Raw genomic sequence first — 57671 nt, 5'->3', positions numbered from 1 at the left:
CGAGACCACCGCCGGGTGGGCGATGCCGGCGTAGGTGCCGCGCAGCTCCTCCGGGACGTCCGGGTGGGTCATCGTCAGCCCCTTGACGTGGGCCTCGTAGATGACCGTCTTGTGGTACGGGGTCCGCGGCGGACGGTCGACGCCCCAGTCGAAGTACGGGTTGACGACGACGGACTTCGGCATGTGCGCCGCCGAGTCCTCGTCGTTGCGCTCACCGGTCTCGAAGTCGTAGCCGAAGACCGACGGGTGCCAGTCGACCTGGCCGTCGACCGCCTTGGCGTACGGGTCGAGCAGCAGCTTGTTCGGGTTGCAGCGCAGCCCCTGCTCCGGGTCGTACGGGCCGTGCACCCGGTAGCCGTACCGCTGGCCGGGCTGGATGCCCGGCAGGAACGCGTGCCAGACGTAGCCGTCCATCTCCGGCAGCAGGATGCGCGTCTCGGTGCCGTCGTCGTCGAACAGGCACAGCTCGACCTTCTGGGCCACCTCGCTGAAGACCGCGAAGTTGGTGCCGGTGCCGTCGAAGGTGGCGCCGAGGGGGTAGGCGGTGCCGGGCCACACCAGGTTCATGTAACGGGGTCCTCCTGCTTGGTGCCCCCGGGTGGGCCGGGGGCCAGTGGCCTCCCAGCGGCGAGCCTCGCCGGGGAGATCGGTGCGCGTGCTGCTCCGAGGTCCCCGGTGCCCTCGTCGGCAGCGGCCCAACCCTCCGGCGGGCGGCGTCACCCGAGACGTCGCTCACGACAGCCCGCGCGACGACCCGCCCGCCCCGCCGGTGTGCTGGTGGCTCACGGGCGTCGTCCTGTCACCGGGGGGTCGTACCGTCGTCCTCGTGCGCGCCACCACCGACATCGTCCCCACGCAGGGGCGGTTCCGCGTCGTCAGCGAGTTCCAGCCCTCGGGCGACCAGCCGGCCGCGATCGAGGCGCTGGCCGAGCGGGTCCGCCGCGGGGAGGCCGACACCGTCCTCCTCGGCGCCACCGGCACCGGCAAGTCGGCGACCACCGCCTGGCTGGTCGAGCAGGTGCAGCGGCCGACGCTGGTCATGGCGCCGAACAAGACCCTGGCCGCCCAGCTGGCCAACGAGTTCCGCGAGCTGCTGCCGGACAACGCCGTCGAGTACTTCGTCTCCTACTACGACTACTACCAGCCCGAGGCCTACGTCCCGCAGACCGACACCTACATCGAGAAGGACTCCTCGATCAACGAGGAGGTGGAGCGGCTGCGGCACTCGGCGACGATGAGCCTGCTCACCCGCCGCGACGTCGTGGTGGTCGCCACGGTCTCCTGCATCTACGGCCTGGGCACGCCGCAGGAGTACGTCGACCGCGCGCTGCGGCTGCGGGTGGGGGAGGAGCGCGACCGCGACGAGCTGCTGCGCACGCTGGTCACCGAGCAGTACACCCGCAACGACCTCTCCTTCACCCGCGGCACCTTCCGCGTGCGGGGCGACACGGTCGAGGTGTTCCCGGTCTACGAGGAGCTCGCCGTCCGGATCGAGATGTTCGGCGACGAGGTCGAGCGGCTGTACTACCTGCACCCGCTCACCGGCGAGGTGGTCCGCGAGGTCGACGAGCTGTTCGTGTTCCCGGCCACCCACTACGTCGCCGGCCCCGACAGGATGGAGCGGGCGATCACCTCGATCGAGGCCGAGCTGGAGCAGCGGCTGGCCGAGCTGGAGCGGCAGGGCAAGCTGCTGGAGGCCCAGCGGCTGCGCATGCGCACGACCTACGACATCGAGATGATGCGCCAGGTCGGCTTCTGCTCCGGCATCGAGAACTACTCGCGGCACATCGACGGCCGCGCGGCCGGCAGCGCGGGCTCCTGCCTGCTCGACTACTTCCCCGACGACTTCCTGCTCGTGATCGACGAGTCGCACGTGACCGTGCCGCAGATCGGCGGCATGTACGAGGGCGACACGAGCCGCAAGCGCACCCTCGTCGAGCACGGCTTCCGGCTGCCCTCGGCGATGGACAACCGCCCGCTGAAGTGGGAGGAGTTCACCGACCGGATCGGCCAGACGGTGTACCTCTCCGCCACCCCCGGCGACTACGAGCTGGGCCGGGTGCAGGGCGAGGTCGTCGAGCAGGTCATCCGGCCGACCGGCCTGGTCGACCCCGAGGTCGTGGTGAAGCCGACCAAGGGGCAGATCGACGACCTGGTGCACGAGATCCGGGAGCGCACCGAGGAGAAGGACGAGCGGATCCTGGTGACCACGCTGACCAAGAAGATGGCCGAGGACCTCACCGACTACCTGCTCGAGCTCGGCATCAAGGTGCGCTACCTGCACTCCGAGGTGGACACGCTGCGCCGGGTCGAGCTGCTCCGGGAGCTGCGGCAGGGCGAGTACGACGTCCTGGTCGGCATCAACCTGCTGCGCGAGGGCCTCGACCTGCCCGAGGTGTCGTTGGTCGCGATCCTGGACGCCGACAAGGAGGGCTTCCTCCGGTCGAACCGGTCGCTGATCCAGACGATCGGCCGCGCGGCCCGCAACGTCTCCGGGCAGGTGCACATGTACGCCGACACGGTCACCCCCTCGATGGCCACGGCGATCGAGGAGACCAACCGGCGCCGGGAGAAGCAGATCGCCTACAACCGCGAGCGCGGCATCGACCCGCAGCCGCTGCGCAAGAGGATCGTCGACATCCTCGACGGCATCTACCGCGAGGCGGAGGACGCCGGCGACGCCGAGCTGATCGGCGGCTCGGGCCGGCAGCAGTCCCGCGGCAAGGCACCGGTGCCCGGCCTCTCGTCGCGCACGAAGGCCGGCTCGGTCACCAAGGCCGGCGGGATCGACGCCCAGGGGCTGCCGCGCAACGAGCTGGCCGACCTCATCACCCAGCTCAACGACCAGATGCTCGCCGCCGCCCGGGAGCTGCAGTTCGAGGTGGCCGCCCGGTTGCGCGACGAGCTCGCCGAGCTCAAGAAGGAGCTGCGCCAGCTCGACGCCGCGCACGCCTGAACCGGACGCGGCGGGAACCGATCGCGGGCCCCGCTCGTTGCACGCTGCGGACCCACGGTGCGCGGGCGATGACGCCTGCCCGTCGACGGGGTCCGCGTGGAGGGGAGTATCCCTGCGCGGCGGAGTCGTCACCACGAGGTCGTGACCCGACCTCCGGCCCCGCCGGTCGCCGGCCCGGCGGCGGGAGAGACCTCCGGTACTGACACTCGCCAGTCTCCGGAGGTACCCCTGGTATGGACGTCCCCTTCTGGGTGTGGACGGTCACGGTGGCCGCCATCATCGGCCTGCTCGTGTTCGACTTCGTCGGCCACGTGCGCACCCCGCACGCACCGACGCTGCGGGAGTCGGCGGTCTGGTCGGCCGTCTACGTCGGCATCGCCGTCGTGTTCGGCCTGCTCGTGCTCTGGTTCGCCGGCCCGGAGTACGGCGGGGAGTACTTCGCCGGCTTCGTCACCGAGAAGAGCCTCTCGGTGGACAACCTCTTCGTGTTCGTGCTGGTCATGGCCAGCTTCGCGGTACCCCGCGAGCTGCAGCAGAAGGTGCTGCTCTTCGGCATCGCCTTCGCCCTGGTGCTGCGGACGGTGTTCATCTTCGTCGGCGCCGCGGCGATCGAGAACTTCAGCTGGGTCTTCTACGTCTTCGGCGGCTTCCTCGTCTGGACCGCCTGGGCCCAGGCCCGCAGCGGCGGTCACTCGCACGACGAGGAGTTCCGCGAGAACGCCGTCCTGCGGCTGACCCGTCGCGTGCTGCCGACCACCGAGGACTACCACTCCGACCGGATGGTCGTGAAGCTGCGGGGCAAGCGGTACATCACGCCGCTGGCCATCGCTCTGGTCGCCATCGCCAGCGCCGACATCCTCTTCGCCGTCGACTCGATCCCGGCCATCTTCGGGCTGACCCAGGAGACCTACCTGGTCTTCACCGCCAACGCCTTCGCCCTGCTGGGCCTGCGGCAGCTGTTCTTCCTCATCGACGGCCTGCTCGACCGACTCGTCTACCTGTCCTACGGCCTGGCCGTCATCCTCGGCTTCATCGGCGTCAAGCTGCTCATCCACGCCCTGCACACCAACGAGCTGCCGTTCGTCAACGGCGGCGATCACGTGACCGTGATCCCCGAGGTGCCCACCTGGCTGTCGCTGACGGTCATCCTCGTCACCCTCGCGGTCACCACGGTGGCCAGCCTGGTCAAGAACCGCCGCGACCGGGCGCGCGGCATCGAGTCCTCCACGGGCGCCGGCGACCCGGCCGCCGACGGCGGGAGGCTCCTCGCCCAGGGGCCCGGCGACCGCGACCCGCACGCCGGCAGCCCGGACCGGACCCCGACGTCGCCAGGCGACGCGACCGTGACCGGCGCCGAGGGTCCCCAGGGCCGGTCCGGGGGCGGAGGCCCCGCCGAGACCGGCCCGGACTCCGGTGCCACCCGGGCGTCCCGGACCGACGCCGCGCCCCGGCCCCGCTGACCGGGCCGCCGGGCCCGCCCCACCTCGAGGCGGGCCCGGCGCACCCGGACGACCAGGGGCCCGCCGGGAGGGCGCCCCCTAGAGTGGGAGTTCGTGGAGCTCCCCGTCTGGTTCGAGGTCTCGACGTTCGTGGGGCTCACGGTCCTGCTGCTCGCCGACCTGGCCATCATCGCCCGGCGCCCGCACGAGCCCTCCGTCAAGGAGGCCAGCCTGTGGGTGGGCTTCTACATCGCCCTGGCGCTGCTGTTCGGGGCGGTGCTGCTCGCGGTGACCGACACGCGGTACGCGACGGAGTTCTACGCGGGCTGGCTGACCGAGTACAGCCTCTCGGTCGACAACCTGTTCGTCTTCGTGATCATCATGGCGCGCTTCCGCGTCCCCCGGGCCCTCCAGCAGCAGGTCCTGATGGTCGGCATCATCATCGCCCTGGTGCTGCGCGGGGTGTTCATCCTGCTCGGCGCCGCGGTGATCGAGCGCTTCACCTGGGTCTTCTACCTCTTCGGCGCCTTCCTGGTCTACACGGCGATCAACCTCGTCCGGCAGCACGGCGAGGACGAGGAGTACGAGGAGAACGCGTTCATCCGGCGGCTGCGCCGGGTGCTGCCGATGACCTCGGACTTCCAGGGCAACAAGATCCGCGTCGTCGAGGGCGGCCGCAAGCTGTGGACGCCGATGATCGTCGTCTTCCTGGCCCTGGGCACGACCGACCTGCTGTTCGCCCTCGACAGCATCCCGGCGATCTTCGGGCTGACCAAGGAGGCGTTCATCGTCTTCACGGCCAACGTCTTCGCGCTCATGGGGCTGCGGCAGCTGTACTTCCTGCTCGGCGGCCTGCTCAAGCGGCTGGTGTACCTCTCCCTGGGTCTGGCGGTGATCCTGGCCTTCATCGGCGTGAAGCTGGTCATGGAGGCGCTGCACACCAACGAGGTGCCGTTCATCAACGGCGGCGAGCCCGTCGAGGCGGTCCCGGAGATCCCGATCTGGCTGTCGCTGGCCATCATCCTCGGCGTCCTCGTCGTCGCCACCGTCGCCAGCCTGGTGCGCACGCGCGGCCAGCTGCCCGAGCCGGCGCCCACCGACGCCGAGGTCGCCGGGTCGGTGGGCAGTCAGGGGCCGGATGCGCTGGCCGAGGCCGAACGGCGGGCCGGCGACGCGGCGCCGGAAGGGCGCGGAGTCGGGGAGGACACCCCTCGCCACTGACCCGACGTGCACGCTCCGGTGGTCTAGCGTCACTCCCCGTGCACCCGATCGACCACGCGTCCTGACCACACCGCACATGCGTGCTGAAGACATCGAGCTGCTGCGCACCCCGGGCGTGCCGGCGGTCTCCCCGGACGGGCGGATGGCGGTCGTGGCCGTGGCCCGCCCCGACCTCGACGGCGACCGGTTCCGCAGCCAGCTGTGGGCGGTGCCCACCGACGGTTCCGCGCCGGCCCGCGCCCTGACCTCGGGCGCCCGCGACCGCGCACCGGCGTTCTCGCCGGACGGCCGCTGGCTGGCCTACCTCGGCGCCGAGCCCGGGGAGCCGCCGCAGATCTGCCTGCTGCCGACCGCCGGCGGGGCGCCGCGGCGGCTGACCGCCTCCCCGCTCGGCGCCGGCGCCCCGGTGTGGGCGCCGGACTCCCGCCGGCTGGCCTACACCGCCCGGGTGCCGGCCGGGGACCCGGGCGCTCCGCGGCTGGTCACCACCCTGCGGTACCGGCGGGACGGCGCGGGCCCGCGGTGCGTCTTCGTGCTCGACCTGCCGCCCGACGGGGAGGACGACGGCGCGCCCCTCCCGCAGCCGCGACAGCTCACCGACGGTCCCGCCGACGACACCGACGTGACCTGGCGCCCGGACGGCGCCGAGCTGGCCTTCGTCTCCGCCCGCCACCCGCGGGCCGACTGCGACCTGGTCCGCGACGTCCACGCCGTCCCCGCCGCGGGCGGGACGCCGCGCCGGGTCACCGACGGGCGGGCCCGGTGCGCGCTGCCCGCCTACGACCCCTCCGGGGCCTGGATCCACCTCACCGCCCGGCCCGACCTCGGCCCCGAGGGCCGCGACGTCGCCGACAGCGGCGCCACCCTGTGCCGGGTGCCGGCCGCCGGGGGCGCGGTGGAGCCGGTGCTCGACCCCGGGTCCACCGACCGCGGCGACGAGACGCCGGCGACGGTGCTGGCCGCGGGCGCGGCCCACCTGGGCGTCCGGCGCCGGGGCGGGGTGGAGCTGCTGCGGGTGCCGCTGGACGGCGGTCCGCCGCAGGCGCTGGTCGACGGGCCGTTCACCGTGCGCGGGGTGGCCGTGGGCGGCGGGGTCGTCGTCGCCACGGTCGCGCACGACCGCTCCGCCGGGGAACTGATCGCGATCACCCCGGGACGACGGCGGCTGCTCACCGGCTTCGGCCGGGCCCTGGGCGCGACCGGCCGGCTGCACCGGGCCCGCGAGCTGCTCGCCACCGCGTCCGACGGCTCGCCGGTGCACGGGTGGGTGACCGTGCCGGACGGCCCCGGGCCGCACCCGGTGCTGCTGCTCGTCCCCGGCGGGCCGCACCGCCCCGAGGGCTGGTCGCTGTCGGAGGACACGCAGGTCCTGGTGTCGGCCGGCCACGCCGTCGTCCGGTGCGACCCGCGCGGCGCGGCGGGCCCGCGCGACGCCGACGACGCCGTCGCCCTCCTCGACGCCGCGCTCGCGGACCCCGCCCTGGACGCCCACCGGGTGGGCGTCCAGGGCGGCTCCCTCGCCGCCCTGCTGGTCGGGCGGACTGCCCGGTTCGCCGCGGCGGTCTGCGAGGACGGCCCGGCCGACCCGGCCGCCTCCGACGTCGGGTGCTGCGTGGACCGGCACCCGGACCCGGAGCGGCCGGCGGCGCCGATCGCCACGCCGACCCTCGTCGTCCACCGCGAGCAGGACAGCAGCTGCCCGGGCGAGCAGGGGCTGCGGCTCTACGGCGAGCTCAAGCGCCGTGGCGTGCCGTCGGAGCTGCTGCTGTTCCCCGGGGAGGGCGGCAGGCCCGGCCGGCCCCGGCACCGGCTGGCGCGGCTGGAGCACCTGCTGCGCTGGTGGGCCCGCTGGCTGCCCACGGCGCCGTGCCCGGACGGGCCGCCCGACGAGGACGCAGCCGGTGCACCGCCGCCCGGCGGCGGCGGGCGGGCCGCGGTCCCGGTGCGCGCGGCCCGGCCGGACTGAGCGCGGGGAACGCGGTCAGCCGGTCAGGGCGCGGTCGCCGCCGTGGGCGGCGATGAAGTCGCGCAGCACCGGGTAGACCTCCGCCTCCCATCGGGAGCCGCTGAAGACGCCGTAGTGGCCGACACCCGGCTGCAGGTGGTGCCGCTTGTGCTCCTCCGGGATGCCGGTGCACAGCCCGTGCGCGGCGCGGGTCTGCCCGGGGGAGCAGATGTCGTCGCGGGCGCCCTCCACGGTGAGCAGCGCCGTCTGCCGGATCGCGCCCGGGTCGACCGGTCGGCCGCGCCAGGTGAACCGGCCGGTGGCCAGGGAGTGTTCCTGGAAGACGCGGGCGATGGTCTCCAGGTAGAACTCGGCCGGGACGTCCATCACCGCGCCGTACTCGTCGTAGAAGGCCCGGGTGGCGGCGGCCCGCTCGGCGTTGCCGGCCACGAGGTCCCGGTAGAGGCGGACGTGGGCACCCAGGTGCCGGCGGGCGTTCATCGACATGAACGCGGTCAGCTGGACGACGCCGGGGTAGACCCGCCGCCCCGCACCGGCGTACCGCGCCGGCACCGTGTGGATGAGCCGGCGCTCGAAGGAGGACAGCGGCCGCCGCTCGGCCACGGCGTTGACCCGGTTGGGGTTGACCCGCGTGTCGACCGGGCCGGCCATCAGGGTGAGGCTGGCCGGCTGCGCGGGGTCGTCGTCCGCGGCCAACAGGGAGACGGCCGCCAGCACGGGGACGGCGGGCTGGCACACGCCCACCACGTGCACCCCGGCGCCGAGGTGCCGCAGCGCCGCCACCACGTGCTCGACGTACTCGTCGAGGCCGAACGGCCCGTGCGCGAGCGGGACGTCGCGCACGTTGTGCCAGTCGAACACGAACACGTCGTGGTCGGCGAGCAGCGTGCGGATGGTCGGCCGGATCAGCGTGGTGAAGTGCCCGGACATGGGGCCGACCACGAGCACCCGGGGCTGGTCCTCGACCGACGGCCTGCGGAAGTGCAGCAGGGTGGCGAACGGCGTCCGGTACACCGCGTGCTCGGCCACGGGGGAGGTGCGGTCGCCCACCCGGACGGCGTCGATGCCGTAGGCCGGCCGGTCGTGGGTGGGCCGCGAGCGCGCCACGATGTCGCAGGCCGCGCGCAGGTGGCGCACGCCGCGCCCGCGGGCCAGTGCCGGCGGCAGCGCGTGCAGCGCCCGGGCGGTGAGCTCGGACGCCGCCACGACGGGCGCCCCCGCCCGACGCTGGAACTCGTATGCGCTGTACAGCATCGGCTCGTCCTCCGGTCGCGGTCGTCGGTGACCTGCACCACTCGACCGGCAACCTAACCGCGATCGGGGACCGGCGCCCGGGGACGGTGGCCGTGTCGTCCCACGGGCACCTGCTGCCCCACCGGTGCCCCCGGGCCGGGCGGACGCCGGCGGTCGACGAGCGCAGCCGCCGCGCCGTCGCCGAGGAGCGAGCCCGGCCGAGCCTGGCAGGGTGGGGCGGACGCCGACAGGAGGAGGCCCCGTGGTCGAGCGCCGCGTGCCCCGCTGGTCCGAACTGCGCGAGCTCGTCCGCCCCCGGCGCCTGCCCGGGGACGCGACCGACCGCCGGCTGGCCGCAGCGGCCACGGTCGCCGACCTGCGCGCGATCGCCCGCCGCCGGGTGCCGCGCGCGGTGTTCGACTACACCGACGGCGCCGCCGGCGCGGAGATCGGCCTGCGCCGCTCGCGGGAGGCGTTCGCCCGGGTGGAGTTCCGGCCCAGCGTGCTGCGCGACGTCTCCGTCGTCGACCCGTCGACGACGGTCCTCGGCCGCCCGTCGGCCCTCCCGCTGGTGTTCGCGCCGACCGGCTTCACCCGGCTCATGCACACCGAGGGCGAGGTCGCGGTCGGCCGGGTGGCCGAGCGGGTCCGCATCCCGCACGCGCTGTCGACCATGGGGACGACGACCATCGAGGCCCTCGCGGAGGCGGCGCCGGGTGCCCGGAAGTGGTTCCAGCTCTACCTGTGGCGGGACCGCGAGGCCAGCCAGGCCCTCGTGGAGCGGGCCGCGAAGGCCGGGTACGAGGCCGTGGTGCTCACCGTCGACACCCCGGTGGCCGGGCCGCGGCTGCGCGACGTCCGCAACGGGTTCACCATCCCGCCGGCGCTGACCCTGCGCACCATGGCCAACGCCGCCGTCCACCCGCGCTGGTGGATCGACCTGCTGACCACCGAGCCGCTGGAGTTCGCCTCGCTGCGCTCGTGGGGCGGCACCGTGGCCGAGCTCGCCGACCGGGTCTTCGAGCCGGCCGCGACGCTGGCCGACGTCCGGGCGCTGCGGGAGGCCTGGTCCGGCGCGCTGGTGGTCAAGGGCGTGCAGACGGCCGACGACGCCCGCGCGGTCGTGGACGCCGGCGCCGACGCCGTCGTCGTCTCCAACCACGGCGGCCGGCAGCTCGACCGCGCCCCGACACCGCTGGAGGAGCTGCCCGCGGTGGTGGCCGCGGTGGGGGACCGGGCCGAGGTCTACCTCGACGGCGGGATCCTCGACGGCGGGGACGTCGTCGCCGCCGTGGCCTGCGGCGCCCGGGCCTGTCTGGTCGGCCGGGCCTACCTCTACGGGCTCATGGCCGGCGGTGAGCGCGGGGTGCAGCGGGCGGCGGACCTCCTGGCCCGCGAGATCACCCGCACGCTGCAGCTGCTCGGCGTCCCGTCGGTCGGGGAGCTGACCCCCGACCGGGTGCGCTTGCGGGGCGGGACCGCGACGTCGCCGACCCCGCCTGCGGCCTAGGGTGCGGCATGGACGTCGTCGAGGTCGTGCCCACGTTCGAGCAGTACGCGTACACGTTCGGCGGCGTGGCCCCGCTGCGGCGGGTGCGGCCCGGGACGGCGCTGCGGGTGTGGTCCGAAGACGCGTTCAACGGCACCCTCCGCTCGACCGAGGACCTCTCCGGCGCGAAGGTCGACCTGCGCTTCATCAACCCGCAGACCGGCCCGTTCCTCGTCGAGGGCGCCGAGCCCGGAGACGCCCTCGCCCTGCACTTCGTCGCGATGGAGCCGGCCCGGGACTGGGGTGCGTCCGCCGCGATCCCCTTCTTCGGCGGGCTGACCAGCACCGACCGCGTCGCCACCCTGCAGGACCCGCTGCCGGACACCACCTGGATCTACGAGCTGGACCGGGCGGCGAACACGGTGACCTTCGCCGCGCAGCGCACCGACCTGCAGATCGCCCTGCCGGTCGAGCCGATGCTGGGCACGGTCGGCGTCGCCCCGCCCGGCGGGGAGGTGCGCAGCTCGCTGGTGCCCGAGCGCTTCGGCGGCAACATGGACACCCCGCAGATGCGCCCCGGCGCCACCTGCTTCCTGCCGGTCTTCGTGCCGGGCGCGCTGTTCTCCGTCGGCGACGGGCACTACCGGCAGGGTGAGGGGGAGGCCTGCGGCACCGCCGTCGAGGGCGCCATGACCACGACGCTGCTCGTCGACCTGGTCAAGGGCGGGGCGCCGGGCTGGCCCCGGCTGGAGGACGACACCCACTGGATGACCGTGGGCTCCAGCCGCCCGCTCGAGGACGCCTGGCGGATCGGCCAGGTGGAGCTGGTCCGCTGGTTCGGCGAGCTCTACGGGCTGCACCCGATGGACGCCTACCAGCTGCTGTCGCAGATCTCCGAGGTGCCGATCGCCAACGTCGTCGACGTCAACTACAGCGCCGTGGTCAAGGCCCGCAAGTCCCTCCTCCCACCGGCCAGCGCCTACGGCGGACTGCACGACGAGCTGCGCCGCCGCGCGGCGTCGCTGCGCTGACCGGCACACCCCCTCCGGCACACCCCCTCCGGGAGGACCCCCCGTGGACCTGCAGCTCACCGGCGCCCGCGTGCTCGTCACCGGGGGCACCCGCGGGATCGGCCCCGTGATCGTGGCGGCCTTCGTCGACGGCGCGCTCACCCGCGGCGTCCGGCTCTGAGAGGCTCCGGCGTGGCGCTCGTCTACCCGGTCCAGGCCGACTCGCCCGAACCCGACGGCGGCACCGCCCCGGACTTCGCCGAGCTGGCCGCCGACCTCTCCGACACCTGGCTGGTCGAGGTCGCCGTCGGCGACGAGGGGGACGACGCCTGCTTCGGCCCGCTCACCGCCCGCGCGGCCTGGGACCTCGCTCTCGCCGTCGACCAGCGGCGTCCGGAGTGGACGGTCTCCGTCGTCCCGCTGCACGTGGCCGGCACCGCCGACGAGCTGGTGGCCCTCTTCGAGGAGGGGTAGCCGTGCGCGCGGCGGCCGGCCGGGCCGCCCCCACTGGCGGGCGGACGCCGACCCGAGTAGGCAGGCGAGCACCGGGGAGGGTCCCGCGGGACAGGAGGCGGCCGGATGACGACGGAGCTCGACCGCCGGTCCCCGGCCTGCGTCCTGGTCATCTTCGGTGCCTCGGGGGACCTCACGGCCCGCAAGCTGCTACCTGCCCTGGAGCGGCTCGCCGCCTACGGGGCGCTGCCGCCGGAGGTGGCGCTGGTCGGGGTGGCCCGCACGCAGATGACCGACGAGGAGTTCGGCGACCTCTGCCGGCGCAGCGTGGCCGGTGACGGCAACCGGCGGTGGGAGGAGCTGGCGGCCGGGGCCCGCTACGTCCACGGCGGCTACGACGACCCGGCCACGTACGCCCGGCTGGCGGAGGTCCTGGCCGAGTGCGACCGCCGGCACGGCACGGCGGGCAACCGGGTGTACTACTTCTCCACGCCCCCGCGGCTGTTCGGCCCCATCGCGGTCAGCCTCGGCAAGGCCGGGCTGAGCACGCCCGACGGGGACTCGTTCGTCCGGGTCGTCGTCGAGAAGCCGTTCGGCTGGGACGAGGACAGCGCCCGCGAGCTGTACGCCGACCTGTCCTCGGCGTTCGTCGAGGAGCAGATCTTCCGGATCGACCACTACCTGGCCAAGGAGACCGTGCAGAACCTGCTCGCCTTGCGCTTCGCCAACTCGATCTTCGAGCCGATCTGGAACCGCACCTGGGTCGACAACGTGCAGATCACCGTCGCCGAGACCCTCGGGGTGGGGGAGCGGGGCGGCTTCTACGAGACGACCGGCGCGATGCGCGACATCGTGCAGAACCACGTCCTGCAGGTGCTGTCGCTGTTCCTGATGGAGCCGCCGACCTCGTTCCACCCCGAGGCGATCCGGGACGAGAAGGTCAAGCTGCTGCGCGCCATCCGGCCCCTCGACGAGGAGCCGGAGATCGCCGCCAACGCGGTCCGCGGCCAGTACTCCCGGGGCGGCACCCGGGAGGAGCTGATGCCCGGGTACCGGGAGGAGCCGGGGGTCGACCCGCTCAGCTCGACGGAGACCTTCATCGGGCTGCGCCTGGACATCGCCAACTGGCGGTGGGCCGGCGTCCCGGTCTACGTGCGCACCGGCAAGCGCCTCCCGGCGCGGGTCACCGAGGTCGCCATGGAGTTCCGGCGGCCGCCGCAGCTCCCGTTGTTCCCCGGCACCTCCGGCGACCTGGAGCCAGACGCGCTCGTCGTGCGGGTCCAGCCCGACGAGGGGCTGAGCCTGGTCTTCGGGGCGAAGGTGCCCGGCCACGCGTTCCGGGTGCAGAAGGCGTCCATGGACTTCTCCTACGAGAGCTTCGCCGAGCAGTCGCCGGAGGCCTACGAACGGGTGATCCTCGACGCGCTGATCGGGGACCCCACGCTGTTCATCCGCGCCGACGAGGTCGGCCGCTCCTGGCGCATCGTCGACCCGGTGCTGCAGTACTGGAACCAGGATCCCCGGCCCATCCCGCTGTACCAGGCGGCCACCTGGGGTCCGACGGAGGCCACCGAGCTGATCGCCCGCGACGGCCGGTCCTGGCGGCACCGCTGAGTCCGTCCTGACCCGTCGGGAGGTGTCGACGAGGTGACGGAGAGGTCGACGAGGTGACGGAGAGGGAGAGGGGCGGAGATGGGGAGGGGACCGACCGTGGCCGAGACCCGACACGACGACATCTGCGGCATGGACGCCGTCACCATGGCGGCCGAGATCCGCGCGAGGCGGCTCTCGCCGGTCGAGGTGACCGAGGCGGTGCTGGAGCGGATGGACCGGCTGGAGCCGACCCTGCACGCCTATTGCACGCCGACCCCCGAGCTGGCACGGAGTACTGCTGCACGGATCGAGTCGGCCATCGCCCGGGGCGAGGACGTCGGGCCCCTGGCCGGGGTCCCGGTGGCGGTCAAGGACCTCATCTGTACCGCCGGCATCCGGACGGTCTCCGGCTCGAAGGCCTACGAGGACTTCGTCCCCGACGAGGACGACGTCGTCGTCGAACGGGTGAGGGCCGCGGGCGCCGTGGTCATGGGCAAGACCAACGTCCCTGAGTTCGGCTACAGCGGTGTCGGCCACAACCCCGTCTTCCCGGCGACCCGGAACCCGTGGAACACCGACCTGACCTCCGGCGGCTCCAGCGCCGGCTCCGGGGCGGCGGTCGCCGCGGGGATGGCGCCGTTGGCGCTGGGCAGCGACGGCGGCGGCTCCGTCCGCATCCCCAGCAGCTTCTGCGGCCTCTACGGCCTCAAGGCCTCGATGGGACGGGTGCCGCTCTACCCGGGGACGAAGGACGAGCGCTACCCCGGTGTCTCCAGCTGGGAGTCGCTGGAGCACATCGGCCCGATGACGCGGACCGTCGCCGACAGCGCCCTCCTGATGTCGGTCATCGCCGGGCCCGATCCCCGCGACCGGTTCTCACTGCCCGCCGGCGACGTCGACTGGTCGAGCTGCACGGAAGGAGGCATCGCGGGCCTGCGCGTCGCCTACAGCGCGGACTGGGGCTACGCGGCGGTCGACCCCCGGGTGCGGGCCGTCGTCGGGGAGGCGGTGCGGGTGTTCGAGGAGCAGCTGGGCTGCACCGTCGAACCGGTGGACCCGGGCTGGCCCCAGCCCTACGAGGCGTTCTGGGCCATCGTGGCCAACGAGAGCGACCTCACCGGCCTGCGCGCCATGGCCGAGCGGGTGGGCGCGGAGAACATGACCCCGCACGTCGTCGAGTTCATCCAGACGTCCTGGACGGCGGAACAGTTCACCGATGCGCTGATGGTCCGCAAAGCCGTCCAGAACGCGATGTGGCGACTCATGCAGGACCACGACCTGCTGGTCACCCCGACCCTGGCCGTCCCGCCCTTCGAGGTGGGCATCCAGGGGCCGACGACGATCGACGGGCGCGAGGTCGAGCCCTTCGAGTGGCTCCACTTCACCTACCCGCTCAACTTCACCGGCCAGCCAGCCGCGAGCGTCCCCGCCGGCTGGACCGACGACGGACTGCCGGTGGGGATGCAGATCATCGGACGGCACCTCGACGACGCGACGGTGCTGCGTGCCTCGGCCGCCTTCGAAGCCGCGGCGCCGTGGGCCCACCGGTGGCCCGCCCTGGTGACGAGCGCAGCGATGGGGTCCTCCGCCGGATCAGGTCGATGACGACCGTCGGACGGTGGGACCGCGCGGTGCGCCGGTACACCGAGGTGCGCCGGTCCGCGCCGACGAGGTCGGCCGGTCCCGGCGCATCGTCGACCCGGTGCTCCGGTACTGGCACCAGGATCCCCGGCCCACGGCGTCAGCGGGTGACGCCGGTGTGCCCGAGTGACCAGCGGCCCGGCTGCGGCCGGACGCACAGCCCGTGCGGGCCGTCGGCCAACGGGATGCGAGCCAGCAGGTGCCCGTCGGCGGTGGAGAGGACGTAGACCTCCCGGTCGTACCGCCCGGACAGCCACAGCTGGCTGCCGTCGGCGGTCACCCCGCCCATGTCGGGGCTGCTGTGCGGGATGGTCCACTTCGTGACGGCCGCGCCGGTGTCGGCGTCCAGGACGCTGGCGCTGCCCTCCACCCGGTTGGTGACGTAGAGCTGCTGGGCGTCCCGGCTGACGTAGATGCCGTGGGTGCCCGCGCCGGCATGTCGATCATCCGGACCAGGGTGCGCGAGGCGATGTCGACGACGGCGACCCGCCCGGCGAACTCGCAGGTGGAGACGGCCAGCCGGCCGTCGGCGGTGTAGTCCACGTGGTCCACGCCGGCGCAGTCGGGCAGCGGGGTGCGGCTCTGCTCCTGCCACGTGTGCGGGTCGTAGAAGACCAGGGCCTTGCGGTCCTCGGCCACGGAGATCGCCGCGCTGCCGTCGGGGGTGGGGTACGTGTCGTACGGGTCGTCCACGGGGATGCGGGCGCCGTGCGCGCCGGTGGTCGGGTCGATCGGGGTCATCGTGTTGCCGACGTCGTCGGTCGCGTACAGCGTCCTCGTGTCCCACGACGGGACGACGTGCTGCCCCTCGGTGCCGGCCGGGAACCCGTTGTCGTCGGGCAGCGCGTCGAACAGCCGCTGCCCGGTCGCGGACCTCCTCGCGCCGCCGCGAACCCGTGACGTCGCGAACCTGTGACAGAGCCTCGATCCGTTGACCGCCCCTGAGGGCGGTGGTATTGACGACTCACCACCGGGCGCCGCAGCGCAGGGGAGGTGGGTGATGCCGGAGCGCATCCGCCGATCGGCGCTGTTCCTCGTCGGAACTCTCGGGTCCGTCTCACTGCTGATCGGCGGCTGCGTCTCCGCCGGTGGCAGCACCGCGACCGGCCCTGCCGCCGGCTCGACCGCCGCCTCGGCGGTCCCGCCGCCCCCGGACTGCGGCCAACCCGCCGAGGGAGACACCATCGTCGTCCTGGCCTCCGGGACCGCCACCGAGCCACGCCCGTCGCTGACCCCGCAGGCCGAGCAGGTCCTCCGCGACGCAGCCGAGAGCGGCGACGTCTCCGACGGGCGCAACGGCAGGGGCAGCGTCGCGGTGGTCACCTCGGCCGACACCGGCACCGGCGGCCAGCCCGCGGAGGTCCTGCCGCTGACTCCGCGCCGCGCGAACTGCGAGGTGGAGCACGGGTTCCAACGCGACAACCTGATCGACACCAACATCGCACGGGTCCGCAACGCCGTCGCCGGCCGGGCCGCCGTCCGCCCCGGACTGGACCTCCTGGCCGGCATCGACGACGCCGTGCGCGGATACAGCCCCGGCACGTTGATCGTCGTCAGCAACGGGCTCAGCACCGCCGGCGGGTTCGACCTGCGCCAGGTCGGCTGGAACGCCGACCCCGCCGACCTCGTCACCCAGCTGGCCCAGCGCGGGCTGCTGCAGGACCTGCTGCCCGGCTGGCACGTGCTGTTCACCGGCCTCGGCGCCACCGCCGGCGCCCAACCGCCGCTGACCAAGCCGGTCCGGGACACCCTCGTCGGTTACTGGACGGCGATCTGCACCGCCGCCGCACCGGGCGGGTCCTGCGACGTCGACGCCCGGCCGCTGGACCCCTCGCCGCCGGTCGCGACCGCCGACACGCCCGTCGTCGACGTTCCCGGCATCGACTCGGCGACGGGTCCGGACGGCCGCACCACCGTCACGCTCTTCGACGCGGTGACGGGCTTCGCGCCGGACTCCGCCGTCCTGTCGGCCGACGCGCAGGACGTCCTCCGCGGCATCAGCGCCCGGATCGCGGCCGAGCTGGCTGCGCAGCCCGACACGACGATCACGATCCGCGGGTACGTGGCCGACCCGCCGGACAGCACCCCCGCCGGTCGGCAGCAGACCGCGGACGAGCGCGCCGGGGCCGTGCAGGCCTTCCTCACCGACCAACTCCGGGCCGCCGGCTCGCCTCCGATCGACGCCGCCGGCGCCGGGACCCCGCCCCAGCCGCCGACGGCGATCGTCAACGGCGCCTTCGACGACGCCACGGCCGCCCAGATGCGCAAGGTCACCATCACCTACTAGCGCCCCGTCCGACGGACGGTCACGAGGAGGACCTGCCGTGACCACCACCGACCCGCCTGCTCCCATCCCGGGTCCCAACCCGGGCTCCCGGCACCTGCTCGAGCAGATCCACCTCAAGGAGTTGGAGATCCGGCGCATCCCGGACGAACCCGTCCGTGGTCCGCGGGGTCAGTACATGACCCGCCGGGAAGCCCGGGAGAGGCACGACTTCGTCAAGGCCGAGATCGACGCGGCGGAGGCGGGCGGCAGCCTGAAGCACCGCACCGTGAGGCGGTCGACGAAGGCGCTGACCCTGCTCTTCCTGGCGGTGATCGACTTCCCCGTCATGCTCTGGCTCGTCAGCTCGGTGTTCAACGTCGACTGGGCCCACCCGGTCGGCCTGCGACTGGTGATCAGCGTCGTGCTGTCCGTCCTCGCCACCGCGGGCGCGGCTTGGGTGCTCTACCACGTGGGCCACATCCGCCGGGACGACAAGAACGACCGGCGCGAACCGGACTGGCGCGAGATGTCCGTGCCCGCCCGGGTCAGCCTGGTCGGGGTGGCCCTGCTGGTGATCCTCGTGTCCGTCGTCATGTTCGTGCGGGTGTTCACCGAGGGTGTGCTCAGCGGCCTGAGCGGTCTGGCGTTGCTGCTGTCCGTGCTCGTCGCGCTGATCATGCTGCTGTCCGCGGCGCTGGTCTTCTTCACCGCGTTCCGGGACGGATCCCCGGAGCAGGAGGACCTGGCGCACTACAGCGCCCTGGTCCACGACGGCGAGAGGCGCCAGCGCCGGCTCGTGGACGACGTCGTCCGGCTCCGCATGCACCACAACATGCTCGAGGAGCGGGACGCGGGGAGCAGCGACGGGCGATCTGCCGACGGCGCCGACGCCCACGTCGTCCGGGTCGACTACGCCCGCCAGCCCCTTCTCCCTCCCTCCAGCAACGGGAGGAAGGCCCCAGCGATCGGGGGCGACCAGCCCACTCCCTAGCCGTTCGGCGCCGGGTGCACGCGCCGTAGCGCCGCGTGTCGACACGAGCGTGTGACCGTGCCGTCCGTTCGAGCCGAGCAGCGCCAGAGCAGGACCCGTCGCAGCCTGGCCTCGCCGCCGCCAGACTCGAGCTCGACCTGACCGGGCGGCGGTCACCAGCACCACGTCGGAGACCCGCTGCGCTGCCGTTCCGACGACGACCTCCTGGAGAGAGCATGCGGGTGACCGGGGTCGGGCACGCCGGGCTGTTCATCGAGACCCACGCGGGCAGCGTCCTGTGTGACCCATGGGTCAACCCCGCCTTCTTCGGGTCGTGGTTCCCGTTTCCCGACAACAGCGACCTGGACTGGGAGACCCTGGGCAAGGCCGACTACCTGTACGTGTCGCACCTGCACCGGGACCACTTCGATGCCGAACTGCTGGCCCGCTTCGTCAGCAAGGACGCGACCGTGCTGCTACCGGACTTCCCCACCGATGAGCTGGAGCAGGCGCTCACTGCACTCGGCTTCACCCGGTTCCTCCGCACCCAGAGCGGCATCCCCGTGGTGCGCGACGGCCTCAGGATCATGATCACGTCGCTGACGGGGCCCGGCGACGGCCCCATCGGAGACTCCGCGTTGAGCCTCGACGACGGGCGCACCACCCTGCTCAACCAGAACGACGCCCATCCGCTGGACATCGAGCGGCTGCGGGAGTTCGGCGACGTGAACGCCTATTTCACGCAGTTCTCCGGCGCCATCTGGTGGCCCATGGTGTACGAGCTGCCGCCCGCCGCCAAGAAGGAGTTCGCCCGCCGCAAGAGAGCAGGCCAGAGCGACCGGGCGGTGCGCTACATCGACGCCGTCGAGGCCTCCCACGTCTTCCCCACCGCAGGGCCGCCCTGTTTCCTCGACGACGAGCTCTTCGACCTGAACGGCCACGGCGTCGACGGTGAGAGCATCTTCACCGACCAGGTGGAGTTCTTGGCGGAGATCGCACAGCGCCGGCCGCAGGTGTCCGCGCATCTGCTCCTGCCGGGCAGCGTCGCAGAACTCGACGGCGCGAACTGCCGGCTCAGCCACCGGTACTCCGATGACGTGGTGCGGCGGATCTTCGCGGAGAAGCGCGAGTACCTCCGGGGATACCAGCGCCGGGCCCAGCCAGCGCTTCGGCGTGAGCGCCAGAGCCGCGCGCCGGTGCCCGACGACCTGCTGGAACAGCTCAGGGCGTGGTGGGAGCCGCTGCTGCAGCGAGCCGACAACATCTGCGCCGGGGTGGCCGGCCCGGTGCGCCTCGACATCGGCGAGTGCTCCATCGTCGTCGACTTCACCGCCCGGCAGGTCCGCAGCTACGCCGGCGAGGCCTGCCGTTACCGGTTGTCCACGTCCGCGGACCTCGTGGCGACGAACGTCGCCCGCCGCGAGGTCGACTGGTCCAACAGTCTCTTCCTGTCCCTGCGCTTTCGAGCGAGCCGCGTCGGGCAGTACAACGAATACGTCTACACCTTCTTCAAGTGCCTGTCCGAAGAGCGGATCGACTACGTCGAGAACTGGTACGACCAGCAGAACGACGGCGATGTGCACGACATCGAGCTCGACGGCTGGACGGTGCAGCGCCGTTGCCCGCACCTGAACGCAGACCTCGGGCGGTTCGGCAGTGTCGAAGACGGCACGCTGACGTGCGCACTGCACGGGTGGCGCTTCGACCTCACCAGTGGCCGCTGCTTGACCTCCGGTGGCCACGAGATCAGAGCCACACCCACGCAGGTGATCCCCACCCGGCACGCGTGACGGGCGCTACCAGCCGCGCTCCCGCCACTCCGGCAGGTGGGGCCGCTCGGCACCGAGGGTGGTGTCCTTGCCATGGCCGGGATAGATCCACGTACCGTCGTCGAACTGCCCGAAGACCCGTTCCTCCACGTCGTCCATCAGTGAGGTGAAGTCCTCGGGATTCGTCGTCCGCCCAGGACCTCCGGGGAACAGGCTGTCGCCGGTGAAGACGTGGGTGCCGGTGTCCCCGGGGCCGCGCCAGACCAGCGCGATGCTGCCGGGGGTGTGCCCGCGCAGGTGCACGACCTCGAGGGTCTGCTCACCCACCGCCACCGCGTCGCCGTGCTCGACCGGCCGGGCGACGGGGACCGGCAGGTCGCCGGCGTCGGCGGGGTGGGCCACCGTGGTCGCCCCGGTCGCCTCGACGACGTCGGGCAGCGCGCGGTGGTGGTCCCAGTGCCCGTGCGTCGTGACGACGGTGCGCAGGTCGGCGTCCCCGATCAGCTGCCGCAGCCGCTCCGGCTCGGCGGCGGCATCGATCAGCAGCGCCTGGCCGGTGGCGGTGTCCTGCAGCAGGTAGGCGTTGTTGGCCATCTCGCTGACCGCGAGCTTGGTGATCGTCAGGCCGGGCAGCTCGCGGACGTCGGCCGGCCCGCCCACCTCCACGTCGCCGGTGTAGCTCATCCCAGCCTCCCCTTCGGAGAGTGTCGCCGATCGCCGTTACGGTCGCGGGCATGGACGCTAGCGGAGGTCTCGCGACCCGTCAGATCGTCGGCCTCCCGGCCACCGAGCTGGCCGCGCGGGTGCGGGCGGGGGAGCTCACCGCCGTCGACGTCGTCCGCGCGCACCTGGCACACCTCGAGGAGGTCGAGCCCCGCGTGGGCGCCTTCCGCGTCGTCCGCTCCGAGGCGGCGCTGGCCGAGGCGGCCGCGGTCGACACCGCGCCCGGCCGCAGCTCGCTGCCGCTGGCCGGCGTCCCGGTCGCGGTGAAGGACAACGTCGCGGTGACCGGGGAGCTGGCCACCGACGGCTGCTCGGCGGCCCCCGCACGACCGGCGACGCAGGACCACGCGGTCGTCGCCCGGCTGCGGGCGGCCGGCGCGGTCGTCGTGGGTGTCACCCGCGTGCCCGAGTTGTGCCTGTACGCCTCGACCGACGGGCCCGGCACGGTCACCCGCAATCCCTGGGACACCGCCCGCTCCCCGGCCGGCAGCTCCGGGGGCAGCGCGGCGGCGGTGGCCTCCGGGGCGGTCCCGCTGGCCCACGGCAACGACGGCATGGGCTCGCTGCGCCTGCCGGCCGCCGCCTGCGGGCTGGTCACCCTCAAGCCCGGCCGCGGGGCGGTGCCCGGCGGCATCGGCGCGGACGACTGGTCGGGCATGGCGGTCAACGGTGCCCTGGCGACGACGGTGGCCGACCTCGCCCTGGCGCACGCGGTGCTGGCGGGGGAGGAGCCCGGCCCGCTCGAGGCGCCCGGCCGGCCGCTGCGGATCGCCGTCTCCACCCGCTCCCCGCTGCCCGGCGTGCGCGCCGACGGCCCGGCCCGGGGCGCCGTCGACACGGTGGTCGCCGCGCTCACCGCGGCCGGGCACACCGTCGTCCGGCGGGACCCGCCGATCACCCCGGGCGCCGCGGCCGGCGCGCTGGCCCGCTGGATGGCCGGCGCGGCCGACGACGCCGCGCAGCTCGGCATCCCGCCGGCCCACCTGCAGCCGCGCAGCCGCACGCACGCCCGCGTCGGGCGTGCCGTGCGGGCAGCCGGGCTGGTCCGGCCGGCGACCGCCGAGCGGTTCCGGGAGCGGATGGCCGCCTTCTTCGCGGGGTCGGCCTCCTCGCAGGGGCCCGGCCCGAGCCGGCGAGGGACGGGGGGCGAGGAGGTCCTTGATCTGCTGCTCACCCCGGTGACCACCGGGCCGCCGCTGCCCGCCCGCCCCTGGCACGAGCGGTCGTTCCTGGCCAACGTGACCGCCAACGCCCGCTGGGCGCCGTGGACGGCGGCGTGGAACCTGGCCGGCCTGCCCGCGCTGGTGCTGCCCGCCGGCACCCGCCCGGCGGGACACCCTGTGGCGGTCCAGCTCGTCGGCCCCCCGGGAGCCGAGAGGCGGCTACTCTGGACCGCCGGAGAGCTGGAGCGGCGGCTGCCCTGGCGCCGGTACGCGCCGGTCTTCGACCCGACCGCACCGCAGGCCCCAGCACCCGTCTGAGCAGCACCGACCCGGCACCGCCGCCGCGGCCGGCGCCCACGCGCGCCGGGTCTCCACCGCACCGCCGACCGCACCACCCCACCGGCAGTACCACCCACGGCCCGGCCCCCACCGAGCACGACCGACAGGGACAACATGGACCGCCTCGTCGTCCGCGGCGCCCGAGAGCACAACCTCAAGGACGTCCACCTCGACCTGCCCCGCGACGCGCTGATCGTCTTCACGGGGCTGTCCGGCTCGGGGAAGTCCAGCCTCGCCTTCGACACGATCTTCGCCGAGGGCCAGCGCCGCTACGTCGAGTCGCTGTCGGCCTACGCGCGCCAGTTCCTCGGGCAGATGGACAAGCCCGACGTCGACTTCATCGAGGGGCTCTCCCCGGCGGTCTCCATCGACCAGAAGTCGACCAACCGCAATCCGCGGTCGACGGTGGGCACGATCACCGAGGTCTACGACTACCTGCGGCTGCTCTACGCGCGCGCCGGCCAGCCGCACTGCCCGAACTGCGGCAAGCCGATCTCCCGGCAGACGCCGCAGCAGATCGTCGACCAGGTCCTGGCGATGGCCGAGGGCACCCGGTTCCAGGTGCTCGCCCCCGTCGTCCGGGCCCGCAAGGGCGAGTACGTCGACCTGTTCAGCTCGCTGCAGACCCAGGGCTTCTCCCGCGTCCGCGTCGACGGCGTCGTCCACCCGCTCACCGAGCCGCCGACGCTGAAGAAGCAGGGGAAGCACACGATCGAGGTGATCGTCGACCGGCTGACGGTGAAGGAGACCGCCAAGCGCCGGCTCACCGACTCGGTGGAGACGGCCCTCGGCCTGGCCGGCGGGCTCGTCGTCCTCGACTTCGTCGACCTGCCCGAGGACGACCCGCAGCGCGAGCGCACCTTCTCCGAGCACCTGGCCTGCGTGGACGACGGGCTGTCCTTCGAGGCGCTGGAGCCGCGGTCGTTCTCCTTCAACTCCCCGTTCGGCGCCTGCCCCGAGTGCACCGGCATCGGCACCCGCAAGGAGGTCGACCCCGACCTCGTCGTCCCCGACCCGGAGAAGAGCCTGGCCCAGGGCGCGATCGCCCCGTGGGCCACGTCGATGAGCAACGAGTACTTCACCCGGCTGCTCACCGGCCTGTCCCAGCAGCTGGGCTTCTCCATGGACGACCCGTGGGAGCGGCTGCCCGCGAAGGTGCAGAAGGCCGTCCTCCACGGCTCGCCGGACCAGGTGCACGTCCGCTACCGCAACCGCTACGGCCGCGAGCGCAGCTACTACGCCGCGTTCGAGGGCGTGCTGCCGTTCATCGAGCGGCGGCACGAGGACACCGACAGCGAGTACATGCGGGACAAGTACGAGGGCTACATGCGCGACGTGCCCTGTCCCGTCTGCCACGGCACCCGGCTCAAGCCGGAGATCCTCGCGGTCAAGCTCGGCGGCCGGTCGATCGCCGAGGTCACCAGCCTCTCCATCGGTGAGGCCGCCGAGTGGCTGGGCGCCCTGGAGCTGGGGGAGCGGGAGCGGGCCATCGCCGACCGCGTGCTGAAGGAGATCCAGGCCCGGCTGTCCTTCCTGGTCGACGTCGGGCTCGACTACCTGTCCCTGGACCGCCCGGCGGCCACCCTGGCCGGAGGGGAGGCGCAGCGGATCCGGCTGGCCACGCAGATCGGGTCGGGGCTGGTCGGCGTCCTCTACGTCCTCGACGAGCCGTCGATCGGGCTGCACCAGCGGGACAACACCCGGCTGATCGAGACCCTCGTCCGGCTGCGCGACATGGGCAACACGCTCATCGTCGTCGAGCACGACGAGGACACGATCAAGACCGCCGACTGGGTGGTCGACATCGGGCCCGGCGCCGGCGAGCACGGCGGCGAGGTGATCGTCAGTGGGCCGGTCGACGAGCTGCTGGCCAGCGACCGGTCGCTGACGGGTGCGTACCTGTCCGGCCGCAAGGAGATCGCGGTGCCGCAGGTGCGCCGCCAGCCGACGTCCGGTCGTGAGCTGGTGGTGAAGGGCGCGCGGGAGAACAACCTCAAGGGCGTCGACGTCACCTTCCCGCTGGGCTGCCTGGTCGCGGTCACCGGCGTCTCCGGCTCGGGCAAGTCCAGCCTGGTCAACGACATCCTCTACACGGTGCTGGCCAACGAGCTCAACCGCACCCGGCTGGTGCCCGGCCGGCACCGCACGGTGACCGGTCTGGAGCACCTGGACAAGGTGGTGCACGTCGACCAGTCGCCGATCGGGCGCACGCCGCGGTCCAACCCGGCCACGTACACCGGCGTGTGGGACCACATCCGCAAGCTGTTCGCCCAGACGTCCGAGGCGAAGATCCGCGGGTACCTGCCCGGGCGCTTCTCGTTCAACGTCAAGGGCGGCCGCTGCGAGGCGTGCTCCGGCGACGGCACCATCAAGATCGAGATGAACTTCCTGCCGGACGTCTACGTCCCGTGCGAGGTCTGCAAGGGCGCCCGGTTCAACCGGGAGACCCTCGAGGTGCACTACAAGGGCCGGACGGTCGCCGAGGTCCTCGACATGCCGATCGAGGAGGCCGCGGACTTCTTCGCCGCGATCCCGGCGATCGCCCGGTACCTGCGCACGCTCACCGACGTCGGGCTGGGCTACGTGCGGCTCGGCCAGCCGGCGACGACGCTCTCCGGCGGCGAGGCGCAGCGGGTCAAGCTGGCCAGCGAGCTGCAGAAGCGGTCGAACGGCCGCAGCGTCTACGTCCTCGACGAGCCCACCACCGGGCTGCACTTCGAGGACATCCGCAAGCTGCTCATGGTGCTGCAGGGCCTGGTCGACAAGGGCAACTCGGTGCTCGTCATCGAGCACAACCTCGACGTGGTCAAGAGCGCCGACTGGATCGTCGACATGGGCCCCGAGGGTGGCTTCCGGGGTGGCACGGTCGTCGCCGAGGGGCCGCCGGAGTTCGTCGCCTCGGTGCCGGAGAGCCACACCGGCCGCTACCTGGCCAGGCTCCTCGACCCGGACGCCGTCGCCGCGGCCGCGGCCGGACCGAGGAAGCGGGCGCGGCGCAAGGCGAGCTGACCGCTGCTCCGGCCGGCCGGTGTCTCCGCGCGCCGACCGGCCGGGCCCCTGGCCGCACCGGCCGATCCGGGTCTCCACAGCCGCCGACCGGCGGATGGGCCGCTGCACGGTGGTCGGCCGGGACACGCTCGACCCGGCCGACCCGGCCGACTCGGGGCGAGGCGGCTGGCTCCGACCGGGTTGGTCCGGGAACGCCGGGGGCAGCGCCATGGTGCGATGGGTGCGCCCGTGGTGCTGCCCGAGGGCCGGGAGCTGCGGTCGTCGTGCACCCTCGCACGTTCCCGGTCAGGCCGCTCCGGCTTGCCGCGACCGCTGGGCCACGGTGGTGACCAGGGCGTTCTCTCGATTCGGTTTTGCATCGTCTCATATTCGAACGTATGATCGAGTACATGGACGGCGGCGCGCTCACCGGCAACTCGGCTGCTGCCGCACCTGCCGTCCAGCCGCTGGCCAGCCCGTCGGTGGGCTGGGCGTCGGGTCCGTTGGGGGCGGTGCAGGCCGCCGATCGGGAGATCGCCCGGCAGACCGCGGTGCGCGCCCGAGCCGTCGCCGCCTTCGCCGCCACCCGGCCGGCCACCACCGACCGCCAGCAAGGTGAGCGCGGCGCGATGAGCGCGGAGCGGTGGGCGGCGCGGGCCGAGGTGCTGCGGCCGGTCAGCGAGTGGGCCGCGCCGGAGCTCTCGCTCGCCCTGTCGATCAGCGCGCCGGCGGCCGATGCCCTGCTGGAGCGGTCGCTGACGCTGGTGCAGCGGCTGCCGCGGGTGCTCGATGCCCTGGAGGACGGGGTGCTGCACCCGGGGCACCTGTGGTGCCTGCTCGAGCACGTCGCCCCGATCGGCGACGAGCGGCTGCGCGCCCGCATCCAGGACGAGCTGATCGACTGGATCGCCGCCCGGCACCGGGTGACCACCCCGGCGGCGCTGGGGGATCGGGTGCGCCGGGTGATCGCGAAGCACAACGCCCGCGACGCCGCCCGGGACCTGGCCCGCGCCCTGCGCCAGCGCGGGATCAGCCTACGTCCGGAGCGGGCCGTGGGCATGTCGGCGGTGACGGTGGTGTGCACCACGCCCGAGGCGCAGGCGCTGTACCGAGCGCTGGGCGCCTACGCCGACGCCCTCGCCGACGCCGCCGATGGCGGGGAGACCCCGCGGACGCGGGGGCAGAAGATGGTCGACTGTCTGCTGGACCTGGTGCTGCGGCCCGGGGAGAACGACCTGCCGCCGGTGCAGGTGTTGCTGACCGTGGTGGCCTCCATCGGCACGCTGCTCGGCGGCGACGCGCCCGGTGAGGTGGACGGGCAGCTGGTGCCCGCCGAGATGGTCCGCCGGCTGGCCCGCGCCTTCGCCGGCCTCGACCCTCGACCCACTGCCACCGATGCCGGCCCGGCCGGCTCGGACACCGCTGCACCGGCGGGAACGTCCGCCGCGACGACCTCCGGCGGCGCCGGGCCGGACCTCAGCGCCGGCACCACGGCCGACACCGCCACCGCATCCGACGGGGATCCGGACGACCCCGAGGGCGGCCCGGTCGATCGGGCCCGCGACCAGCTCAGCGCGGATGAGTTCGACCGCTGGCTCGACGAGCTGACCGGCCGCGCGTTCGGAGACGCCCCCGCCTCCGGCGAGGCGGGCTGGCCGTCGGGGCATCCGTCCGAGCCCGGTTGGTGGGGCCCCGACCCGCGGGTCGGCCTCACCGACGTGAACGACCTCGCTGAGGCCACCGGCCGGGATGAGTCCTGGGCGTCGGATCGGCCGAGTGTCGGCGGCCCACTCGGTGGGGATCCACCGACCGGCGCCTCACCGGAGGGTGTTGGCGCTCCGCCGCCCGATCATCCGGCGTTTGACGGCGATGGCGCCGAGAGTGCAGGGGGCGGTGGCTGGTGGGCGGCGGCGGATCGGGCGGTCGAGGACGCCGGGACGGCGGTGCACGCTGCCCGGCTCGCTCTGGGCGCCGCCGAGCGTCTGGTGCGCACCGCGCAGCGCGCCGACGCCGCCGACGAGGCCGCCTGGCAGGCCAGTGCGGCCGGGCGGGTCACCGCCGCCGGCGACGCGCTTGGCGCGCTGGCCGCCGCCACCGACACCCAGCGGGAGGAGCTGGCCGCGCTGCTGGCCGCCACCGCCGGCGGGGGGCTGGCCGAGCGGCCCCGGATCGCGCTGGTCGACGCGGTCAGCGGCGCCCTGCTGGCGCTGACCGACCTGCCCGGCCTGCGCCGGGCCGGCGCCTGCGGCCGCCCGGCCTGCCGCCGCCACCCCGAGCGCTGCGGCCACGACCTGTCCGGGCGGCCCGGCCTGGGCCCGCCCGGCCCCACGCCGGTCTACCGGCCCGACGCCGAGCTGGACGGCTACGGGCGCGCCCGGGATCGGCGGTGCCGCTTTCCGGGGTGCCGCCGCCGGGTGCCCGCCGGCGGCCAGCTCGACCACCACCGGCCCTGGCCCGAGGGTCCCACCAGCGCGGCCAACCTGGCCGGCTACTGCGGCACCGACCACCGCGGCAAGCACCAGGCACCCGGCTGGCGCTACCAGCTCGACCCCGACGGCACGTTGACCGTCACCACCCCCACCGGCCTGACCGCCACCACCACCCCACCGCCCTACTGACCGCGGTCCTCACGGAACGACAACCCCCTGGGGTGAGCGGTGGACCTTCGGCCACCTTCCCCTGGACGGTGACTCGTGGTTGCCTGGGACCCCGCGCCGGGTGCACCGGAGGTGCCGCTGTGCCGCTGACTCGCAGGTCGTTCCTCGCCGGCGTGGTCGCTGCCCCCGTGCTCGGCGCGCTGGCCGGCTGCGCGGGCACCGTCGTCCGACCCGGGGACCTCTCCCGGCTGCGGATCATGGCCCCGGCCAGCCCCGGCGGGGGGTGGGACACCACCGCGCGGGTGGTGCAGCGGACCATCCAGAGCAGCGGGCTGGCCCGCAACGTGCAGGTCTTCAACGTCGAGGGCGCCGGCGGCACCATCGGCCTGGGCCAGCTCGCCCGCGAGGACGACGACGCCCTGCTCATGATGATGGGCCTGGTCATGGTCGGCGCCGTCGACACCAACGACTCGACCACCCGGCTCACCGACGTCACCCCCGTGGCCCGGCTGATCGGTGAGACGGAGCTCATCGTCGCCCCGCCCGACGCCCCCTACGACGACATCGCCGGCTTCGTCGACGCCTGGAAGGCCGACCCCGCGAACACGCCCATCGCCGGCGGGTCGGCCGGCGGCACCGACCAGATCCTCGCCGGGCTGCTGGCCCAGGCGGCCGGCATCGACCCCGGGGACGTCAACTACATCCCCTACTCGGGCGGCGGCGAGTCCCTGGCGGCGCTGCTCGGCGGCCAGGTCGCCGCCGGCATCTCCGGCACCGCCGACTACGGGCCCCAGGTGGCCGGCGGCGACCTCACGGGCCTGGCCGTCTCCACCGCCGAGCGCAGCGGCCAGGTCCCCGACGTCCCCACCCTGGTCGAGTCCGGGTTCGACGTCGAGCTGTCCAACTGGCGCGGCCTGATGGCCCGCCCCGACATGAGCGACTCCGCTCGCGAGGACCTCATCGGCCTGGTCGTCGACATGCACGGCACCGACGAGTGGGCCGAGGCGCTGGCGAACAACGGCTGGGACGACCTGTTGCTGACCGGCGACGACTACGGCGCGTTCCTCACCGAGGAGGAGGCACGGGTGCGCGAGATCCTGGTGCAGATCGGGCTGGTCCAGTGACCGGGCCGGGCGCCGGGCGGGACGGCCCCGCCGGCGCGACCCGGAGCGACCGCGAGCCGGCCGCCCCCGTCGCCCAGGAGTTCCGGGGGCGGAACACCGGCGAGCTGGTCATGACCGTCGCCCTGGGCGCGCTCGGGGTCTACCTGGTCCTGGACGCCGGCACGATCGCCGTCCCCGGCTCGGCGAACACCGTCGGCCCGCGCTTCTTCCCCTACCTGGTCGGCGGGCTGGTCATCGCCACCGCCCTGGCCCTGGGCTACCGCGTCTTCCGCGGTGACCGCGGCCCCGCCGACGAGAGCGAGGACGTCGACCCCACCGCCGGCACCTCCTGGCGTGCGGTCGGCGTCATCGCCGTCGCCTTCCTCGCCCACGCGCTGCTGATCAACGTGGTCGGCTGGCCGCTGGCGGTGACGCTGATGTTCGGCACCGTGGCCTGGGCGCTGGGCGCCCGCGGCATCGTCCGACCGCTGCTCGCCGGCGGCATCACCTCGATCGTCGTCTGGGTCGTCTTCGTCAAGGCACTGAACGTGGCGCTGCCCGGCGGGACGCTGCTCGAGTGGGCGACGAGCTGGGTGTGAGGGGCTGGTCGTGATGGACGCCCTCTCCGACCTGCTCGGCGGCTTCGCCGACGCGCTCACCCCGGTCAACCTGCTGTTCGCGCTGCTCGGCGTGCTCCTGGGGACGGCGGTCGGCGTCCTCCCCGGCATCGGGCCGGCCATGACCGTCGCGCTGCTGCTGCCGATCACCTACGTCCTGGAGCCGACCAGCGCGTTCATCATGTTCGCCGGCATCTACTACGGCGGCATGTACGGCGGGTCGACGACGTCGATCCTGCTCAACACCCCCGGCGAGTCCAGCTCGATCATGACCGCGCTCGAGGGCAACCAGATGGCCAAGGCCGGCCGCGGCGCGGCGGCCCTGGCGACGGCGGCCATCGGGTCGTTCGTCGCCGGCACCATCGCCACCCTGCTGCTCGCCCTCGTCGCCCCCACCGTGGTCGACCTGGCCATCGGGATCACCGCGGCCGACTACTTCGCCCTCGCCGTCCTCGCCTTCGTGGCGGTCTCCACCGTGCTGGGCTCCTCGCCGCTGCGCGGGCTGGCCTCCCTCGGCGTCGGCCTCTACCTGGGCCTGGTCGGCACCGACGTGCTCTCCGGGCAGGAGCGGTTCACCCTCGGCATCCCGCAGCTGTCCGACGGCATCGACGTGGTCGTCGTGGCGGTGGCCCTGTTCGCGGTCGGCGAGGCGCTGTACGTGGCGTCCCGGCTGCGCCGCGGGCCGGTGCAGGTGATGCCCGCGTCCGGGCCGTACATGACCCGCGAGGACCTGCGCCGGTCGTGGAAGCCGTGGCTGCGCGGCACCGCGCTGGGCTTCCCGTTCGGCGCGCTGCCCGCCGGTGGTGCGGAGATCCCGACCTTCCTCTCCTACGCCGCCGAACGCCGGCTCACCAAGCACCCCGAGCAGTTCGGCCGGGGCGCCATCGAGGGCGTGGCCGGGCCGGAGGCGGCCAACAACGCCGCGGCCGCCGGCGTCCTCGTGCCGCTGCTGACCCTCGGCCTACCCACGTCGGCGACCGCGGCGATCCTGCTGGCCGCCTTCACCGGCTACGGCATCCAGCCCGGGCCGACCCTGCTGACCACCGAGTCCACGCTGGTCTGGACGCTGATCGCGGCCCTGCTCATCGGCAACGCGATGCTGCTGGTGCTCAACCTGCCCCTGGCCGGCGTGTGGGTGCAGCTGCTGCGCATCCCGCGCCCCTACCTGTACGCCGGGATCCTGCTGTTCGCCTCGCTCGGCTCCTACGCGGTCAACGCCGACCCCCTCGACCTGGTGATCCTGCTGCTCCTGGGCGGCCTCGGGTTCCTCATGCGCCGCTACGGCTGGCCGGTGGCGCCGGCGGTCATCGGGCTGATCCTCGGCCCGATCGCGGAGACCAACCTGCGCCGGGCCCTGGCCATCAGCGGCGGCGACCTCGGCGTCCTGGTCGAGACCTGGTTCAGCCGCATCGTCCTGGCCCTGGCCCTCCTCGCCCTGGCCGGGCCGATCGTGCTGCGCGCCGTCCGCGGCCGCCGCTCGACCCCCGAGGAACTGCAGGAGGGCGCCAGGCTGCGGCACCGGGAGGACGAACGGGAGGTGCGCCGGTGACCGGAGCCCAGCCGGTGGTCGTGGTCGGCGTCGTCCCCACCCCCCGGGGCCGGGCCGCGCTGGAGCACGCGGTGCTCGAGGCACAGCGGCGCTCCGCGCGGCTGGTCGTGGTCAACAGCTCCCGCGGCGACGCGCTGGTCGACGAGGAGTTCCTCTTCGGCGACCGCCTGCGGCAGCTGCACGCCGACCTGACCGTGTCCGGGGTGCCCTTCGAGGTGCGCCAGCCGGTGGGCCGGGACGTCGCCGAGGAGCTGGCCGACGCGGCGGCGGACACCGACGCCGACCTGCTGGTCATCGGCCTGCGGCGGCGTTCGGCGGTGGGCAAGCTGCTCATGGGCAGCGCCGCCCAGCGGATCCTGCTGGACGTCGACTGCCCGATCCTGGCGGTCAAGGGCCCACCCGGGGAGGACGCGCGATGACGGTGACCGGTGAGGACGAGCGGCTGCTGCAGGCTGCCGACGGGGTGCGCCTGGTGTACCGGCGCTGGCTGCCGGAGGGGGAGGTCCGCGCCACCGTTCAGGTCGTGCACGGCGCCTCCGAGCACTCCGGCCGCTACGGCCGGCTGGCCGGCGCGCTCACCGCCCGCGGCCTGGTCGTGTACGCGATGGACCTGCGCGGCCACGGCCGGACGGCGGAGGCCACCGGCGCCGGCCGGTTCGGCGGCGCCGGCGTCGACACCCTGGTGGACGACGTCCGGGCGCTGTCCGCGGTCGCCGCTGACGAGCACCCCGGCGTCCCGCACGTGCTGCTCGGCCACTCGATGGGCTCGATCGTCGCGCTCGCCGCGGCCGAGCGGGACGGCGGCGACCTCGCCGGCCTGGCGCTCTCCGGCCCGGTCGGCGTCGCCCCGCACCTGACGGAGGCGGTAGCCGCGCTGGAGGCCTCGACGGCGGCCGGCGCCGGCGACCACCCGTTGGACGCGCTGAGGGCCTTCAACCAGCCGTTCGAGCCGGCCCGCACACCCTACGACTGGCTCTCCCGGGACCCGGCCGAGGTCGATGCCTACGTCGCCGACCCGATGTGCGGCGACCAGATGCCGCTGACCACGGCCTACGCAGCCGGGGTGTTCGGGCTGTCGGTCCGGGCGGCCAGCGAGGAGGGGGTGGCCGCGCTGCCCGGCGACCTGCCGGTGCTGCTGCTGGCCGGGCAACGCGACCCGGTCGGCGGGGTCGACGCCGGCCAGGTCACCGCCCTGGCCGACCTGCTGCGCGCCCGCGGCCTCCCGGTCGAGCTGCACGTCTACTCCGACGCTCGGCACGAGGTCCTCAACGAGACCAACCGCGACGAGGTGACTGCCGACCTGCTCGCCTGGCTCGAGGCGCGTCTGCGCTGACGGTCCGGCGGGCGTCAGCTGTCGCCGGGCGGCTCCGCGGAGCGAGCCGCGACGAATCCGGGGGGGTCGCGCCGGGAGGCCGCGACGACCTCGGCGGTCGGCGCGAGCCGCACCTGCACACGTGCACCGGCCGTGACGCCCGACGACTCGGGGGCGACCGGGACGTCGGGCCCGCCACCTAGGCTAGAGCGCATGCCCGACCCGTCCACGTACCGACCGGCGGTCGGCAGCATCCCGGAGGACCCGGGGGTCTACAAGTTCCGCGACCCCAACGGGCGGGTGGTCTACGTCGGCAAGGCCAAGAACCTCCGGCAGCGACTGAACAGCTACTTCGCCGACGTCGCCGGGCTGCACCCGCGCACCCGGCAGATGGTGACGACGGCGGCCAGCGTCGAGTGGACCGTCGTCGGCACCGAGGTCGAGGCCCTCCAGCTCGAGTACAACTGGATCAAGGAGTTCGACCCGCGGTTCAACGTCCGCTACCGCGACGACAAGAGCTACCCCTCGCTGGCCGTGACCCTGAACGAGGAGTACCCGCGGCTGCAGGTCATGCGCGGGCCGAAGAGGAAGGGCGTGCGCTACTTCGGCCCGTACGCGCACGCCTGGGCCATCCGCGAGACGCTCGACACCCTCACCCGGGTCTTCCCGGCCCGCACCTGCTCCAACGGCGTCTTCACGCGCGCCGGGCAGATCGGCCGCCCGTGCCTGCTCGGCTACATCGGCAAGTGCGCCGCGCCCTGCGTCGGTCGGGTCAGCGCCGAGGAGCACCGGCGGATCGTCGACGACTTCTGCGACTTCATGGCCGGCCGGACCGACCTGATGGTCAAGCGGCTCGAGCGGGAGATGGCCGAGGCCGCCGAGGCGATGGAGTACGAGAGGGCCGCCCGGCTGCGCGACGACATCGGGGCGCTCAAGCGGGCGATGGAGAAGCAGGCCGTCGTCCTCGGCGACGGCACCGACGCCGACGTCGTCGCCTTCGCCCAGGACGAGCTGGAGGCCTCCGTCCAGGTCTTCCACGTGCGCGGCGGGCGGGTGCGCGGCCAGCGCGGCTGGATCGTCGACAAGGTCGAGGAGGTCACCACCGGCGAGCTGGTCGAGCAGTTCCTCCTGCAGGTCTACGGCGGTGTGGACGACGAGAACGGCGCCGGCGAGGCCGTGCCCCGCGAGGTGCTCGTGCCCGAGCTGCCCGCCGACGCCGACGTCTACGCCGAGCTGCTCGCCGAGCTGCGCGGCTCGAAGGTGTCCCTGCGCGTCCCCCAGCGCGGCGACAAGCGGGCCCTGCTCGAGACCGTGCAGCGCAACGCCGAGGAGGCCTTCGCCCGGCACCGGGTGAGGCGGGCCAGCGACCTCACCGCCCGCTCGCTGGCGCTGGCGGAGCTGCAGGAGGCGCTCGAGCTGCCCGAGGCGCCGCTGCGGATCGAGTGCATCGACGTCTCGCACGTGCAGGGCACCGACGTGGTGGCCTCGATGGTCGTCTTCGAGGACGGCCTGGCGAAGAAGTCCGACTACCGCCGCTTCGCGGTCACGAACGGGACCGACGACACCGCGGCGATGGCCGAGGTGGTCCGCCGCCGCTTCGCCCGGCACCTCCGGGAGCAGGCCGACCGGGCGGACGCCGGAGGCGTCGCCGCGGAGGAGGGCCGGCCGCGCCGGTTCGCCTACCCGCCCAACCTGCTCGTGGTGGACGGCGGCGCCCCGCAGGTGGCCGCGGCCGCGCGGTCCCTGGACGAGCTGGGGATCGTCGACGTCGCCGTCTGCGGGCTGGCCAAGCGCATGGAGGAGGTGTGGCTGCCCGGGGAGAGCGACCCGGTGGTCCTGCCGCGCACGTCGGAGGCGCTGTACCTGCTGCAGCGGGTCCGCGACGAGGCGCACCGCTTCGCGATCACCTACCACCGGCAGAAGCGGTCCACCAGCATGCTGGTCTCCCTGTTGGACGACGTCCCCGGGCTCGGCGACACCCGGCGAAAGGCGCTCATGAAGCAGTTCGGATCGCTCAAGCGGCTGCGCGCCGCGACCGTCGAGGAGCTGATGGCCGTCCCGGGCATCGGCCGGCGGACGGCGCAGGCGGTGCTGGCGGCGGTCGCACAGCCGGAGGTGGGGGAGGCGACGGAGGTACAGCCGGAGGTGGGGGAGGCGACGGAGGTACAGCCGGCGGAACCGGTGGAGCCGGCGGTCGACACCCCGGCCGGTGCGGTCGTCGAGACGACGACCGCACCGGCCGGCCCCGCCGAGCGGGGCACTCCGAGCGGCGACGCCGGGACCACCGCCGAGGTCGGCCGGGTGGCCTCGTGAGCCGGATGGACGGGGCGCGGACGGCGGACGGCGTGCTCGGCGCCCACCCCGGCCCGGCCGGCAACGGCGGCCACCCGCACGGCGACCTCCCCGCCCCCATGGACCCGGCGTCCACCGAGACCCCGCCGCTGGACGTCGTCGTCGTCACCGGCCTGTCCGGCGCCGGCAAGAACAGCGCCGGGCGGGTGCTGGAGGACCTCGGCTGGTTCGTCGTGGACAACCTCCCCCCGGCGCTGCTGCTGCCGATGGTGGAGCTCGGCGCGCGGGGCGACGTCCGCCGCTTCGCCGCCGTCGTGGACGTGCGCAGCCGGGCGTTCTCCAGCGACCTGCAGGAGGCCATCCGTGTGCTGTCGGAGGCCGGGCACCGCCCGCGGGTGCTCTACGTGCACGCGCGCGACGAGGTGCTGGTCCGCCGCTACGAGTCCAACCGGCGCGAGCACCCGCTGCAGGGAAACGGCACGCTCATCGACGGCATCACCGCCGAGCGCGGCCTGCTCACCGGGATCGCCGGCGAGGCCGACCTGTGGGTGGACACCAGCGACCTCAACGTGCACCAGCTGCGCGCCACGCTGGAGAACGCCTTCGCCCGCGAGGGCCAGACCCCGCCGCTGACCGCCACGGTGATGAGCTTCGGCTTCAAGTACGGCCTGCCGCTGGACGCCGACCTGGTCGTGGACGCGCGGTTCCTGCCCAACCCGCACTGGCTGCCCGAGCTGCGCCCGCACACCGGGCAGGACCCGGACGTGCGCGCCTACGTCCTGGGCCAGGAGGAGGCGGCCCCGTTCCTGGACCGCTACACCGACGTGCTGCGGCTGCTCATCCCCGGCTACCGGCGGGAGGGCAAGCGCTACCTGACCCTCGCGGTGGGGTGCACCGGCGGCAAGCACCGCAGCGTCGCGATCGCGGAGGAGTTCGCCCGCCGACTGCGGGCGGACGGCGTCGACGCCGCCGTCCAGCACCGCGACCTGGGCCGCGAGTAGTGGCCGCCGGAGACACCGGGCCTGCGGGTCCGGCGCTCGACCGACCACTGCGCGTCGTGGCGTTCGGCGGCGGCCACGGGCTGGCCGCCGCCCTGGCCGCGTGGCGGCGGATCACCCCCGACCTCACCGCCGTCGTCACCGTCGCCGACGACGGCGGCTCCTCCGGCCGCATCCGCCGGGAGATGCCGGTGCTGCCGCCCGGCGACCTGCGGATGGCGCTGACCGCCCTGGCCGGCGACGACCCCGGTACCCGGCAGGTGGCCGCGCTGCTGCAGCACCGGCTCGGCGGGACCGGCGTCCTCGCCGGCCACCCGGTGGGCAACCTGGTGCTCACCGGGCTGGTCGAGATGCACGACGGCGACACCGTCCGCGCGCTGGACGACCTGTGCCGGCTGCTCGGCGCCCGCGGCCGGGTGCTGCCCATGGCCGACGTGCCGCTGGACCTGGTGGCCCGGGTGGACAGCACCGACCCCGACGACCCGGCGCGCAGCCGCACCATCCGCGGGCAGGTGGCGATCGCGACCACGCCCGGCCGGGTGCGCGACATCATCGTCGCGCCGCCGGACCCGCCGGTGAGCCGGGCGGTGCTCGACGCCATCGCCGCCGCCGACGTCGTCTCCCTCGGCCCGGGCTCCTGGTACACCTCGGTGCTGCCGCACCTGCTGGTCCCGCGGCTGCGCGCCGCCCTCGAGGCCAGCCGCGCCCGAGTGGTCGTCGTCCTCAACCTGGAGCCGCAGCCGGGGGAGACCGACGGCTTCTCGCCGGAGGAGCACCTGGCGGTCCTGCGGGCGCACCTGGGCGGGGTGGCGCTGCACACGGTGATCGCCGATGTCGACTCGGTGGTTGACCGCTGTGGTCTCCTGTCTGCGGTGCGTGAGTGCGGAGCCGAGCTGGTCCTGACCCCGGTGGCCGAGGGGGAGGGGGCGCCGCGCCACGACCCGGTGCGCCTGGCCACGGCTCTGGGGACGGCCCTGCGGTCGGCGGCCGGGGTGCGACAGGGCATGGAAATCCGGAGTCCGGTACCGCAACCTCAGGTACCGGCACCGGTACGAGGGGGAGAAGGAGACGCCGCACATGGGGCTTGGTGACCCCGGGGGGACGTGGGGGTGGACGGCATGGCGATGACCGCCATGGTCAAGGACGAGCTGTCTCGGGTGGAGTGCAGCAAGACCTCTGAGCGCAAGGCGGAGGTCACCGCGCTGCTGCGGTTCAGCGGCGGCCTGCACATCGTCGGTGGCCGCGTGGTCATCGAGGCCGAGCTCGACACCGGCTCCGTCGCCCGCCGGCTCCGTCGAGACATCAGCGAGGTGTACGGCTACACCAGCGGGGTGAGCGTGCTGGCCGGCGGCAACATCCGCCGCGGCGTGCGCTACCTGGTCCGCATCGCCAAGCACGGCGAGGGCCTGGCCCGCCAGACCGGGCTGGTCGACCAGCGCGGCCGTCCGGTCCGCGGGCTGCCGCCCGCCGTCGTCTCGGGCAGCCTCAACGACGCCGAGGCCGCCTGGCGCGGGGCCTTCCTCGCGCACGGGTCGCTCACCGAACCGGGCCGCTCCTCCTCCCTGGAGGTCACCTGCCCCGGCCCCGAGGCCGCCATGGCGCTGGTCGGCGCCGCCCGGCGGCTCGGCATCGCCGCCAAGGCCCGCGAGGTCCGCGGCGCCGACCGGGTGGTCGTCCGGGACGGCGACGCGATCAGCGCGCTGCTGACCCGCATGGGCGCCCACGACGCGGTGATGGCCTGGGAGGAGCGGCGGATGCGCCGCGAGGTCCGGGCCACGGCCAACCGGCTGGCCAACTTCGACGACGCCAACCTGCGCCGCTCCGCCCGCGCCGCGGTGGCCGCCAGCGCCCGCGTCGAGCGGGCGCTGGAGATCCTCGACGGCGACGCCCCCGAGCACCTGCTGGTCGCCGGCCGGCTGCGGCTCGAGCACGGTCAGGCGTCGCTGGAGGAGCTCGGCCAGCGGGCCGACCCGCCGATGACCAAGGACGCCGTCGCCGGCCGCATCCGCCGGCTGCTGGCGATGGCCGACAAGCGGGCCAAGGACCTCGGCATCCCCGACACCGAGTCCGTCGTCACCGAGGACATGCTCGCCCAGTAGTGGAAGGACCCCTCTGCCCCCCACCGCAGAAGGACGGGGTCCTTCTCGAGGAGGACGGGGTCCTTCTGCTGCAGGGAGGCCGTTCCGGTACGTCACCGGGTGCGCGGTCGTCACCGAGGCCGTGCTCGCGCTCCTCGGGCCGTCACCGGCGCCCCGGGCCACATCAGCCCAGGACCGCTAGGGTCGTCCCCGAGCGAGGCCGCGTGCTCCGCGCGGCCCCCGGAACACCGGCTTCACCGGACTAGGGAGGTCTGCAGTGACCGTGCGGGTGGGCATCAACGGATTCGGCCGGATCGGGCGCAACTTCTGGCGGGCCGCCGCGGCGAGCGGTGCGGACGTGGAGATCGTGGCGGTGAACGACCTCACCAGCCCCGAGACCCTCGCCCACCTGCTGAAGTACGACAGCGTCCTGGGCAAGCTCTCCGAGGACGTCGCCGCCGACGGGGAGGGCATCAAGGTCGGCGGGGACACCATGAAGGTGCTCTCCGAGCGCGACCCGGCCAACCTGCCGTGGGGCGACCTGGGCGTCGACGTGGTCGTCGAGTCCACCGGCTTCTTCACCAAGGCCGACGACGCCCGCAAGCACGTGGACAAGGGCGGCGCCAAGAAGGTCATCATCTCCGCGCCGGCCACCGGCGACGACATCACCATCGTCATGGGCGTCAACGACGACCAGTACGACGGCTCGCAGACGATCATCAGCAACGCGTCCTGCACCACGAACTGCCTGGCCCCGCTGGCGAAGGTCCTCAACGACGCGTTCGGCATCGAGCGCGGCCTGATGACCACCATCCACGCCTACACCGCCGACCAGAACCTGCAGGACGGGCCGCACCGCGACCTGCGCCGCGCCCGCGCCGCCGCGCTCAACATGGTCCCGACCTCCACCGGTGCGGCCAAGGCCATCGGCCTGGTGCTGCCGGAGCTGAAGGGCAAGATGGACGGCTACGCCATCCGGGTGCCGGTGCCCACCGGCTCGGCCACCGACCTGACCGTGGAGCTGGGCCGCCAGGCCTCCGCCGACGACATCGACGCCGCCTACCGCGAGGCCGCCGGCGGCCCGCTCGGCAAGTACCTCACCTACACCGACGCGCCGATCGTGTCCTCCGACATCGTCACCGACCCGTCGTCGTGCATCTACGACGCCAAGCTGACCAAGGTCTTCGGCCCGATGGCCAAGGTGCTCGGCTGGTACGACAACGAATGGGGCTACTCCAACCGGCTGGTCGACCTGACCGTGCTGGTCGGCACGTCCCTCTCGTGAGGACCGTCGACGACCTGCTCGCCGAGGGGGTCTCGGGTCGGCGCGTGTTCGTGCGCGCCGACCTGAACGTCCCCCTGGACAAGACGCAGGCGATCACCGACGACGGGCGGATCCGGGCCAGCCTGCCCACCCTCCAGGCGCTGCGGGACGCCGGCGCCCGGGTGGTCGTGGCCGCGCACCTGGGCCGCCCGGAGGGCGCACCCGACCCGCAGTACTCGCTGGCGCCGGTGGCCGCGCGCCTGGGCGAGCTGCTCGGCGCCGACGTGCCGCTGGCCGCGGACGTGGCCGGCGAGGACGCGCGGGCCAGGGCCGCCGACCTCGGCGACGGCGACGTGCTGCTGCTGGAGAACGTCCGGTTCGAAGCAAACGAAACGGCAAAGGACGCTGACTTGCGGGGCGAGCTGGCCGACCGGTTCGCCGCGCTGGCCGACGCCTACGTCGACGACGCGTTCGGTGCGGTGCACCGCAAGCACGCCTCGGTGTACGACGTCGCGCTGCGCCTGCCGCACTCCGCCGGCCGGCTGGTCGTCGAGGAGCTGGACGTGCTGCGCCGGCTGACCGAGGACCCCGAGCGCCCCTACGTCGTGGTCCTCGGCGGCTCCAAGGTCAGCGACAAGCTGGCCGTCATCGAGGCGCTGCTGCCCAAGGTCGACCGGCTGCTGGTCGGCGGCGGGATGTGCTTCACCTTCCTCGCCGCCCAGGGCCTGGGCGTCGGCGGCTCGCTGCTGGAGGCCGACCAGGTCGACACCTGCCGGCGGCTGCTCGACGAGAACGGGGACCGGATCGTGCTGCCGCTCGACGTGGTCTGCGCTGCCGACCTCAGCGACGACGCGCAGACCACCGTCGTCGCCGTCGACGCCATCCCCGACGACCTCAAGGGCCTCGACGTCGGCCCGCGCACGGTGGAGGCCTTCGGCCGCGAGCTGGGCGGGGCCCGCACCGTGTTCTGGAACGGCCCGATGGGGGTCTTCGAGCTGGCGCCGTTCCAGGCCGGCACCCGCGGGGTGGCCGAGGCGGTCGCCGCCGTCGACGGACTGTCCGTGGTCGGTGGCGGGGACTCCGCGGCCGCCGTCCGCCAGCTCGGCCTCGACGAGTCCGCCTACGGGCACATCAGCACCGGGGGCGGAGCGTCGCTGGAGTACCTCGAGGGCCGGGAGCTGCCCGGGATCGCGGTGCTCGAGCGAGGGGACGCGTAGTGGCCCGCAGGGACGCCGCGGGCCGCCGGGAGGGGCGGTCTCGCGAGGGGCGGGCTCATGAGGGGCGGGCTCATGAGGGGCGGCCTCATGAGGGGCGGAGGCCGCTGATCGCCGGCAACTGGAAGATGCACCTCACCCACCTCGAGGCGATCGGGTTGGTGCAGAAGCTGGTGTTCTCCCTCAAGGAGGCGGAGCTGGAGGCCGCCGAGGTCGTCGTCCTGCCGCCGTTCACCGCGCTTCGCAGCGTGCAGACGCTGGTCGCCGGCGACAAGCTGGACGTCGGGTACGGCGCGCAGGACCTCTCGGCGCACGACTCCGGCGCCTACACCGGTGAGGTCAGCGGCGCGATGCTGGCCGCGCTCGACTGCACCTACGTCGTCGTCGGCCACTCCGAGCGGCGCGCGCTGCACGGCGAGGACGATGCGGTGGTGGCGAGCAAGGTGCAGGCCGCGCTGCGGCACGGCCTGGTGCCGATCCTGTGCGTGGGGGAGGGGCTGGAGGTGCGCCGCGCCGGCCAGCACGTCCCGTACACCACCGCCCAGCTCGACGCCGCGCTCGAGGGGCTCTCGACCGAGCAGCTGACCGCGCCGGGGGACGGCACCGGGATCGTCATCGCCTACGAGCCGGTGTGGGCCATCGGCACCGGTGAGGTCGCCACCCCCGAGGACGCCCAGGAGGTGTGCGGTGCCATCCGGTCACGGCTCGCCGAGCGTTTCGGCCCGGGGACGGCCGAGGTCGTCCGTATCCTCTACGGCGGGTCGGTGAAGGCCGCCAACACGGCCGGGATCCTGGCCGGGCCGGACATCGACGGTGCGCTCGTCGGTGGCGCCAGCCTGGACGCCGACGAGTTCGCGCAGATCTGTCGGACAGCCGCCGACGGCAGCTGACCGCCGCCGCCGGCCAGGCGGGGAGCGGTGGGTGGACAGCACGCTGGAGCGGGGCCCGGCCGGGGCCGGCGGCGCCCGGGGCCGGGTGCTCGGCGCCGTCCTCGCCGTCCTCCTCGTCGCCGGCCTCGCCGTCGGGTGCGGGGGCACGGGGGACGCCGGCGCCGGCGTCCCCGTCCAGGGCGGCGGCCCGGACACCGGGCTGACCGGGGTCCGGGCGCCGTCCGACGCTCCCGGCGGGACGCTGCGGGTGGTCACCGGCGAGGTCGACAGCCTCGACCCCCAGCGCTCCTACCTGCCCGGCGTGTGGAACCTCATGCGGCTCTACACCCGGACCCTGGTGACGTACTCGACCGAACCCGGCCGCACCGACGAGCTGGTGCCCGACCTGGCCACCGACCTGGGCACCACCCCGGACGGCGGCAGCACCTGGACCTTCACCCTGCGCGAGGGCGCCCGGTTCGAGAACGGCCGGCCGATCACCTCCCGCGACGTCAAGTACGGCATCGAGCGCTCCTTCGCATCCGACGTGGTGGTCGGCGGCCCGACCCACGTGGTGGAGCTGCTCGACGACCCGGCCGACCCCTACGCCGGTCCGTACCAGGACGAGTCGCCCGACAGGCTGGGCCTGGCCGCCATCGAGATCCCCGACGACCGCACCGTCACCTTCCGGCTGCGCACGCCGCAGCCGGACTTCCCGTTCGTCATGGCGCTGCCGTCGAGCAGCCCGGTGCCGGTCGAGGACGACATCGGCGCCGACTACGGCCGCGACCCGGTCTCCTCGGGCCCGTACGCGGTCACCTCGGTCGACGCGGTGACCGGCATCGTGCTCGACCGCAACCCGCAGTGGGATCCGGCCACCGACGACGTGCGCACCGCGCTGCCCGACCGGGTCGTCGTCCGCACCGGGCTGACCGGGGTGGAGCGCGACCAGGCGCTGCTGGCCGGCTCGGCGGACGTCGACGTCTCGGGCACCGGGGTGCAGGCCCCCACGACCGCCCGGGTGGTGGAGGAGGCCGGCGGGGAGGTCCCCCTCGCCGACCGGGTGGACGAGGTCCCCAGCAACGTGGTCCGGCTGCTGGCGCTGCCGACCGACGTGGCGCCGTTCGACGACGCGCACTGCCGGGCCGCGGTCGCCGCGGCGGTCGACCGGGCGGCCGTGCAGGAGCAGCTGGGCGGTCCGCAGGAGGCCGCGCGCACCTCGCAGCTGTGGCCGCAGGGACTCGACGGCGGCCCCGAGGACCCCGACCCCGGCCCCGACCCCGACGCCGCGCGGGAGTCGCTGGCCGCGTGCGGCCGGCCGGACGGGTTCGGCACCGTGCTCGCCGTGCCCGACGCCGCGACCAGCGTGGCCGTCGGCGAGGAGGTCGCCGCCGAGCTGGCCGGGGTCGGCATCCAGGCCGAGGTCCGGCCGCTCGACGCGCCCAGCTTCTACGCCACCGAGGTGGGCAACCCGGACACGGTCCGGGCCAACGGGATCGGCATCGTGCTGGCCACCTGGACCGCCGACGTCCCGACCCCCGGGTCGTTCCTCGTCCCGCTGGTCGACGGCCGGTCGGTCAGCCTCGTCGGCAACACCAACTTCGCCCGGCTGACCGACCCCGCCATCGACGCCCTCATCGACACCGCGCGGGCCGCCGGCGACCCGGGTACCGCCCGCGCCGCCTGGCGGGAGGTCGCGACGGCGGCCGTCGCGACCGGGGCGTACGTACCGCTGGCCGAGACGCGGGTGCAGCTGATGGCCGGGCAGCGGCTGCGCAACGGCGTGGTGATGACGGCCTACAGCAGCTACGACCTGGCGACCGCCGGCGTCCGCTGACCGGCGTTCTCCGCCGGGCGTCGCTGCGAGCCCGGGCGTCGCTGTGAGCCCGGGCGTCATTGCGAGCAGCGGACCGGGACGCAGGGGCGGACCCGTGTCGTCCTCCGCCGACCGCCGGACCGCGCGGGAGCGGAGCAGGACCCGGTCCGGGCCGCGGAGGCCGGGCCGACCCGGCCGGTCGGTTACCCTCGGGACATGATCGAGCTGGTCCTCAACGTGCTGCTGGTGCTCACCAGCGTGCTCCTCGTGGTGCTGATCCTGCTGCACCGGGGCAAGGGCGGGGGACTGTCCTCGATGTTCGGCGGCGCGGTCTCCTCGCAGCTGGCCGGTTCCTCCGTGGTCGAGAAGAACCTCAACCGGCTGACCGTGTTCACCGGGCTGATCTGGGCGATCTGCATCGTGGGCCTGGGCATCCTGCTGAAGGTCTGAGCCGGGGGAAACGGGTCGGGATCACGCTGCGGAGGCCCTAGACTGCCCAAGCGGCCGGTTGCGCCGCAGGACCGCTGGGGACACAGGGGGCGCTCGTGGCTGGTGGGAACGCGATCCGGGGGACGCGGGTCGGAGCGGGGCCGATGGGGGAGGCCGAGCGCGGCGAGTCCGCCCCCCGCCGGCGGGTGGGGTTCTGGTGCACGCAGGGGCACGAGACCCTGGTGGCCTTCGCCACCGACGCCGAGGTGCCCGAGTTCTGGGACTGCCCCCGGTGCGGGCTGCCCGCCGGTCAGGACCCGGCGGCGCCGCCGCCGGTGCCGCGCACCGAGCCGTACAAGACCCACCTCGCCTACGTCCGCGAGCGGCGCAGCGACGCCGACGGCGACGCCCTCCTCGAGGAGGCGCTGAACAAGCTGCGGGAGCGGCGCGGCGGCTGAAGCAAGGACGCCTTGCCCCGCGCCCGGCCCCGTCCAGGGCACCGCCCCGAGCCCTGATGGCCCCCTCGCAGGAGAAGGACCCCGCCCCCCTCATCCCTCGCAGGCTCGGTGGAAGGACCCCGCCCCCTCACGCCTCGCAAGCTCGGCGCGAGCCTCCGGACGGGGCCGGGACGGGGCCAGCGGCGAGCCTGCGAGTGGCGGGGGGCGAGGGGGCCCTTCACGGGGAGGACGGGATCCTCCTACCTGAAGGGTGGCCGCCGTCCCCACCCTCCGCTCGGAGAGGCCCGGGAGGGGTCCTCGCTCAGCCGCCTCCGCTCAGCTCGCCGGCGGCGTCGGCGTCCAGCAGCCACCGGGTGGCCCGGCGGCCGTGCACCCCGGCGGCCGGCAGCTGGAGCGGCCCGGCCCCGCCCTCGAGGGCCCGGGCGACGGCCGGCGCCTTGGCCGCCCCGGAGACCAGCAGCCACACCTCCTCCGCGGTGTTGATGGCGGAGAAGCCGAGGCTGATCCGGGTGGGCGGCGGCTTGGGGCAGTCGCGCACCGCGACCACGGTGCGCTCGTCGGAGGCGGCCGGGGACTCGGGGAAGATCGACGCCACGTGTCCCTCCGGGCCCATGCCCAGCAGCAGGACGTCGAAGCGGGGCAGCGCCTCGCCTTCGGGGGCGGCGTCGGCCAGCTGCCCGGCGTACCAGGCCGCGGCGTCCTCCGGTTCGGTGCCGGCGTCGGAGGCGGGCATCGCGTGCACCCGCTCCGCCGGCACGCCGACCACGTCGAGCAGCGCCCGACGTGCGCCCAGCTCGTTGCGCTCCTCGTCGTCGGCCGGCACGAACCGGTCGTCGCCCCACCAGACGTCGACCGTCGTCCAGTCCACCTGCTCCCGCTCGGGCTCCCGGGCCAGCCCGGCGACCCGTTCCAGGACGGCGGTGCCGATGCCGCCGCCGGTGAGCACCACCGACGCCGTCCCGTGCACCGTCTGCGCCGCGGCCAGCCGGGCGACCAGGGCGGAGGCGGCGGCGCGGGCCAGCCGGTCGGCGTCCGGCTCGACGACGACGTCGGGCACTTGGCCCTCCTGCAGGGGCCCGCCGCGCGGCCCCGTCCCGAGGCTCACTCCGAGCCTGCGAGGGGTGAGGAGGACGGGGTCCTTCTACGGTGGGGGGCAGGAGGGTCCTTTCTCACGGCACCCTCTCCGCAGTGTCGTGCTCGCCCTCGAGGGCGACCTCGTCGGAGTCGACCGAGTCCGCCGGCACCTCCGGGGCCATCTGACCGTCGCTCGGGGCAGCCTGGGCGGGGTCGACCCACACGTGCTCGCGCACCGGGGAGCGGTCGCTCAGGCCGGAGACGCCGGTGGCGGCCTCCAGGGCGTCGGCGAACGGCTCGTCCGGGTCCAGCCGGCGCAGCTCCTCGCCGATCAGGTCGCCGAGCTGGCGGTCGGGCAGCGCCACGGTCGAGTCCGGCCGGAACGGCTGGGTGATCGCGGCGCCGCCGCGGCGGTCGGCCTCCACCCGCACCTGCTCGTCCTGGTCGAGCTGCAGGACGACCGCCGAGACGCCGCTCGGGCCGGGGCGCCGGGTGGCGCTCACGAGGGGGACGTCGCAGCCGCAGCGGGCGCCCACCCAGCCGGCCAGCAGCCGGGCGGTCGCGTTGTCGGGGTCGCCCTCCACCTGCCCGCCCCGCAGCCGCACGGCCTCGCCGCGGCGGCCCGCCACGGAGTCCAGGGCCGAGGTGAGGGTGGTCCGCCAGGGCGTGCTGCGGGTCCAGGCCAGGTCGGTGTCACCCGGGGCGTAGTCCTCGGCCCGGGTGTGCAGCGCGGCCACCTGGTCGTCGGCCAGCGAGCTGTCGGTGATCCGCCGGTCGGCGATGACCGCGAGCGCGTCGGTGGCCAGCCGCCCGGGCGGCGGGCCGTGCCACCAGGTGACGACGGGCGCGTCGGCGGCCAGCAGCGGCAGCACGACCGACTCGGCGTGCAGGGCGAGCCGGCCGTACATGCGCATCACCACGGCCTCGCCGGGCCCGAGCCGGCCTCCGATGAGCACCTCGGCGTCCAGCCGCGGGTGCGGGGCGTCGATCTGCCGGCGGACGACGATGAGCAGCCGGCACGGGTGCTGCTCGGCGGCGGCGGTCGCGGCCTCCTCGGCCTCGGCCACCCGGCCCTCGTCGGCCACGACGACCAGCGTCAGCGCGACGCCGGAGAGCACCGCGCCGCCGGTGCGCCGCTGCGCCGCGAGCTCCTTCACCACCGCCGAGCCGGTGGTGTCCCACAGCGTGGTCACGGGGTCTCCTCGGGTCGGGCGGGCAGGGGATCGAGACGGGTCACGGGCGCCGCCACCGGCGTCCCTCGACGGCGAGCATCTCGTCGGCCGCCCGCGGCCCCCACTCGCCGGCCCGGTAGGGCTGCGGCGTCGTCCCGGCCCAGAACTGCTCGAGCGGGTCGATCACCGTCCAGGACGCCTCCACCTCGGCGTTGCGGGGGAACAGCGTGGCGTCGCCGAGGAGCACGTCGAGCAGCAGCCGCTCGTAGGCCTCGGGGCTGGCCTCGGTGAACTGCTCGCCGTAGAGGAAGTCCATCGACACGTCGCGGACCTCCATGACGCTGCCGGGGACCTTCGACCCGAACTTGAGGGTGACCCCCTCGTCCGGCTGCACCCGCACGACCAGCTGGTTGTTGCCCAGTTCCTCGGTGTCGGTGTCGGCGAAGGGCAGGTGCGGCGCCCGCTTGAACACCAGCGCGATCTCGGTGACCCGCCGCGGCAGCCGCTTGCCGGTGCGCAGGTAGAACGGCACCCCGGCCCAGCGGCGGGTCTCCACGCCCAGCCGGACGGCGGCGTAGGTCTCCGTCCGCGAGTGCGGGTCGACCCCTTCCTCCTGGCGGTAGCCGGTGGCCCGCTGACCGGCCAGCCAGCCCTGCTCGTACTGGCCGCGGACGGCGAAGGTCGAGAGGTCCTCGGGCAGCGAGACGGCCCGCAGCACCTTGAGCTTCTCGGTGCGGATCTCCTCGGCCGAGAGCTCGACCGGCTCCTCCATGGCGGTGAGCGCCAGCAGCTGCAGCAGGTGGTTCTGCAGGACGTCGCGGGCGGCGCCGGTCTGCTCGTAGAACTGCGCCCGGCCGCCGATGCCGACGTCCTCGGCCATGGTGATCTGCACCGAGTCGACGAAGTGACCGTTCCAGATCGGCTCGAACAGCGTGTTGGCGAACCGCAGCGCCATCAGGTTCTGGACGGTCTCCTTGCCCAGGTAGTGGTCGATGCGGAAGACGTCCTCGGCGGTGAACACCGAGTCGACCAGGGCGTTGAGCTGCCGGCTGGACTCCAGGTCGTGGCCGAAGGGCTTCTCCACCACCACCCGGCGCCAGCGCTCGGGGGTGCTGTCGGCCATGCCGGTGCGCTGCATCTGCTTGAGCACCACCGGGAACATCGCCGGCGGGATGGACAGGTAGAAGGCGGCGTTGCCGCCGATGCCGTGGGTGCCCTCCAGCTCGTCGAGGGTGGCGGCGAGCTGGTCGAAGGCGTTGTCGTCGTCGAACGACCCCTGCACGAACCGCACGCTGGTGGCCAGCCGGTCCCACACCTCCTCGCGCCAGGGGGTGCGGGCGGCCTTGTGCGCGGCCTCGCGGGCCAGCTCGGCGAAGTCCTCGTCACCCCAGTCGCGGCGGGCGAAGCCGAGCAGCGCGAAGTTGGTCGGCAGCAGGCCGCGGTTGGCCAGGTCGTAGACGGCCGGCAGCAGCTTCTTGCGTGCCAGGTCCCCGGTGATGCCGAAGACGACGAGGGCGCAGGGTTCGGGCACCCGGGGCAGCCGCCGGTCCCGCGGGTCGCGCAGCGGGTTGGTGATCATGGTCCGTCCTCGAGGTCGGGGAGGGGGCCCCGCCGTCCGGCGCGGCGGTGGACCGGACGGCGGGGACGGAACAGGGACGTCCTCGACGCGATCCTGCTGGAGCAGTCGCCGATCCTGCCGGAGCAGGCTCAGCTCAGCGCGTCGAGGAGCGGACCGACCCCGACGGTCACACCTTGTCCTCCAGCTGGGTGCGCACCGACTCGGTGAGCTCGTCCCAGGAGTCGACGAACTTCTGCACACCCTCGTCCTCGAGCACCCGGAAGACGTCGTCGAGGTCGACGCCGGCGTCGGCGATCGCCTGCATCACCGAGGCGGCCTCGTCGTAGGCCTTCTGGACCGGGGTGCCGGGGCTGCCGTGGTCGGCGTAGGCCATCAGGGTCTTCTCCGGCATGGTGTTGACCGTGCCGGGGGCGATGAGCTCGCTGACGTAGAGGGTGTCGGGGTAGTCGGGGTTCTTGACCCCGGTCGAGGCCCACAGCGGCCGCTGCGGTCGGGCGCCCTTGGCCTCCAGCGCCTTCCAGCGGTCGGAGGAGAACACCTCCTCGTAGGCCTGGTAGGCCAGCCGGGCGTTGGCCACCGCCGCCTTGCCCTTGAGCTGCGGGTCGGCGCCGGCGGCGTCCAGCCGCTTGTCGATCTCGGTGTCGACCCGTGAGACGAAGAACGAGGCGACGGAGGCGATCCCGGTGAGGTCGGCGTCCGGGTCCTCGGCCAGCCGCTGCTCCAGCCCGGTCAGGTACGCGTCCATGACCGCCCGGTAGCGGTCGAGGCTGAAGATGAGGGTGACGTTGACACTGACGCCCTTGGCGATGGACGTGGTGATGGCCGGCAGCCCCTCCCGGGTCGCCGGGATCTTGATGTACAGGTTGGGCCGGTCGACCAGCCACCACAGGTGCGCGGCCTCCGCGGCGGTCGCGTCGGTGTCGTGGGCCAGGCCGGGCGCGACCTCCAGCGACACCCGGCCGTCGCCGGGCTGGCGCTCGGCCACCGGCGCGAGTAGGTCGCAGGCATCCCGGACGTCGGCGGCGGTGATGGTCCGCAGCGCTTCCTCCACGCACACCCGGCGGACGGCGAGGGCGTGCAGCTGGTCGTCGTAGGACTGCGACCCGCTGATCGCCCCGGCGAAGATCGTCGGGTTGCTGGTGACCCCGACGACGCTGTACTCGTCGACCAGCGACTGCAGCTTTCCGCCGTGGATCATGTCGCGGGAGAGGTCGTCCAACCAGACGGCCACCCCGGCCTCCGACAGCTCGGCCAGCTTCTCGTTCTGTGCCATGTCAGGTTCCTTCCTAGGTGAGTCTGGAACGGCCCTGTCGCAGGGACCCGGCCCGAGCTTGCGAGGGTCGGGGGGCGAGAGGGTCCTTACCGGTCGCCGGTGGGGTGGGTCAGACCGCCGGTGGAGGGCACGGGGCCGGCCGGGACGGCGTCGCCGGACCTCGCCGCCTCGATGCTCTCGTGGGCGGCGGCGACGACCGCTTCGTCGGTCAGACCGAACTGCTCGTAGAGCACGGAGTAGGCCGCGCTGGCCCCGTAGTGGGTCAGGCCGACGATCCGGCCCGCGTCACCGACGAACTCGCGCCAGCCCATGGGGACGCCCGCCTCCACGCTCACCCGGGCCCGGACGGAGGGCGGCAGCACGTCCTCCCTGTAGGCCTGGTCCTGGTCGGCGAACCACTCGACGCAGGGGACGGAGACGACCCGGGTGGGGACGCCCTCGGCCTCCAGCCGCTCGCGGGCGGCCACCGCGATCTGCACCTCGGAGCCGGTCCCCAGGAGGATCACCTCGGGGGTCCCGTTCGAGGCCTCGGCCAGGACGTAGGCGCCGCGGGCCACGCCCTCGGCCGAGTTGGACGTCGAACGGTCGAAGACCGGCAGGTTCTGCCGGGACAGCGCCAGACCCGCCGGCCGGTCGTTGTGCTCGAGGATCGTCCGCCACGCGATGGCGGTCTCGTTGGCGTCGGCCGGGCGGACGAAGTCCAGCCCCGGTATGGCGCGCAGGGCGGCGAAGTGCTCGATCGGCTGGTGGGTGGGGCCGTCCTCGCCGAGGCCGATCGAGTCGTGGGTCCACACGTAGGTGACCGGCAGCTGCATCTCCGCGGCCAGCCGCACCGCGGCCCGCATGTAGTCGGAGAAGGTGAGGAAGGTGCCGCCGTAGACCCGGGTGCCGCCGTGCAGCGCGATGCCGTTCATGATCGCGCCCATGGCGTGCTCGCGGACGCCGAAGTGGAGGGTGCGCCCGTACGGCCCGCCCGACCACATCTTGGTCTGCCGGTCCGGGGGCAGGAACGACGGCTCGCCCTCGACGGCGGTGTTGTTGCTCTCCGCCAGGTCGGCCGACCCGCCCCACAGCTCGGGCAGCTTCGGGTAGAGCGCGGCGAGCACCTGGCCGGAGGCCTTGCGGGTGGCCACGCCCTTGGGATCGGCGTCCCAGCTCGGCAGGTCGTCGGCCCAGCCCTCGGGCAGCCGGCGCTCCCGCATGCGGGCCAGCAGCGCGGCCCGCTCCGGGTTCGCCTGCTCCCACGCGGCGAAGCGCTCGTCCCACTCGGCGCGCTCCTCGCGGCCCTTCTCCACGACCGAGCGCGCGTGCGCGAGCACCTCGTCGTCCACGGCGAAGTGCTGGTCGGGGTCGAAGCCCAGGATCTCCTTGGTGGCCCGCACCTCGTCCTCGCCGAGGGCCGAGCCGTGGGCGGCGCCGGTGTTCTGCTTGTTCGGCGCGGGCCAGGCGATGATCGTCCGCAGCACGATCATCGAGGGCCGGGAGGTCTCGGCCTTGGCCGCGGCGAACGCGGCGTCGACCGCGGCGAGGTCCTCGCCGTCGTCCACGTGCTGGACGTGCCAGCCGTAGGCCTCGTAGCGCTTGCCGACGTCCTCGGTGAAGGCGACGTTCGTGTCGTCCTCGATGGAGATCCGGTTGTCGTCGTAGACCAGGATCAGGTTGCCCAGCTGCTGGGTGCCGGCCAGGGAGGAGGCCTCGCCGCTCACGCCCTCCTCCATGTCGCCGTCGGAGGCGAAGCACCAGATGGTGTGGTCGAACAGGCTCTGGCCCTCGGGGGCGTCGGGGTCGAGCAGGCCGTGTTCGCGGCGGGCGGCCATCGCCATCCCGACGGCGTTGCCGACGCCCTGACCCAGCGGGCCGGTCGTCGTCTCCACGCCCGGCGTGTGGTTGACCTCGGGGTGGCCCGGGGTCTTCGAGCCCCAGGTGCGCAAGCCCTCCAGGTCTTCGAGCTCCAGGCCGTAGCCGGAGAGGTAGAGCTGGATGTAGAGGGTCAGGCTCGAGTGCCCCATGGAGAGGACGAACCGGTCGCGGGCCACCCAGTTCGGGTCGGCGGGGTCGTGCCGCAGCCACTTGTGGAACAGCAGGTAGGCGGTCGGGGCCATGCTCATCGCCGTCCCCGGGTGGCCGTTGCCCACCTTCTGGACGGCGTCCATGGCCAGCACCCGCACGGTGTCGATCACCCGGCGGTCGACGTCCCCGAAGCCGTCGGGGAGGGTCGGGTGCGGCTGGCGCGGGTCGCCGGTGGGGGCGTCGGTCGCGGCTTCGGCCGGGGCCTCGGACTCGGTGCTCTGGGTTCCCATCTCTGTCGCGCTCCCTCGGGTCGGCCGGTGCGGGACCACCCGGGATGCGGTGACCGTGCGGACCCGGGCGGACGGCGGTGCGTGACCCCAGCGACCGGCCTGGTGTCCCGGACGGCCTGGTGTCCCGGAGCCCGACACGCCGGACCCGGACGCACCGTCGTCATCGACATCGGCCCTACCCGCTCGGTGCCCAGCACCAACGTGACCAGACCCTAGTCATGCCGGCAGTTCCCGGGGGTGGACCAGGGCTACAGTTGTCCCGTTCTCCTGTCCCCGGCCGGAAGGGACCCCGTGCTGTCCAGGTGTCCGGTGGCGCCCTACCCGCGTGTCGCGCCGCCGGGCCCGGCGGCACCCGAGGTGGACAGGTGACGGCGTTGTCCGAGCGACCGGCCCTGCAGGCCCGTCGCCTCTCCGCCGTGGTGCGCGCCTACGTCGCGCTGACCAAGCCGCGGATCATCGAGCTGCTCCTGGTGACGACGCTGCCGGCGATGATGCTGGCCGCCGGCGGCTGGCCGGCCTGGCGGCTGCTGCTGGCCACGATGGCCGGCGGCACCCTCGCCGCCGCCGCGGCCAACGTCTTCAACTGCTGGTACGACCGCGACATCGACCGGCTCATGCACCGCACCGAGCGGCGGCCGCTGCCCACCGGCGAGGTCGGCCCCCGCGCGGCGCTGGTCTTCGGCGTGGTGCTGACCGTCCTGTCGATCGCGCTGCTGTACGCGGCGACCACCCCGCTGGCGGCGCTGCTGGCCGCCGGGGCCATCGCGTACTACGCGGTGCTGTACACCATGGTGCTCAAGCGGCACACCCGGCACAGCACCCTGTTCGGCGGGGTGCCCGGGGCGGCGCCGGTGCTCATCGGCTGGGCCGCGGTCACCGGGTCGCTGGCCTGGCCCGCGGTGGTCTTCTTCGGCGTCGTCTTCTGCTGGCAGCTGCCGCACTTCTGGGCGCTGGCCATGCGCTTCCGGGCCGACTACGCCCGCGCCGAGGTCCCGATGCTGCCGGTGGTGGCGACTCCCCTGTCGGTCGGCCGGCAGACCGTCGTGTGGACCTGGCTGACCGTCGCCGTCTCACTGCTGCTGTGGCCGGTGGCCGGCGCCTTCGGCATCGGCTGGCTCTACACCGCCGCCGCGGCGGGGCTGGGCCTGTGGTTCGGCATCGAGGCCCACCGGCTGCTCGGCCGCATCCGCTCCGGTGCCGATCCCCGGCCGATGCAGCTGTTCCACATCTCGATCTCGTACATGGCGCTGCTGTCGGTCGCGATCATCGTCGACGTCCTGGTCTGATTCGGCGACGCCTCGGCAGACGGGCGCCTTCCCTGCTATCTGGCGGCCCGGTGTGACCAGGTACGACACGTGGTGGGGCCGTGAGGAGCGGGGCCCCGACCCCCTCCAGGGCCTCCCCGAGGGGAGCCAGGAGGGGGTCCTTCGACCGACGAACCGCCGGTGGGGCTCAGTGCGACAGGGGGACGGCAGGCCGCGGTGTCGTCCGGTAGGACGACAATGTCATGGCAGGGCCGCGGACCGACCAGACCAGCCGGGCCGTGAACGCGGTGATCAGCACCGCGCCGAGCACGTGCAGCAGCACGAGCGCGACCGGTAGCCCGGTGAAGTACTGCACGTAGCCGACGACGCCCTGCGCCAGCTGCACGACCAGCAGGTCCCGCGCGGCCCGCCTCACCCGGTCGGGGGCGTCGGTCGCGTACAGGGTCACCAGCAGCGCGACGGTCAGCCCCAGCAGGAGGAAGACCGCGTCGGCGTGCAGCTGGCTGACGGCCTCGACGTCGAACCCCGTGCGGTCGCCGGTGGGCACGCCGGCCTCGTCGACGTCCCCGCTGTGCGGACCGCTGCCGGTCACCAGCGTGCCGAGCACGAGGACCGCGCCGGTGACCACGCCGATGCCGGACACCAGCAGGGCGAGGGGGCGGCGCAGCAGCGGCCGACCCACCCCGGGCTCCCGCGAGCGCAGCCAGAGCACCGTGGCGACCGCCACCAGCACCGTGGACAGCAGGAAGTGCGCCGCCACCGTCCACGGGTTCAGGCCGGTGAGCACCGTGACGCCGCCGAGCAGCGCCTGGGCGGGGATGCCGAGGAAGGAGAGGACGGCGAAGGCGCGCAGGTCGCGGCGCACCGAGCGGAACACCGCCACGACGGTGGCGATCGCGACCGCGGTGAGGACGAAGGTGAGCAGCCGGTTGCCGAACTCGACGGCGCCGTGGCCGGCCAGCTCCGGGGTGGCGACGAAGCTCTCGTCGGTGCACCGTGGCCACGTGGGGCAGCCGAGCCCCGAACCGGTCAGCCGCACGGCCCCGCCCGTGACGACGATGGCGCCGTTGGCGACGGCGTTGGCCAGGGCGATCCGCGAGACGACGGCAGGGGAGACCGGCACGCCCCGATGCTAGGTGGTCGTCCGACCGATCTCCGGCCTCCGGACGGTGATCCCCCGTCGGCACGGGTAGGTGACCGGCGACCGTGCACACCCCCGATCCGGACGGATGTCATGACCAGCGGTTTCTTCCCCGGCCCCTACGGAAGTCCCTTCGACGACTTCTTCGCCCGCTACCTGGGCGGAGGGCAGCAGCCACAGCGACAGCGCGTCGACATCACCCAGTTCCTCAGCCAGCAGGCGCGGGAGCTGGTCAACGCGGCGGCGCGGCAGGCGGTCGCCACCGGCAGCGCCGACCTCGACACCGAGCACCTGCTGCGGGCGATGACCGACGAGGAGCCGACCCGCCACCTCCTCGCCCGCGCCGGCGCCGACCCCGACCAGCTGCGGTCCCAGCTCGACGGGCAGCTGCAGCGGGGCGAGCCGCGCGAGGAGCCGCCGTCGCTCACCCCGGCCGCCAAGCGGGCCCTGCTCGACGCCCACCGCATCTCCCGCGCCCTCGGCTCGACCTACATCGGCCCGGAGCACCTGCTGTTCGCCCTGGCCGTCAACCCCGACTCTCCGGGTGGCCGGGTGCTGCGCGAGCGCGGCGTCACCCCGGAGGCGCTGCAGCAGGCCGCCGCGGGCGCTGGGCAGCCCGGCGGCGGACGTCCCGGCGGCCCCGGACAGCCCCCCTCCAGCACGCCGACGCTCGACGAGTACGGCCGTGACCTCACCGAGATGGCCCGCAACGGCCAGATCGACCCGGTGATCGGTCGGGAGTCCGAGATCGAGCAGACCGTCGAGGTGCTGTCCCGGCGGCGGAAGAACAACCCGGTGCTCATCGGCGAGGCCGGCGTCGGCAAGACCGCGATCGTCGAGGGCATCGCCGCGCAGATCGTCGAGGGCGACGTCCCCGAGACGCTGCGCGGACGGCGGCTGGTCGAGCTCGACCTCACCGGCCTGGTGGCCGGCACCCGCTACCGCGGCGACTTCGAGGAGCGGATCAAGAAGATCATCGACGAGATCCGCGAGCACAGCGACGAGGTGATCGTCTTCATCGACGAGCTGCACACCGTCGTCGGCGCCGGGGCCTCGGAGGGCTCCGGCGGCGCGGGCAACATGCTCAAGCCGGCGCTGGCCCGCGGTGAGCTGCACATCATCGGCGCCACCACGCTCGACGAGTACCGCCGCAACATCGAGAAGGACGCCGCCCTGGAGCGCCGGTTCCAGCCGATCCTGGTCGCCGAGCCCAGCGTCGAGGACACCGTGCAGATCCTGTGCGGGCTGCGCGACCGCTACGAGGCCCACCACGAGGTGCGGTTCACCGACGACGCGATCCGGGCCGCGGTGGAGCTGTCGGACCGCTACATCACCGACCGGCACCTCCCCGACAAGGCGATCGACCTCATCGACCAGGCCGGGGCGCGGGTGCGCCGGCGGGTGAAGACGCCGCCCACCGACCTGCGCGGCCTGGAGCAGGAGGTCGAGCGGCTGCAGCGGGAGAAGGACCAGGCGGTCGCCGCCGAGCAGTACGAGCGCGCCTCCGAGCTGCGCGACCAGCTCGCCGAGGCCCAGCGCCGGCTGGAGGAGGCGCGTTCCGGCGGCGGGCGGTCCGGGGGTGGGTCGGGTGTGCCGGAGGTCGGCGTCGAGGACATCGCCGAGGTGGTCTCCCGGTCCACCGGCATCCCGGTGAACCAGCTCACCCAGGAGGAGATGCAGCGGCTGCTGCAGCTCGAGGAGCACTTGCACCAGCGGGTCGTGGGCCAGGACGAGGCGGTGCGCGTGGTGGCCGAGGCGGTGCGCCGCTCGCGCGTCGGGCTGGGCGACCCGGACCGGCCGATCGGCAGCTTCCTGTTCCTCGGCCCGACCGGCGTCGGCAAGACCGAGCTGGCCCGGGCGCTGGCCGAGGCGCTGTTCGGCGACGAGGACCGGATGATCCGGCTGGACATGAGCGAGTTCCAGGAGCGGCACACGGTCAGCCGGCTGGTCGGCTCCCCGCCCGGGTACGTCGGCTACGAGGACGCCGGGCAGCTCACCGAGGCCGTCCGCCGGCGGCCCTACTCGGTGGTCCTGCTCGACGAGATCGAGAAGGCGCACCCCGACGTCTTCAACACCCTGCTGCAGGTGCTCGACGACGGCCGGCTCACCGATGCGCAGGGCCGCACGGTGGACTTCAAGAACACCGTGCTGATCATGACCAGCAACCTGGGCTCGGAGCTCATCCAGGGCCGCAACGCCCCGCTGGGCTTCGGCAACGGCGACAGCGCGGCGGCCGATGCGGGGCTGCGCGACCGGTTGATGCGGCGGCTGCGGGAGTCCTTCCGGCCGGAGTTCCTCAACCGGATCGACGAGATCGTGGTATTCACCCAGCTGGAGGACCAGCAGCTGCAGCAGATCACCCGGCTGCTGCTCGACGAGACCCGCCGCCGGCTGGCCGCCCAGGACATCGAGGTCGCCTTCACCGACGACGCGGTCGCCTGGATCGCCGAGCACGGCTTCGAGCCGCAGTTCGGCGCCCGGCCGCTGCGCCGGGCCATCCAGCGGGAGGTCGACAACCGGCTGGCCCAGCTGCTGCTCGACGGCCGACTCACCCCGCACCAGCGGGTGACCGTCGACGTGCGCGACGGCGCGCTGGACTTCGTCGTCGACCAGCCCGCGGAGGCCGCCGCGACGGCCGGCTGAGGAACGTCCCCGTCCTCCTTCACTCCGCTCGGGGCGGTGCCCGGGACGGGCCGCGGCGAGCCTCTGGACGGGTCCGGCCCGGGACGGGACCGCCCCGGCGGTCCGGGGTTAGGAGACCCTTGCTTGCGAGCGCGCCGATTTAGGCAACACTCGTGTTGTGGAAAGCAGCTCGGTGCAGGGGGACGGGGCTCCGCCCCGGCTCTCGGCGACCGCCGACGACGGGCGCACCCGGCACCGCGTCAGCGCTCTGCTGCTCGAGCACGGCCCGCAGACCGCGACCGAGCTCGCCGGGCGGTTGGGTGTCTCCCCGACCGCCGTCCGCCGGCACCTCGACGCCCTGGTGGGCACCGGCCGGGTCGAGGAGCGGGCGGGTGGGCCGGGGGGCGGCGCGACCCGGCGCGGGCGGGGCCGGCCCGCGCGGCTGTACCACCTGACCGACGCCGGCCGCTCGGCGTTCCCGCACGCCTACGACGACCTGGCGCTCACCGCGCTGCGCTTCGTCGCCGCGCAGTGCGGCCCCGAGGCGGTCCGGGCGGTGGCCGAGCAGCAGCTCTCGGCGCTGGAACGGCGCTGCTCGACCGCGGTCGAGGCGGCGCCGGACGCCCCGGTCGACCGGGCCCAGGCCCTCGCCGGGGCGCTGACCGCCGAGGGCTACGCTGCCTCGGCCTCGGCGATCTCCAGCGGCGGGCAGCTGTGCCAGCACCACTGCCCGGTGGCGCACGTGGCGGCGGAGTTCCCGCAGCTGTGCGAGGCCGAGACGGCGGTGATCGGCCGGTTGGTGGGCACGCACGTCCAGCGGCTGGCCACGATCGCCCACGGCGACGGCATCTGCACCACCCACATCCCCGGCCCCGTCCGTCGGCCCCGGAAAGCACCCCGTCCCCCTCACCCCTCGCGAGTTCGGGGCGAGCCTCTGGACGGGGTCCTCTCTCACACCGGTGCGGGGAACAGAACGGTCCCCGCACGACCTGTACCAGGTGAGCGAGCAGCGCACCGGCTGCAGACCGGGACGCGCACCGCGTCGTCCACCACCAGCACCACTCGACCCACCCAACCCGCCCTGAACGACCGGGAGAGGACGCATGACCAGCACCCAGCAGCCGGTGACCAGCACTCCGCTGACGCAGGACGAGCAGATCGAGCAGCTCGGCCGCTACCAGTACGGCTGGGCTGACGCCGACGTCGCCGGGGCGTCGGCCCGCCGCGGCGTGGACGAGGACGTCGTCCGGAACATCTCCCGCCGCAAGGACGAGCCCGAGTGGATGCTCGAGCGGCGGCTCAAGGCGCTCAAGCTCTTCGAGCGCAAGCCCATGCCCGACTGGGGCTCGGACCTGTCCGGCATCGACTTCGGCAACATCAAGTACTTCGTCCGCTCCACGGAGAAGCAGGCCACCTCCTGGGACGAGCTG

44 protein-coding genes (2 of these 44 running past the window's edge) are annotated in these 57671 nt (G+C 74.0%); 34 read left to right on the top strand and 10 right to left on the bottom strand.

Going from position 1 to position 57671, the window contains the following annotated elements; translation table 11 throughout:
* Positions 1-567: the beginning of a glycogen debranching protein GlgX gene (gene glgX, locus DQ238_RS03355; RefSeq protein WP_113779870.1), read on the bottom strand. The gene continues 1548 nt to the left of window position 1, outside the view; only the first 567 of its 2115 coding nucleotides appear in the window; the start codon lies at positions 565-567; its stop codon lies beyond the left edge, outside the window.
* Positions 568-826: 259 nt separating this feature from the next.
* On the opposite strand from glgX, the gene uvrB reads away from it, so the two are divergent.
* From uvrB to DQ238_RS03335, 4 genes are all read left to right on the top strand, one after another.
* Positions 827-2956, top strand: coding sequence for an excinuclease ABC subunit UvrB (gene uvrB / locus DQ238_RS03350; RefSeq protein ID WP_113779919.1), 2130 nt, complete (start codon positions 827-829; stop codon positions 2954-2956).
* Positions 2957-3189: 233 nt separating this feature from the next.
* Positions 3190-4416, top strand: a complete 1227-nt coding sequence (locus DQ238_RS03345) for a TerC family protein (RefSeq protein WP_113779869.1) — start codon at positions 3190-3192, stop codon at positions 4414-4416.
* Between the two features lie 93 nt (positions 4417-4509).
* Entirely contained in the window at positions 4510-5616 is a 1107-nt protein-coding gene (locus DQ238_RS03340; protein ID WP_113779868.1) for a TerC family protein, read from the top strand.
* Between the two features lie 76 nt (positions 5617-5692).
* Positions 5693-7582: a prolyl oligopeptidase family serine peptidase gene (locus DQ238_RS03335; RefSeq protein WP_113779867.1), complete on the top strand. Its 1890-nt coding sequence runs from the start codon at positions 5693-5695 to the stop codon at positions 7580-7582.
* Between the two features lie 15 nt (positions 7583-7597).
* Here DQ238_RS03335 and DQ238_RS03330 read toward each other — a convergent pair whose 3' ends face one another.
* Positions 7598-8836 carry a polyhydroxyalkanoate depolymerase gene (locus DQ238_RS03330; RefSeq protein WP_113779866.1) on the bottom strand — a complete coding sequence of 413 codons (1239 nt, stop codon included), beginning with the start codon at positions 8834-8836 and terminating at the stop codon, positions 7598-7600.
* 241 nt (positions 8837-9077) lie between these two features.
* Here DQ238_RS03330 and DQ238_RS03325 point away from each other — a divergent pair, with 241 nt between their 5' ends.
* The 5 genes from DQ238_RS03325 to DQ238_RS03300 all read left to right on the top strand — a co-directional run bounded on the left by DQ238_RS03325 (position 9078) and on the right by DQ238_RS03300 (position 14965).
* Positions 9078-10325: an alpha-hydroxy acid oxidase gene (locus tag DQ238_RS03325; RefSeq protein WP_113779865.1), complete on the top strand. Its 1248-nt coding sequence runs from the start codon at positions 9078-9080 to the stop codon at positions 10323-10325.
* Positions 10326-10333: 8 nt separating this feature from the next.
* Entirely contained in the window at positions 10334-11335 is a 1002-nt protein-coding gene (locus tag DQ238_RS03320) for an acetamidase/formamidase family protein (protein ID WP_113779864.1), read from the top strand.
* A gap of 171 nt (positions 11336-11506) precedes the next feature.
* Positions 11507-11788 (top strand): hypothetical protein, encoded by a 282-nt coding sequence (locus DQ238_RS03310; RefSeq protein WP_113779863.1) that lies wholly within the window; start codon positions 11507-11509, stop codon positions 11786-11788.
* 105 nt (positions 11789-11893) lie between these two features.
* On the top strand, positions 11894-13381 hold the full coding sequence (zwf, locus tag DQ238_RS03305) for a glucose-6-phosphate dehydrogenase (RefSeq protein WP_113779862.1): 1488 nt from the start codon (positions 11894-11896) through the stop codon (positions 13379-13381).
* 96 nt (positions 13382-13477) lie between these two features.
* A complete protein-coding gene (locus DQ238_RS03300; protein ID WP_199506102.1) occupies positions 13478-14965 on the top strand; it encodes an amidase in 1488 nt (495 codons plus the stop codon).
* A 136-nt stretch (positions 14966-15101) separates the two neighbouring features.
* Here the strand turns inward: DQ238_RS03300 and DQ238_RS24320 are convergent, their stop codons facing one another.
* Positions 15102-15596, bottom strand: a complete 495-nt coding sequence (locus DQ238_RS24320; protein WP_370447498.1) for a YncE family protein — start codon at positions 15594-15596, stop codon at positions 15102-15104.
* A 405-nt stretch (positions 15597-16001) separates the two neighbouring features.
* Between DQ238_RS24320 and DQ238_RS03290 the strand changes: the two genes are divergently transcribed.
* The 3 genes from DQ238_RS03290 (at position 16002) to DQ238_RS03280 (ending at position 20027) form a co-directional block, all read left to right on the top strand.
* Positions 16002-17288: an OmpA family protein gene (locus DQ238_RS03290; RefSeq protein WP_113779861.1), complete on the top strand. Its 1287-nt coding sequence runs from the start codon at positions 16002-16004 to the stop codon at positions 17286-17288.
* Positions 17289-17325: 37 nt separating this feature from the next.
* On the top strand, positions 17326-18258 hold the full coding sequence (locus DQ238_RS03285) for a hypothetical protein (protein ID WP_113779860.1): 933 nt from the start codon (positions 17326-17328) through the stop codon (positions 18256-18258).
* Positions 18259-18473: 215 nt separating this feature from the next.
* Positions 18474-20027 (top strand): Rieske 2Fe-2S domain-containing protein, encoded by a 1554-nt coding sequence (locus DQ238_RS03280; protein WP_113779859.1) that lies wholly within the window; start codon positions 18474-18476, stop codon positions 20025-20027.
* A gap of 6 nt (positions 20028-20033) precedes the next feature.
* Here DQ238_RS03280 and DQ238_RS03275 read toward each other — a convergent pair whose 3' ends face one another.
* Positions 20034-20690 carry an MBL fold metallo-hydrolase gene (locus DQ238_RS03275; protein ID WP_113779858.1) on the bottom strand — a complete coding sequence of 219 codons (657 nt, stop codon included), beginning with the start codon at positions 20688-20690 and terminating at the stop codon, positions 20034-20036.
* A gap of 50 nt (positions 20691-20740) precedes the next feature.
* Here DQ238_RS03275 and DQ238_RS03270 point away from each other — a divergent pair, with 50 nt between their 5' ends.
* From DQ238_RS03270 to DQ238_RS03185, 18 genes are all read left to right on the top strand, one after another.
* Complete coding sequence (locus DQ238_RS03270; RefSeq protein ID WP_113779857.1) at positions 20741-22210, top strand: amidase; 1470 nt, start codon at positions 20741-20743, stop codon at positions 22208-22210.
* Between the two features lie 135 nt (positions 22211-22345).
* On the top strand, positions 22346-25240 hold the full coding sequence (gene uvrA / locus DQ238_RS03265; protein WP_113779856.1) for an excinuclease ABC subunit UvrA: 2895 nt from the start codon (positions 22346-22348) through the stop codon (positions 25238-25240).
* Positions 25241-25617: 377 nt separating this feature from the next.
* A complete protein-coding gene (locus tag DQ238_RS22665) occupies positions 25618-27837 on the top strand; it encodes an HNH endonuclease signature motif containing protein (RefSeq protein ID WP_158550701.1) in 2220 nt (739 codons plus the stop codon).
* 119 nt (positions 27838-27956) lie between these two features.
* Complete coding sequence (locus DQ238_RS03255) at positions 27957-28940, top strand: tripartite tricarboxylate transporter substrate binding protein (RefSeq protein ID WP_113779855.1); 984 nt, start codon at positions 27957-27959, stop codon at positions 28938-28940.
* A complete protein-coding gene (locus tag DQ238_RS03250) occupies positions 28937-29518 on the top strand; it encodes a tripartite tricarboxylate transporter TctB family protein (protein WP_113779854.1) in 582 nt (193 codons plus the stop codon). The genes DQ238_RS03255 and DQ238_RS03250 overlap by 4 nt, the downstream gene beginning before the upstream one ends.
* A 13-nt stretch (positions 29519-29531) precedes the next feature.
* Positions 29532-31085 (top strand): tripartite tricarboxylate transporter permease, encoded by a 1554-nt coding sequence (locus tag DQ238_RS03245; RefSeq protein ID WP_113779853.1) that lies wholly within the window; start codon positions 29532-29534, stop codon positions 31083-31085.
* A complete protein-coding gene (locus DQ238_RS03240; RefSeq protein WP_233495672.1) occupies positions 31082-31504 on the top strand; it encodes a universal stress protein in 423 nt (140 codons plus the stop codon). Before DQ238_RS03245 ends, DQ238_RS03240 begins: the two co-directional genes overlap by 4 nt.
* A complete protein-coding gene (locus tag DQ238_RS03235) occupies positions 31501-32418 on the top strand; it encodes an alpha/beta fold hydrolase (protein WP_113779852.1) in 918 nt (305 codons plus the stop codon). Before DQ238_RS03240 ends, DQ238_RS03235 begins: the two co-directional genes overlap by 4 nt.
* A gap of 192 nt (positions 32419-32610) precedes the next feature.
* Positions 32611-34710, top strand: coding sequence for an excinuclease ABC subunit UvrC (gene uvrC / locus DQ238_RS03230; protein WP_113779851.1), 2100 nt, complete (start codon positions 32611-32613; stop codon positions 34708-34710).
* A gap of 5 nt (positions 34711-34715) precedes the next feature.
* Entirely contained in the window at positions 34716-35690 is a 975-nt protein-coding gene (gene rapZ / locus DQ238_RS03225; RefSeq protein WP_233495678.1) for an RNase adapter RapZ, read from the top strand.
* Between the two features lie 56 nt (positions 35691-35746).
* Positions 35747-36778 (top strand): uridine diphosphate-N-acetylglucosamine-binding protein YvcK, encoded by a 1032-nt coding sequence (yvcK, locus tag DQ238_RS03220; RefSeq protein WP_305037553.1) that lies wholly within the window; start codon positions 35747-35749, stop codon positions 36776-36778.
* Positions 36779-36805: 27 nt separating this feature from the next.
* Positions 36806-37786 (top strand): DNA-binding protein WhiA, encoded by a 981-nt coding sequence (whiA, locus tag DQ238_RS03215; RefSeq protein WP_113779915.1) that lies wholly within the window; start codon positions 36806-36808, stop codon positions 37784-37786.
* A gap of 256 nt (positions 37787-38042) precedes the next feature.
* Positions 38043-39050 carry a type I glyceraldehyde-3-phosphate dehydrogenase gene (gene gap, locus DQ238_RS03210; protein ID WP_113779849.1) on the top strand — a complete coding sequence of 336 codons (1008 nt, stop codon included), beginning with the start codon at positions 38043-38045 and terminating at the stop codon, positions 39048-39050.
* Complete coding sequence (pgk, locus tag DQ238_RS03205) at positions 39047-40246, top strand: phosphoglycerate kinase (RefSeq protein ID WP_113779848.1); 1200 nt, start codon at positions 39047-39049, stop codon at positions 40244-40246. The genes gap and pgk overlap by 4 nt, the downstream gene beginning before the upstream one ends.
* Before the next feature lie 104 nt (positions 40247-40350).
* On the top strand, positions 40351-41133 hold the full coding sequence (gene tpiA, locus DQ238_RS03200; protein WP_113779914.1) for a triose-phosphate isomerase: 783 nt from the start codon (positions 40351-40353) through the stop codon (positions 41131-41133).
* Between the two features lie 31 nt (positions 41134-41164).
* Positions 41165-42949: an ABC transporter substrate-binding protein gene (locus DQ238_RS03195; protein ID WP_113779847.1), complete on the top strand. Its 1785-nt coding sequence runs from the start codon at positions 41165-41167 to the stop codon at positions 42947-42949.
* A gap of 195 nt (positions 42950-43144) precedes the next feature.
* Positions 43145-43378 carry a preprotein translocase subunit SecG gene (gene secG, locus DQ238_RS03190; protein WP_233495670.1) on the top strand — a complete coding sequence of 78 codons (234 nt, stop codon included), beginning with the start codon at positions 43145-43147 and terminating at the stop codon, positions 43376-43378.
* Between the two features lie 95 nt (positions 43379-43473).
* Positions 43474-43815 carry an RNA polymerase-binding protein RbpA gene (locus tag DQ238_RS03185; protein WP_113779846.1) on the top strand — a complete coding sequence of 114 codons (342 nt, stop codon included), beginning with the start codon at positions 43474-43476 and terminating at the stop codon, positions 43813-43815.
* 301 nt (positions 43816-44116) lie between these two features.
* On the opposite strand, the gene pgl is transcribed toward DQ238_RS03185, so the two are convergent.
* From pgl to tkt, 5 genes are all read right to left on the bottom strand, one after another.
* Positions 44117-44872: a 6-phosphogluconolactonase gene (pgl, locus tag DQ238_RS03180; RefSeq protein WP_113779845.1), complete on the bottom strand. Its 756-nt coding sequence runs from the start codon at positions 44870-44872 to the stop codon at positions 44117-44119.
* A 112-nt stretch (positions 44873-44984) separates the two neighbouring features.
* Positions 44985-46082, bottom strand: coding sequence for a glucose-6-phosphate dehydrogenase assembly protein OpcA (locus tag DQ238_RS03175; RefSeq protein ID WP_113779844.1), 1098 nt, complete (start codon positions 46080-46082; stop codon positions 44985-44987).
* Positions 46083-46122: 40 nt separating this feature from the next.
* On the bottom strand, positions 46123-47640 hold the full coding sequence (gene zwf / locus DQ238_RS03170; RefSeq protein WP_113779843.1) for a glucose-6-phosphate dehydrogenase: 1518 nt from the start codon (positions 47638-47640) through the stop codon (positions 46123-46125).
* Between the two features lie 166 nt (positions 47641-47806).
* On the bottom strand, positions 47807-48913 hold the full coding sequence (tal, locus tag DQ238_RS03165) for a transaldolase (protein WP_113779842.1): 1107 nt from the start codon (positions 48911-48913) through the stop codon (positions 47807-47809).
* 86 nt (positions 48914-48999) lie between these two features.
* Entirely contained in the window at positions 49000-51213 is a 2214-nt protein-coding gene (gene tkt, locus DQ238_RS03160) for a transketolase (protein WP_113779841.1), read from the bottom strand.
* A 365-nt stretch (positions 51214-51578) separates the two neighbouring features.
* On the opposite strand from tkt, the gene DQ238_RS03155 reads away from it, so the two are divergent.
* A complete protein-coding gene (locus DQ238_RS03155) occupies positions 51579-52499 on the top strand; it encodes a heme o synthase (protein WP_113779840.1) in 921 nt (306 codons plus the stop codon).
* A 166-nt stretch (positions 52500-52665) separates the two neighbouring features.
* Here DQ238_RS03155 and DQ238_RS03150 read toward each other — a convergent pair whose 3' ends face one another.
* The gene (locus tag DQ238_RS03150) at positions 52666-53601 is read right to left on the bottom strand and encodes a heme A synthase (protein ID WP_113779839.1); all 936 of its coding nucleotides are present in this window, start codon (positions 53599-53601) and stop codon (positions 52666-52668) included.
* Between the two features lie 111 nt (positions 53602-53712).
* Here DQ238_RS03150 and DQ238_RS03145 point away from each other — a divergent pair, with 111 nt between their 5' ends.
* The 3 genes from DQ238_RS03145 to sufB all read left to right on the top strand — a co-directional run.
* Positions 53713-56262 (top strand): ATP-dependent Clp protease ATP-binding subunit, encoded by a 2550-nt coding sequence (locus DQ238_RS03145; protein ID WP_113779838.1) that lies wholly within the window; start codon positions 53713-53715, stop codon positions 56260-56262.
* Between the two features lie 157 nt (positions 56263-56419).
* Positions 56420-57436, top strand: a complete 1017-nt coding sequence (locus tag DQ238_RS03140; RefSeq protein ID WP_233495668.1) for a metalloregulator ArsR/SmtB family transcription factor — start codon at positions 56420-56422, stop codon at positions 57434-57436.
* On the top strand, positions 57345-57671 hold the start of the coding sequence (gene sufB, locus DQ238_RS03135) for a Fe-S cluster assembly protein SufB (RefSeq protein ID WP_113779836.1). It continues 1116 nt past the right edge of the window; only the first 327 of its 1443 coding nucleotides appear in the window; its start codon is at positions 57345-57347; its stop codon lies off the right edge, out of view. Before DQ238_RS03140 ends, sufB begins: the two co-directional genes overlap by 92 nt.

Source organism: Geodermatophilus sp. TF02-6 (genome assembly GCF_003319115.1).
GTDB lineage: Bacteria > Actinomycetota > Actinomycetes > Mycobacteriales > Geodermatophilaceae > Geodermatophilus.
This window is presented reverse-complemented; position numbering and strand designations above follow the sequence as displayed.

Excerpts from the sequence above, each read along its gene's own strand:
- DQ238_RS03270 (WP_113779857.1), top strand. The coding sequence starts at position 20,741 with ATGGACGCTAGCGGAGGTCTCGCGACCCGTCAGATCGTCGGCCTCCCG.
- secG (WP_233495670.1), top strand. The coding sequence starts at position 43,145 with ATGATCGAGCTGGTCCTCAACGTGCTGCTGGTGCTCACCAGCGTGCTC.
- DQ238_RS03345 (WP_113779869.1), top strand. The coding sequence starts at position 3,190 with ATGGACGTCCCCTTCTGGGTGTGGACGGTCACGGTGGCCGCCATCATC.
- DQ238_RS03330 (WP_113779866.1), bottom strand. The coding sequence starts at position 8,836 with ATGCTGTACAGCGCATACGAGTTCCAGCGTCGGGCGGGGGCGCCCGTC.
- DQ238_RS03280 (WP_113779859.1), top strand. The coding sequence starts at position 18,474 with ATGCGGGTGACCGGGGTCGGGCACGCCGGGCTGTTCATCGAGACCCAC.
- DQ238_RS03290 (WP_113779861.1), top strand. The coding sequence starts at position 16,002 with ATGCCGGAGCGCATCCGCCGATCGGCGCTGTTCCTCGTCGGAACTCTC.
- DQ238_RS03245 (WP_113779853.1), top strand. The coding sequence starts at position 29,532 with ATGGACGCCCTCTCCGACCTGCTCGGCGGCTTCGCCGACGCGCTCACC.
- DQ238_RS03145 (WP_113779838.1), top strand. The coding sequence starts at position 53,713 with ATGACCAGCGGTTTCTTCCCCGGCCCCTACGGAAGTCCCTTCGACGAC.
- DQ238_RS03335 (WP_113779867.1), top strand. The coding sequence starts at position 5,693 with ATGCGTGCTGAAGACATCGAGCTGCTGCGCACCCCGGGCGTGCCGGCG.
- tkt (WP_113779841.1), bottom strand. The coding sequence starts at position 51,213 with ATGGGAACCCAGAGCACCGAGTCCGAGGCCCCGGCCGAAGCCGCGACC.
- DQ238_RS03320 (WP_113779864.1), top strand. The coding sequence starts at position 10,334 with ATGGACGTCGTCGAGGTCGTGCCCACGTTCGAGCAGTACGCGTACACG.
- uvrC (WP_113779851.1), top strand. The coding sequence starts at position 32,611 with ATGCCCGACCCGTCCACGTACCGACCGGCGGTCGGCAGCATCCCGGAG.
- DQ238_RS03275 (WP_113779858.1), bottom strand. The coding sequence starts at position 20,690 with ATGAGCTACACCGGCGACGTGGAGGTGGGCGGGCCGGCCGACGTCCGC.
- whiA (WP_113779915.1), top strand. The coding sequence starts at position 36,806 with ATGGCGATGACCGCCATGGTCAAGGACGAGCTGTCTCGGGTGGAGTGC.
- zwf (WP_113779843.1), bottom strand. The coding sequence starts at position 47,640 with ATGATCACCAACCCGCTGCGCGACCCGCGGGACCGGCGGCTGCCCCGG.
- tal (WP_113779842.1), bottom strand. The coding sequence starts at position 48,913 with ATGGCACAGAACGAGAAGCTGGCCGAGCTGTCGGAGGCCGGGGTGGCC.
- rapZ (WP_233495678.1), top strand. The coding sequence starts at position 34,716 with ATGGACGGGGCGCGGACGGCGGACGGCGTGCTCGGCGCCCACCCCGGC.
- DQ238_RS03235 (WP_113779852.1), top strand. The coding sequence starts at position 31,501 with ATGACGGTGACCGGTGAGGACGAGCGGCTGCTGCAGGCTGCCGACGGG.
- zwf (WP_113779862.1), top strand. The coding sequence starts at position 11,894 with ATGACGACGGAGCTCGACCGCCGGTCCCCGGCCTGCGTCCTGGTCATC.
- uvrA (WP_113779856.1), top strand. The coding sequence starts at position 22,346 with ATGGACCGCCTCGTCGTCCGCGGCGCCCGAGAGCACAACCTCAAGGAC.
- DQ238_RS22665 (WP_158550701.1), top strand. The coding sequence starts at position 25,618 with ATGATCGAGTACATGGACGGCGGCGCGCTCACCGGCAACTCGGCTGCT.